Genomic DNA, 51,293 nt, shown 5'->3' on the forward strand with positions numbered 1-51,293 from the left:
CTGGGCAACACCGGCTCCGTCGAGGTCACCGTCCAGCTCCCGGCCGGCTCCCACGTCCAGGCCAAGGCCGACGCCGCCGAACTGCGCGGGGTCGGCCGCCTCGGAGACATCGACTTCGACGGCGGCTACCGCTCGGTCAAGCTCGACGAGACCACCGGGGCCCGCCTCACCGCCCACGACGCCACCATCACCATCGGCCGCCTCACCGGCCCCGCCGACATCACCACCCAGCGCGGCGACATCCACATCACCGAAGCCACCACCGGCACCGTCACCCTCACCACCCAGCACGGCGACATCGAAATCGGCGCCGCCCACGGCGTATCCGCCTCCCTCGACGCCGGCACCGCCTACGGCCGCGTCCACAACTCCCTGAACAACAACGACGGTTCCGCCGCCCCCCTCGCCCTCCACGCCACCACCAGCCACGGCGACATCACCGCCCGCAGCCTCTGAGCCCCGCCCCCACCTCTCATCGGAAAGGACGCCGCCATGCAGTCGCAGCCATCTCCCAAGCCCCAGGCGGCGATTGCGGCCGACTCCCGCCCCCTCGCCTCCTTCCTCCGCTTCGTCGTCCTCGGCGGCGGCATCGGAGTCCTCGCCGGCTTCGCCGTACCGCTGCTGGCCCTCACCATGCCCTGGGCCGCCGCCAACGCGATCATCACCGTCGCCACCACCCTGCTGTGCACCGAACTCCACGCCCGCTACACCTTCGTCCGACAGCGCAGCGCCACCTGGCGAGAACACTGGCAGTCCGCGGGCTCGGCGACCGCCGCCTACCTGAGCACCAGCCTCGCCATAGGGGCCCTGCACCTGATCCAGCCCTCCCCCGGCCTGCTCACCGAACAGACCGTCTATCTCACCGCCTCCGCCCTCGCCGGAACCGCCCGCTTCCTCATCCTCCGCCGCTACGTCTTCACCGGCCGCCGCGCCCGTCCCAGCGGGGTGGTTTCCCGCCCCGTCACAGGACTTGGTCCGGACGTAGAGTTCGAGAAGGCAGTCGGCCTGATCGCCTCGTACGACAGGAGTCGCTCTTGGAACCCGGCACACCCACCGGTCCCCGCCCCGCGATCGACACCGCACTCGCCAGGCGCCTGGTCGACACGCAGTTCCCGCACTGGGCGCCACTGCCTCTCACGCTGCTCGACCCGGCCGGTTCGGATCACGTCATCCACCGGCTCGGGGAGGACCTGGCCGTGCGCCTGCCCCGCCATGCCGGAGCCGGGCGGCAGGCCGTCAAGGAGTCGGAATGGCTGCCCCGGCTCGCCCCGCACCTGCCCCTGCCCGTTCCCACACCGGTGGCCGTCGGTGAACCGGACTTCGGATACCCGTGGCCGTGGGCGGTGTCCCGCTGGCTCGACGGTGACGTGGCCACCGCCGAGGCCCTGGGCGACTCGTCCCGGGCGGCCGTCCAGCTGGCCGAGTTCCTCCTCGCCCTCCAGGCGTGCACGCCCGACGACTTCGCGGCCCACCACACGCGCAAGGACCTCACCGGACAGCCGCTGGCCGACCGGGACCGATCAACACGGGCCGCTGTTGCGCGAGTTGACGGACCGTTCGATGCCGCCGCCATGACCGGACTGTGGGACGCGGCCCTCGACTCCCCCGGCTGGGACCGGCCTCCGGTCTGGTTCCACGGCGACTTCCACACCGGCAACCTGCTGACCGTCGACGGCCGCCTCAGCGCCGTCATCGACTTCGGCGAACTCGGCATCGGCGACCCGGCCCGCGACATGATGATCGCCTTCACCCTCATGTCCGCCAGCAGCCGGGCCACCTTCCGTGCCGCACTCGGCATCGACGACGCCACCTGGACCAGAGGCCGCGGCTGGGCCCTCGCCACCGGCCTGAACGCGTACACCAGTTACGCCGCCACCGACCCCCGCGTCGCCGCACAGACCACCCGCCAGATCACCGCGGCCCTCGCCGGCTGACCACCGCGCTGCGGGGGCTTCGACCGTCGTCGATGTTGACGCTGCTGTGGGGGTCATGGACGATCCCACACCGTGACGACGCGTATCGATCAAGAGCAGACCGACCCCGGCCGTACCCCTCCCCCGGCGCGCCCGATCGCCTTGGTCACCGGAGTGGGCCGCACCGTGGGGATCGGCGCGGGCATCGCTCGCCGGCTGGCCGTCTCGGGCTGGGACATCGCCTTCACCTACTGGACCCCCTACGACGATCGCATGACATGGCGCAGCGAGCCCGGCGCGACCGGCACGATCAGCCAGGCGCTGGCCGAGCACGGGGCGGCCAGCGCGGCCGTCGAGGCGGATCTCGCCGACCCCGGGACACCGGCGCGCGTCTTCGACGAGGCCGAACAACTGCTGGGGCCCGTCACCGCCTTGGTGATGTGCCACTGCGAGTCCGTCGACTCCGGTCTGCTCGACACGACCGTCGAGAGTTTCGACCGGCACTTCGCCGTCAACGCGCGCGCCGGCTGGCTGCTCATCCGCGAGTTCGGACGCCGCTTCGCCGGGGCTGCGGGCACCGGGCGGATCATCAGCCTCACCAGCGATCACACGGTGGGCAATCTGCCGTACGGCGCCAGCAAGGGCGCCCTGGACCGCATCACGCTGGCCGCCGCCCGCGAACTCGCCCACCTCGGGGTGACCGCCAACGTCATCAACCCCGGCCCCGTGGACACCGGATGGATGTCCGAGGAGATCCGCGAGCACTGCGTCCGCAGCACCCCGCTCGGCCGCCTGGGCACCCCGCAGGACACCGCCCACCTCGTGGACTTCCTGTGCTCGCGGGAAGGCGAGTGGATCAACGGCCAGCTGCTGATGAGCAATGGCGGGCTCGCGTAGCGGCCCGCCGGCCGGCGCACGGCACCTGTCCGAATCCACCCGGCCCTGACGGCTTTGTCACGCGCGTCACTAGCCCTGTGACGGCCGCCGGTTCACCGTGGTCCTTCCCATCCGCCCGCTCCATCCGGAAGGACTCACCCGTGAGACGAAGGCACTTCGTGGCCGGGGCGCTCGGCACGCTCGCGGGCGCCACGCTAGGCCCGGACCCCTCCCGTGCCGCCGCGCCGACACCCCGTGCGCAGGGCTGGCGGTCCGTGCCGGCGCCCGGCAGCACTCCTCCCGCGCAACTGCGCCGTGTCTCCGCCGCCGGACCCGGGCTCGCCTGGGCCGTGGGCGAGGAGGAACTCGGCGGGCCCGCCGGGGGACGAGCGCTGGGCATGGTGTGGAACGGCAGTGCCTGGACGAAGACGGATCTGTCCCATCTGAGCCATGTACGGCTGTGGGATGTCGCCGGTACCGGGCCCACCTCCGCGTGGAGCGTGGGCCAAGCCGGCGAAGGCCGCAGCCCGTTGCTGCGCTGGAACGGCACCACCTGGCGCGAGGCTTCCTTCCCCGGCCGGGGCGATCCGGACGTCCGGCTCACCTCCGTGGCGGTCGGCACCGACCGGCGGGTGTGGATCTGCGGCACCCGGGACGGCGCGGTCCGGCTGCTGCATCACGACGGGCGGCGGTGGCGGTGGCTGGACCCGTTGCCCGTGGCGAGCGCGAACCTCTACCGGGTCGTCGTGCGCACGCCGGGTGAGGTGTGGGTGTCCGGGGATCAGTCGACCGGCGGCGGCTGGTCCGGGCTCGTGGCCCGCTGGGACGGCGCCTGGACGGTCCTGCCCCCGATCCCGGGGCTGCGCCTGGGCATCGCCGACATCCACCCGGCCGCCGCGGACGACGTATGGGCGGTGGGTACGGAGGCCGGCGCCGGCGGCCCTCCGGGGCGTCCTGGCAACCCCTCCCTGAGCCACTTCGACGGCACCGCCTGGACGCGCGTCGAGGCGGGCTTCACCGTCGGGTCGCTGAGCGGCATCGCGGGCGACGCGCAGGGCCGCGCCGCCTGGATCTCCGGCTGGGACTACCAGGACCGCAGCCGCAGCACGTATCTGCGCCGGGACGGCGGCGGCTGGACCGTGGTCCGCGGCCCCGACGACACCGCCGCCACGCCGTACCTCAACGACGTGGCACGCGTGCCGGGCACCGAGGACTTCTGGTCGGTCGGCATGACGAGCCATGTGGCGGCTCCTCCCACCGAGGCGTACACCGAACGCCTCGGCCCCTGAGGGGAACCGCCCGCCAGGTGGTTCAGGGCCTGCGGCCGCGGAAGGTGCGGCGCAGGTCGCTCACCCAGGCGTCGGGGTTCTCCCAGGGGATGAAGTGGCCGCCGTGGTCATGGGCGTTGACGTTGACGTGGTGGAACCAGTCCGCCTGCGGGCCTGACGTGAACGCCTGGACCCGCTGGTCCGCGGTGTGGATGCCGGGCGGGTTCTCGTAGGTGACGAAGGTGAGGCCGACCGGGGCCTCGACGGCCGGGGTGCGGTCGTGGGCCGGGGCCCAGGGGTAGCGGTTGGCGTTCGCGTAGTAGCGCATCGACGTGGCGACGGAGTTGTTCACCCAGTAGATCGTGGCGTGGGTGAGCAGGTCGTCCTTGGTGAAGACGGACTCGACGTCCCCGCCGTTGTCGCTCCAGGCGTTCCAGCGTTCCAGCAGCCAGGCGAGGAGTCCGGCGGGTGAGTCGCTGAGCCCGTGGGCCAGGGTGGCGCCGTCGAGCATGTGCACGGTGAGGTGGGGCGCCCAGCGGTGGTCCAGTTCGATGATGCGGGCGCGGATGTCGGCGGGCTGGTCGTCGGTGAGGGGCCGGTTCCGGGCGAAGTCCCAGGCGCGGGGCCGGTGAAGAAGTCGAGCGGCAGCCCGGAGCCGATGTGGATGCCGTACAGCTCGTCGGCGTACTTGTGGCCGAGCTGGCTGGAGACGAGCCCGCCGATGTCGCAGCCCCCGGCGGCGTACCTCTCGTACCCCAGGGTCTCGGTCATGAGGGAGTGCCAGAGGTCGGCGACCTTCCAGAAGTTGACGTCCGGGAAGCCGGTGAGCGGGCCGGGGAAGCCGAAGCCGGGCAGGGACGGCACGATGACGTCGAACGCGTCGGCGGGGTCACCGCCGAAGGCGGCCGGGTCGGCGAGCGGGTCGATCACCTTCGCTCAGTGCCAGAACGTCCACGGCCAGCCGTGGGTGAGGATCAGCGGGATCGGGCGGGGGCCGCGGCCGGGCTTGCGCAGGAAGTGCACCGGGACGCCGGCGACGCTGACTCGGTAGTGCTCGTGGACGTTGATGGCGGCCTCGGCCTTGCGCCAGTCGTAGCCGTCCCGCCAGTAGGCGACCAACTCCCGCACGTAGCCGGCCGGGACGCCGTAGGACCAGTCCGCGTTGCCCTCGTCCAGCGGCGGGCGGGTCAGTGCGAGACGGGCGCGCAGGTCGTCGAGGGCCTCGTCGGGCACATGGATCGGGGTCGGCTCCAGGGGGAAGGTGTGCCGGGCGGTCATGGCGTGGTTCCTTGCGGGGCAGGTGGTCCGGGGGGACGGGTCGGCAGGGTGAATCCCGACGCACGGTCGCGGAAGACGACCGGCCGGGAGACGGGGTGGATGCCGTTCTTCACGGGGTGCCCTTCCCTCCTTGACTCGGCCATGCCAGGCACCCCGCGCAACACCGGACCCCGTCTCCGCATTCCCCCTAGTGCCAGTTGCTGATCTGCACGTCATGCGGCGAGGGTTCGCCCTTGCCGGTCTCGACCAGCTTCTTCAGGCTCATGAGGTAGGTCGCCCACTTGGTGGAGCAGTGGTGCATGAACTCCACCTGCTCCTTCCAGCCTTCGTGCCGGAACAGCACGATCGTGAAGTCGTCCTCCTGCTTCAGCTCGAAGCTGACGCGCGTGCCGATCCACTCCGGCGGACCGTCGACGACCTCCCAGACCACCCGCTCGGCCGGTTCGGCCTCCAGGACCTTCATGTCGAACCCGCCGGGCACGAAACGGAACCGGATCACTCCGCCGACGGCACTGTCGCCGTCGGTCTCCTGGGTCCACCAGCCCGCCAGTCCGTCGATGGTCGTCAGGGCGGTGTAGACCTCATCGGGTGACGAGGTGACTCCGATCCTGTGCAGGATGTCCACCATGTCGCTGCCTCTTTCCTGGGATGAGCGCCCGCGTCGGGGCGCGGTCCCGCACCGCGGGACGGAAGACGTACGAAGTCGGCGGGTCACTTCTCCTGGCCGCGCTCAATGGCCTCGGCGATCCGCTTGATGCGCTGCAGCCGGGCGTCCCACGTGGCCCCGACGGCCGACAACTGGGCGACGGCACGGGCGAGTTGGGCCTCGTCCACCTCGTAGCGGCGCTCGCGTCCGGACGGTGTGACCTGCACCAGTCCGACCCGGTGCAGCACACCGAGGTGTTTGGCGACCGCCTGCCGCGTCACCGGGAGCTGCCCGCTGAGCGTGGTGGCCGTGCCGCCGCCGTCGGCGAGCAGTACATCGAGCATCCGGCGCCGGGTGGGGTCCCCCACGGCCGACCAGAGCTCGTCGTCGACGGAGACGGTCACCGCGTCGACACCACCCGCGCGACATAGCTGACGAGGCGGGGCAGGAAGTGGTCCCAGCCGGTGACGTGCTCGCGGTACGCCTCTTCGAGTACGGCGGCCTCCCAGCCCCTCTCCCGGAAGCCGGTCTCACTGAAGCGCAGCAGCGTGCCCGCGCCGGACGGAACCAGCTCGAAGGTCACCAGCAGCGCGTTGTCCGGCGCCGCCGGCTGCCCTTCGTCGTACACCCACCGGAAGGAGAACCGCCGCGGCGGGTCGGCCTCGACCACCGTGAGGGGGACGACCGTCGCCTCCGGTGTGGTCTTGTCGCCGAAGATGATGGTGCCGGTGGCGCCGGGCACCGGGGCGAGGTCCGCCTCGTCAGGCCACCACTCCCGCATATGCTCGGGCCGGCTGACGACCTCGTAGACCACCTCGGGCGCGGCGGCGATATGGATCTCCCGTTCGATACTGCCGTACTCCATGCCACTCTCCAGCCATTAGCAACCTTTGGTTGCATGTAACGGTAGAGCGGCCCGGCCGAATGCGCAACCGATGGTTGCTCAATGCTCCCGATGGCGGTCGCCCACCGGGCCCTCGGAGTCCGGGTGTGACGTCTCCTCGAAACGGCGCACGTCCTCCTCGTCCCACTTGCTCGTGTCCCGGGGCTGGGTGTACGGCTCGGCCTCGGGCGGATGCCCGCCCGCGATGGCGCGCTGGCGCACGGTCTCGGCGTCGAACTGCAGGCCGAACAGGATCGCGAGATTGCTGATCCAGAGCCAGATGAGGAAGACGATGACGCCGGCCATGGTGCCGTACGTCTTGTTGTACGAGGCGAAGTTGGCCACGTAGAACGCGAATCCGGCCGAGGCCGCCAGCCAGATCACCAGGGCCAGGAAGCTGCCGGGGGTGATCCACTTGAAGCCCTTGACCTTGGCGTTCGGAGTCGCCCAGTACAGGACCGCGATCATGATGGTGACCAGCACCACCAGCACGGGCCACTTCGCGATCGACCACACCGTCAGCGCCGAGTCCCCGATCCCGAGCGCCTGTCCGGCCTGGCTGGCCAGACCGCCGGTGAAGACCACGATCAGCGCGCAGGCCACCGCCATCACCATCAGCAAGACGGTGACGGCCACGCGCACCGGCAGGATCTTCCACACCGGGCGGCCCTCCGGCATGTCGTAGACGGCGTTCGCGGAGCGGATGAAGGCCGCCACGTACCCGGACGCCGACCACACCGCCAGCGCGAGGCCGAGCAGGGCCATCACGGAGCCGGTTCCGGAGTTGTTCTGGAGCTGTTCCACGGCCCGGGTGATGATGTCCCGCGCCGAGCCCGGGGTGAGGTCCTGAAGGTTCGTCAGCACCTTGTCGGTCGCCGACTTGCCCGCGATGCCCAGCAGGGAGACCAGCACCAGCAGCGCCGGGAACAGGGACAGCACCCCGTAGTAGGTCAGCGCCGCGGCCCGGTCGGTCAGCTCGTCGTCCTTGAACTCCTTCACGGTGCCCTTGAGCACCGCCCACCAGGCCCCCTTGGGCAGCTTCGTGGGCGAGTCCGGCGCGGCCTCCTCGACCTGCTCGTCAGGCCCCGCCTCCTCCGGCGACGGCCGCGCCAAGCGCTCGTCGGAGTCGTGGTGTGCCTTGCGCCCAGGAAGATGCAGCTTCGTCATAACCCACCGGGTAACCGCGCAGCGCCCTCTCAAAGCTGAAGTGCCGTCATTCCTGGCCGCTCACAACGTGATCCGCCACCGTCATCCGTGGCCGGGCGCACCGTGATCCGACGCCGCCGTCATCCGTGGCCGGGCGCACCGTGATCCGACGCCACCGTCATCCGTGGCCGGGCGCACCGTGATCCGCCACCGTCACTCGGGGCCGGGCGTACCGCCGTACGGCAGCGGGCCCGCCCGTGCGGTCGCCGTCAGGCGGCCCGGCGCCGGGCGCGCACCGCCCCCTCCGCCCGCGACAGGGTGCGGGCCGCGCTGACCTGGTAGGTGGTCTTCCCCGGATCGGTGACCGGGGCGCCGAGGGTGATGCGGCCCGTCGCGCGCAACTCCTCGCACACGTCCGTCGGCAGCGCGACGTAGCACCCGCCGGTACCGCCGGCGGAACCGACCGGCCGCCAGTAGCCGTAGCGGAGCCGCCCGCCCGCGTGCGCCGTGACGAAGACCGGCGTGCGGGGGTCGGACACGATCCGCAGCACCTCGGCCGCGGGCCCGGCGAGCGGGGCCACGGGCCCTCTCGGGCGGGGCCCCGGAGCGGTGCTGGGACGCGGGGCGGCGGGGCCGGCCGCCCGGTCGAGGAGGCTTCTATGCGTGAGCGGCATCGGCAGGGTCCTTCCAGACACGGGAAACGGACACCGATCGCCCCGTCCGGGCCCGGTGTTGATCTTGCTGCGCCGCATTCTTGCCCACGGCACTGACAACGCGGCTCCACCTCCTCACGGCGCGGTCACGGCGCCCCGCGCGCCGGTCTCCCCGCCGTCGGCCGGGAGCCTGGTGCCGACGGGCTCGGTGAGGTAGGCGGTGATGCCGGTGAGGTCGAGCAGGCGCGTGAGCTGTGCGGGGCGGTTGTCGAGGTGCAGGGTGATCCTCGCCCGGTGCGTGCGCCGACGGAGCATGAGCAGCGCGGACAGGCCCACCGAGTCGGTCATGGTCAGCTCCGCGCAGTCCAGGCGGAGGTCGGACGGACTCGTGCCGTGTTCCTGGACGTACGTGTCCAGGGCGTCCGCCAGGAGGGCGAGAAACGTGCCTCCGGTGCCGTGGTCGAGGTCGCCCCCGACCGCCGCGACGAGCACGCCGGGGGCGACGGTACGGGTGACCACCCGCAGGGCCGGACACGTACTCATGCGGACACCTCCGTTCCGGCCGCGGCCGTGGCGGGCGGCGCGTCCAGGGTCGTGCCCGCGTCCCGCAGGAAGCGCTGGGCACGCGGGAAGTCGTGCAGTTCCCCGGCCAGCACCGTCAGGCCGAGGCCGAGCGAGGCCACGGGGACCCGGCGCACGGTGAGGATGCGGGCGGTCCAGGTGACGAACCGGTCGAAGATGTCGCCGTCGTCGAAGTAGAGGGCGGTCGCCAGGAAGTCGAGGATGTGGCTGATGTCCTCGGCGGTGCGGTCGTACTGGTCCGGGGTGTAGTGCCGCATCGCCGGATACCGCTCCTCCAGGTCGTGCAGCGCCTGCCTCACCAGCGCGGACCGGTTGCGGAGGATGAAGGTGTACTCCTGGTCGGCGAGGTGCGGCAGGTCGTCGACCTGCTGCCGGGCGGCGAGGGCGAACGGCGTCCTCGGGCCGGTTTCCAGGAGGCCGGCGGCCTGCCTGGCGTCCCGCGCCCAGGCGTCCGCGCGCAGGGCGCGGGCCTGGCGGCCGTCGGGGCCGAACGCGGCGCCGCCCACGACGACCGGCACCCCGATCGACTGACACGCCGTCAGGGCCGCGTGCGCCTTGGGCAGATGGGTGGGGATCGACGCGGACAGCAGCACCGCCCCGGGCCGGGTGGCGTGCAGATGGGTGATGAGGTGGGGGGTCGGCACATGGGCGCCGAGAAAGTCCACCCGGTGACCGCGCCACCGCAGGGTCTCCGCCACGAGCCGGGCCGGCAGCGCGTGCCACTCCCCGTCCACGCACGCCACGGTCACCCGGGTCCGGTCACCGGAGGGAGGGGGCACCCGCCGCGCCAGAGCCGCCACCGCACGGTCGTTGACGGCGGTGACGGCGTGCTCGTCGGCCACGGTGATCCGGTCGGCCGCCCATTCCTCGCCCACCTTCCGCTGCACCGCGGCGATGACGTCGAGGAGGAGGGACTCAGGGCACCAGCCGTCCCGCGCGGCCGAGTCCACCACGCCGATCGCCGCCGCCTCGTCGGCGTCCAGTGCCGCCGTCCACAGCCGTTCCCGCAGCGTCAGGATCTCGTGATCCGCCGGTACGGCAGTTCTCATGCGTCGCTCTCCCTGTTCACGCCGTCCACGGCGTCGGTACGGCCGGTACCTCCACCGACGAGCTGGAGCCGCCCTCGGCCGCCCGCCGGGTTGGTGACGGCGAGGGTGGCCATGTCGTCGTGGTTGCGCCCGCTCAGCCACTGGTCCGCCAGCATGTGCACGCGCTCCACCAGCGCCTCGGGGGGCATCCGCGCACAGTCGCGGAGCGCGGCGCGCAGCCGGTGCTCGCCGTACATCTCGTCGCCGAGCGGGCCGCCGCGGGCCTCGGTGATGCCGTCGGTGTACAGCAGGCAGCTCTCGCCGGGCGCCAGGACGACCCGTACGGTGCTCGCCTGTACGTCGGGCAGGGCCCCGACCAGCTGCCCGCGGGTCGGCACCTCCTCCACCTGCCCGTCCCGCCGCACGACGAGCGGCGGGAGGTGGCCCGCGCTGGTCAGCCTGAGGTGTACCAGCCCGGCGCGGAAGCGCGCGGAGGCCAGCGTCAGGGTGGCGAACCGGGCGCTGTGGGAGTTCAGCAGGGCGCCGTTCAGCAGACCGAGGACCTGCTGGTGGTCGTCGGCGAGCGGCAGCAGCGCCTGCAGGATGCTGCGGATCTTGCCGGTGAGCACGGCGGCCTCCAGCCCCTTGCCGGCCACGTCGCCCAGGACCGCGAACGACTCCTGCGAGGGGTCGGCACCGGGGTGTACGTCGTAGAAGTCGCCGCCGACCCGTTCGTGATCGCGGGCGGCACGGTAGCGGCCGGCGTAGCCCACGCCGTGCACCTGGCGCAGGGTGGGCGGCAGCAGTTCCCGCATCAGGGCACCGGTGATGGCGGCCTGCTCGGTGTAGAGGCGGGCCGCGGACAGCGCGGCTCCGGCCCGCGAGGAGAACAGGCGCGCGAAGACCTCCTCGCCCTCGTCGAAGGCGCGGTGGCTGCCGGAGCGGAGCAGGACGAGGGCGCCCGCCGGGATGCCGTGCCCGGGCAGCGGGGTGACGATCACGGCGCCGATGGGGCCGGCGAAGCCCGGCGGGACGGCCCAGTCGGGGATGCTGTCGGGGCTGATCCAGCGGGCGGGCACCGGCGGGAAGCCCTGCAGCGCCTCCGTCAGTCCCGGCACCACCTCCGGGTCGATCTCCCGCGTGGTCCGGGTGAGGGGTCCGCCCTTCTCCGCGTAGGTGAGCGGATGCCGGCGGCCCCGCGCTGGGGCGACCACCACGGCGGCGTCCGCGAGGTGTTCGGCGGCGAGCCGCGCGGTCACCTCCAGACAGCGGTCGAGGTTGAGCGACGCGAGCAGGGCGCTGGAGGCCGCCGACAGGACCGAGGCCCGTTCCCGCGCGCTGTCCAGGGCCCGCTCGGTGAGCCGTAGATCGGTGTCCTCCAGCAGCCACCACACCACCTCGCCGCCGGGGCGGGGCGTGGGGTGGGCGCGGAAGGCGCGGTCGGCGATCGTGCCCGCGGCCGGCGCCGGGTCGCCGGTGCCCGCGTCCCTCGGCGTCAGCCGGCGGTGCGCGTCGAGGAGCCAGAGCGGCGCGGTCCGTCCGGCGCCGCCGGCCGGGGCCGGGTGGGCCAGGAGGGTGCGGGCGGCGTCGTTGAGGTCGACGATGCCGCCGACGCGGTCCATCACCAGGATCGGGCAGGGGGCACCGCGCCACGACGCGCCGACGCCCAGGTCGCCGCGCGCGGGGGCGGAGGATCCGGAAGCGGGAGAAGGCATCACAGGCAGGGGAGCGCCACGTGCGCGCCCAACCCCCTTCCTGCTGCTGGAAAACAAGAGCTTTTCACCGTCTCCCGACCGGCACGCCCCCCGCAGACGCTCTTCGCGCCGCGTGGACCGGCGGACAGGGGTGAGGGCCGCGATGCGCTCACCGAACGCGAGAACATCCCGGCCCTGATACAGCGTCAGAACCCCGGCACGGCAAGCCGGTCAGTGCCGCCGCCCCCGCAACTTGCCGAGCAGGCGCTGCGCCTGCGCCCGGCGGCGCGGGTCGGCGGAGGCACGGCGTACCTGCTCTGCCGTACGACGCCCCTGCGGGCTGCGACTGAACTGCTTGATCTTGTCCAACATTCCTGGCATGTCTGCCTCCTGAGTGCGGTGGACGACAGTGCCGGTGCGGCAAAGCCTTCGTGCGTCACCGGTTACCCCGGTTCGGCCGGGTCATCCCTGCCGACATTTCCCAGGCCCTCGTCCACCGGATTCGGGGCGCCGAGGTGACGGCATCGAAGATCACTCGTTTGCCCTACGAACGGATCTTTCCGCCCCCACTCGAAAGAGCGAGGCGATCATGTCCCTGCGCCGGCCGGCGAACCCCGGCAGCGAACCGCGCGTACTCGACGTGGAGCACGCCGAGGCCGCGCTCATGGAGCACTACGCCCGACTGGTCCGCCTGGTCTATGTGACGCTCCCCCGCGGCCTCAGCCGCCACCGGAGGGTCCTGGCCGCGCACGGTGTCGTGCAGCGGGCGCTCCCCCGGCGCCCGCTGGTCGTGCCGGGCCGGCGCCGGGCGAGGGACGCCCGGCAGCTGGGCTCCGCCGAGTACACGGCCCTGCGGACGCGTGTGCTGCGGGCCTCCCTGGCTCACGAGTCACGGTCCGCACGGCTTTCCCGGGCCCGCTCGATGCTCCCCGCGGTGTGGGGGCTGCGGCTGTTCCCGCAGTCCGGGGGCGCCGAGGAGATGGCGCTGGACCGGGCTCTCGCCCAGGCCGACTGGCCCGTGCGGGCGGCCGTCGCGCTGCTGGTGCTGGACGAGGAGTCCGCCGAGGAGGCGGGCGGTGTCCTGCGGGCCGTGGGCGTGAGCGAGCCCGAGGGTGCCGTCCTCGCGGCGCGGCGGCTCGTCGAGCAGGGGCGCCCCGCCGCCGAAGGGGCGCCGGACGCAGGCACCGGCGTGCCGGCCACCGCCCTGCTCGCCCCGGAGTTCGACCCCTGCCTGCTGCACGCGCGGCCGACCGACCTGCTCCGCCGCCGGCACCGGGTGCGCTCCTCCGCGACGGCCGTCCTGGTGGCCGGGTGCGCCATGGTGTCCGCGCTCGCCCTCCCGGACGGCACCACCGGCCCCGCCGGAAGCGGGCAGCACGGTCCGGCGTCGGCGGTCGACGCCCAGGAGCTGCGCCGTACACCCCCCGACGCCTGGGCCGACACCGCGCGCGTCGACTTCACCGCCTGGCCCGCCCGCGGCGCGCGGACCGGCGACCGGGACCTGCTCGAGCGCGCCCTGCGCGCCTGGTCGGACCCGGACCGGCGGATGCGACGGTCGGTGGAGCCGGGTGCGGCGTCCACCGGGACGGGCCGGCCCCCGCGGCTGCTGTTCGCCGGTGACGTCGACGACCGCGCGGTGGTCGTCCTGCACGACGACCTGACCACCGTGCGCTACAGCGAGCCGCTCTCCGGTGACGGACCGCCGGAGCTGGTCTCCGCCCTCACCGAGGGCGCCGACGTCACCACCGCGGCCGCGGTCGTCGTCTCCCGCTCCACGGATGCGGTACGGCTGCTGCTGGCGCCGTGGATCGCCGAGGCGGGCACCCGCGACCTGCTCGCGCCCGACACCGCGGTGCGCGGCCTGGACAGCTCCGACAGCGGCGTCACCGACCCCCTTCCCGTGCCGCCGGCCGGTCGCGACTGCGGGACCTGGCCGGTGGTGCAGCTGCGCTCCTCACCGCGCATCGTCGAGGACCACGCCTTCCTGCTCACCGACCTCGGCGGCCTGTCGCCCGCGCACCTGACGTACATGCCACCTCCGGAGCCCGGCGTACGGCCGCGTCCGCCGCGGGAGGCCACCGGCCCGCAGGCCCTGGAAGGCTGGGCGCGCGCCGCGTGCCGCCTGGAGGGGCTGCGGGGCGAGGGCGTGCGGGCGGTGAACCACTGGGTGTTCGCCCAGCAGGAGCTGCCCGAGCGGGCCGGGCGGGCCACGTGGGTGTGTGCCCGGGCGGACACCTGGCGGGGGCGGGGACGCGTGGAGTATCTCTTCCTCGGCCCGGGCAGCGGCGGCGCCCGGTCGGCCGGTGTCCGGGAGGACACCGCCGAGTGCAGCCGGTTCGGCCAGGACGTCGTGGCCGGCATCGACTGGCGGGCCCCCTCCGGGGCGTCGTACCTCCTCGCCGCCGGAAGCAGGTCACTCACGCGCGTGGAGGCGTCGGCCCCGGTCCGCGCGGCGGCCGACGGGCGCTTCCTCGCCGTCCGCGCTTCCCGGGGCGCCGATGCGCAGGTCAGCGGGCGGGGCACCGGTGGGGCGGAGGTGCACGGCCCTCGGTGAGAGGCGGGGCCGCCCGGGTGCGTCACGGGCGAGCGGAACTCCAGCCACGCCGGACGCCGCTCCTCGTCCCCGCGCCGCTCACTTCTTGCGCTTCTTGAGGGCGGACGGCTTGTGGACGGCGGAGCGCCCTGACTTGTCGCTGCGCACTTCGTACTGCGGCTCCTCGGACGAGGCGTCGACGGTGCGGCCGGCGGCCTCGGTCCGCTCGGTGATCTTCTTCTCGACCTTGCCGGTCGTCTCGCTGCCGTGGCTGCTCCAGGCGACCTTGTCGCCCTTGCGCGGGTTGTCGTCCCGGCGGTTGTGCTTGGCCATGTCGATGCCCCTCGTGGTCGCGGCCCGTCCCGGCGGCGGTTTCCGGCCGGGTGCCGGGGCGACAGTCGTTCGCCCCTGTCGCGAAACGGGCTCTCGCCCCGGCTCGGGGGGTCTCGGGGCGAGAGCCCTGTCCCTCCCGCGTAAGACACTTCCGCACCGAGGCCGCCCGCGGATGCAGCCCCGGACGAAGACGAGTGCCGGAGGCTCGGCCTAGCGGCGCAGGTCCCGCAGTACCTCGCGGGCGGCCCGTGCCCCCGAGGCCAGTGCGCCCTGGACCGAGCCGGTCGCCCGGTGGTCCCCGCACACGTAGCGGCCGGGCCCCACCCGGCTGGTCCGGCTGAGCGGCTGCGGCGGCGCCATGGCGGGCAGCGCGTCCTCGACCGTGCGGACCGTCAGCAGCTGCCAGCCGTCCGTACCCGTCCCGTACGCCTCGCCGACGGCCTCGCGCACCTGGCTCTCCCGGCCCTCGGCGTCATGGCCGAGGACCGAGGTGGCGATCAGCGCGTGGCCCGCCGGGGCGTACTCGGGCACGACGTCGCTGAGGACGCAGGTGTTGAGGAACCGGCGCCGGGTGTCCACGAGCAGGGTCGGCTCGCCCAGCGGGGAGCGCGGGGCGATGTGCCAGTACGTCGTCACGACCCGGTAGGCGGGGAGGTCGACGTCGGGCAGCAGCGCGGCGACCGTTCCGGGTCCGCTCGCCACCACCACGGCCCGTGCCGGCAGCTCGCGGCCGCCCGCCGTCAGCACCCCTGCGCCGGTCAGCCGCTCCACGGGCGTATCGAGCCGTACGGTGCCGGTGGGCAGGGCGGCGGCCAGGGCGCGCGGGACGGCTCCTACGCCGTGCGCGGGCAGGCACAGCGTGCCGCGCAGCATGCTCCGCCACACCAGGTGGAAGACCCGGCCGGAGGTGACCAGTTCGTCCTCCAGGAACACGCCCGACAGGAACGGCCGGAAGAACCGCTCCACCAGGTCGTCGGAGATACCGGCCTGCGCGAGGGCCGTACGGGTGGTGGTGTCCGCGGTCCGCTTCAGGAGGCGCGGCGGGACCAGCATGTCGCGGGCGCAGAGCACCCCGAGGGCGGCCATGTCGCGGGGGCCGGCCAGCCGCCCCGGCAGCAGATCCGGCAGGGTGCGCGGGCGCCGGGTGGGATCGCTGAAGCGGAGCCTGCCCGCCGGGCCGTGCACGAGCACTCCGGGGGTGAAGGGCCGCAGTCCGAGGTCCTTCAGCACCAGCCGGCGCCGGACCTGGGGGTAGGAGGTGTTGAACACCTGGAAGCCGCGGTCCACGACGAACCCCTCGACGCGGTCGGAGCGCATGCGTCCGCCGACCTCGTCCGAGGCCTCCAGCACCTGGACGCCGACACCCGCCTCCAGCAGGTCGCGGGCGCAGGCGAGGCCGGCGACACCGGCCCCCACCACCAGCACGTCCGCCGCCTTGTCTGCCGCGCCCACATGACCACCTCTCCCGCGTCGACCCCCCTGGCACTTCGCCGTGTTCCCCGCCCCCGGATGCACCAACGCGGCCCGGGGGACCGGTCAGCCGTCGCCCGCCTGCGCCTGCCTGCGGGTGGGGGCCATCGCCCAGCGGATCCCGCCGGTCAGGGCGGTGCCGAGCGGGCGCACGCACAGGCCCTCGGCGACCGGGACGCGGGGCAGCCGGAGCGCACGGGAGGCCCAACCGGGCAGCAGGGTCACGGCGTTGGCGGCCAGCACCGCGTAGGGCAGGCGGGCGGCCCAGGGGATCGGCGGCCGCAGCAGCAGGTAGCGCGCCGTGTCCCGGGCCTCGGGCGTGGCGCGCAGCTCGGCGCGGTAGGCGGCCAGCCGCCGCTCGAGTCCGGCGCGGTCCGTCGGCGGATCGGGGACGCCGAGCGCGGTAGCGATGCGGGCCATGTCCGCGACGTATCCGTCGCAGCCCGCGTCGTCCAGCGGGCGGGCGCCGTACCGCTGGTGGGCGCGCAGGAAGCAGTCGACCTCGGCGATGTGCACCCAGCACAGCAGGTGCGGGTCGGAGGCACGGTAGGACCGGCCGTCGGCGGCCGTGCCGCGCACGGTCTCGTGCACGGCCCGGACCCGGTCGCAGGCCTCCTGTGCGCTGTCGGCGGGGCCGTACGTCGTGACGGCGAGGAAGGTGCTCGTCCGTTGCAGCCGCCCCCAGGGGTCGCCCCGGAAGCCCGAGTGCCCGGCGACCGCGGCCATGGCCAGCGGGTGCAGCGACTGAAGGAGCAGTGCGGCCAGTCCGCCGGTGAACATCGAGGCGTCCCCGTGCACGCGGCGGACGGGCCGGTCGGGGCCGAACCAGCGCGGTCCGGGCGTGCCGTGGATGTGCGCGCGGTTGGCCGGCCCCTCGGGCCCTGCCACCCGGGAGAAGATCGCCTCGCCCGTACGGTCGCGTATGCGGTCGAGTTCGGCCGGCAGCCTCATGGTCTCGGTGCCTCCTTCCCCCCCGGCGCCGCGAAGACGCCCACGGGGTACGGGTATCCCCTTTCCGGGCCGCTCACCCGGCGGGGCGGGCCGGGATCCGGCCGGTCAGCGCCCCGCCAGGCCGGCCAGTCCGCGCAGCAGGGCGCCGCGACCGCGGTCGGGCACCGTCCACAGCGTCTGCCCCCGCACCCCCCACCGTTCCAGCAGTGCGTTGGCGGCCAGGAAACCGGTGGTCGCCGCGCGCTCCATCAACGCCACGGGCAGGTCGGTGCGGACCACGTCCCCGGCCACCACGAGTGCGGGGTCCGGGGTGCGGACGGTGGGGCGGTCGGCGTAGCCGCCCACGGGGAACAGCGGGCAGTCCGCGCGCCACTCGTGGCGGGCGTCGACGACGGTGGCCGTGCGGGATTCCGGGCAGATGTGGTGCAGCTGCTCCACGAGCCGCTTCTGCTCGACCTCGCGCGAGGCGTCCGGCGGCAGGGCGTAGGCGTGGAGCTCCACGACGGAGCCTCCGGTGCGGGAGGACCAGCGCGCCGCCTCGTCCTCCCAGCGGTCCAGCACGCTGATGTTGTCCAGGGTGCCGAATCCGCTGGTGCCCAGGAAACCCGGCCGGTCGTGGGCCAGGGGCCGGTCCAGCCAGAGCCTGCTGACCAGGAAGGGCGGGGCGGTGCGCAGGCGTGCGACGCGCTCGCGCCACGGTGCGTCGCCCAGGTGGGGCGAACGGGCGACCAGGGAGCGCAGGCCGGAGGCGTCCAGGGCGAGCACGACACCGTCGTACCAGCGCTCCTGACCGTCGGCGGCGACCTCGAAGCCGCCTCCCCGGGCGGGCTCGACGTGCTCGACCGGCGTGGCGGCGCGCACCTCGGTGTCGTGCCGCCGCAGGTACCGGGCGAGCGGATCCCACAGGGCCGTGGGGAAGGGATCGCGGGGAACGTCGAACAGCAGGCCCTCGGCGGAGCCGAGGAAGTAGATGTGGAACATCAGCGCCATCTCGGCGGCCGACAGCTGCCGGGGGTCGGCGAAGAAGCTCCGGGAGAACACCTCGAACGCCAGATGGCGGGCGTCCCGCGGGAAGCGGACGGCCTCCAGGAAGTCGTGTGCGCTGATGCCGTCGAGGCGGTCGTAGATGTCGGGCACGCGCACGTCGAGCAGCGGCAGCGCGGCGACGGGGTCCATGGCGCGCAGGTCCCGCAGCCGGAAGGAGCGGCTGCGGGCGGCGAAGCCGAGCGCGCTCCACGGCGGGGTGCGCGGCACGTGCCGGAAGCTGTCGCGCAGCCCGTTGGCGTGCAGCAGCGGATAGTCGGGCAGGCCGGTCAGCCGGGACAGGGCGGGGTCGGTACGGCGCAGCAGTCCGCGCAGGTTGTAGTACTGGCGGAAGAACGCGTGGAAGCCGCGGCTCATCGTCACCGTGCTGCCGTCCCGCAGCCGGGTGAACCAGCCGCCGACCCGGCCGCCGAGGTAGGGCTCGCGCTCGTAGAGGGTGACGGCCACGCCTCGTTCGGCCAGCGCGGTCGCGGCCGCCAGGCCCGCGATCCCGCCGCCGATCACGGCGACCGTGGGCCGCCCGTCGGCCTGCCGGGCTCCCGGGGGCGCGATCAGGACCCGGGCGCGGCGGTCCCTGCCGCGGCGGGCGGCGGGCGGGGCGCCGCTCATCGGTCCGTCTCCCCTCGCCCGGCCACGAAGGTGTGGGTGATGCCCGTCTGCCAGCCCGGCAGGGGCAGGGCGCGGACCCGTTCGAAGCCGGCCGCGCGGATCCGCTCGGCGAACCGGCCTGCGGTGTCGAACTCGACGACGCTGCGCCACAGGTGCCGGTACAGCGGCCCGTCGCCCAGCGCGGTCGCCGCGGGCTGGACGATGCCGCGGCACACCAGGGTCCACACCGCCCGGTCGGCGCGGCGCCCGCTGAGGGAGTACTCGTGCACGCCGAGGCGCCCGCCCGGCCGCAGCAGATCGCGGACGGTGGCGAGTACGGCGTCCGGGTCGGCGACGTTGCGGAAGAGGTAGGCGGCGAACACCGCGTCGAACGGTCCCTTCACCCCCGCCTCGGCCAGGCCCTCGGCCGGTGCGTGCACCAGGGTCACGCCGTCCGCCCAGGGCTTCGCGGCGGCGCGGGCCAGCATGCCGGAGGAGGCGTCCACGGCCGTGATGTTCGCGGCGGGCAGCACGGACCGCAGGGCGGCCGTGGAGGCGCCGGTCCCGCAGCCCAGGTCCAGCAGGCGCAGTCCTTCCCCGCGTCCGGGCAGCCCGAGCCGGCGCACGGAGCGCCGAAGGTGGGCGTGATAGCCGGGGTTGGCGGCGACCAGGGCGTCGTAACTGCGGGACGCGTGGTCGAAGGCGACGGCGAGGTCTTCGTCGCGCAGCAGGGTCATACGGTCTCCAGGGGCCGGGAGCAGGGTCCGGTCGGTCAGTGGGGGCGGGCCGGCCGGCGCGGCCGGGGTGCGCGTGCGCACCTGCCCCTGCTTCCGGTGCCGGGGCATCGGCGGATGCGGTCGGCTGTCACCGATTCGCCCACGGGTCCGGCCGTGCGGTCTCGCGGGCCGCAGTCCTGGTCGCTACCTCGGGCAGCGCCGGTGCCCGGCCGCCCGTGCCCGGCAGTGCCGCTGTCCCCGGCTCGTCCGCGTGGGCCGCCTGCCGGGCGTGCCTGCGCTGCCGGTAGGGGTTGTCGGGCGGGAGTTTGCTGGAGACCCGGCCGTACATGCCGAAGGTGGCGATGACCAGGCCCATGACGAAGCTGAAGATCACGTTGGTCATCCCGAAGTCGAGGACGTTGGCGGGGCGGTCCAGGACGAATATGTGGGCGAAGCCGCTCAGGACGAACAGGGTGCCCACCGTCATGTTGAGGGTGGAGGCGAAGTTGCCGCCGATCACGGCCCCGGCGAGCAGGGCCAGTCCGACGAAGGTGGAGAGGACGCTGAGCGCGAGGTTGGTGGTCATCCCGGCGATCTCGTCGCCCGCCGTGTCGAAGGGGCTCAGGGCGTCGGCGAAACCGAGGGCCGCGAAGGTGAGCAGGACGAGGCCGCACAGGCCGGCGCCGTAGCGGTAGACCGTCGCCAGGTGGTGGTCGACCGGGAGTTCATCTCGTAGCTTCATGCCCGCATTTCACCGGTTACGGGCGGAATGGATGCGGTTTCGCACCCGCGCCGGTCACCCCTCCCCGGTCGCCCCTCCCCGGTCACCCCTGGCCGGTGTCCCGGCGCAGCAGGACGAGTTCGCGGTTCAGCTCGGCCAGGAAGCGGACGACCACGGCCAGTTCGTCGGGGGTGAAGCGGCCGCGTGCCGTGTCGGTGCTCCGGGCCAGCGGCCGGAAGTAGTCCCGGGCCAGGGCCTTGCCCCCGGCCGCGTAGTGCAGGTGCACCACGCGGCGGTCGTCGACGGCGCGGACGCGCCGGACGTGGCCGGCCCGCTCCAGCCGGTCGACGCATGCGGTCATCGCGCCGGAGGTGAGGTTCAGCTGCCTGCGCAGGCGGCCCGGAGTCATCGGGCCGTCCTCGGGGTCGGCGTCCAGGATCGCGATCAGCGCCTGGACGTCGGTGAGATGCAGCCCGTGGGCCTGGGCGAACTCCTGGGCGATGCGGTTGAACTCGCCGTTCATCCGGCGCAACAAAACGGCGAAGGACTGCAACCCCGTGGGGTCGTCCGCGGGAAGAGACGGCGGGGGCATGCCGGGGGCGCTCATACCCCCAGCATAAAGTAACTTGATCGTTGAGATACTTTGTCATCGACACATTCCGCTACTGCTTTGGGACGCTCATGAACATCGCACCGCGCCGGGCCCGGTGGCTGGTACCCGTGGTCCTGTTGCTCGTCTGGCTGGGCGTCGGCGGCACGCTCGGCCCCTACGCGGGCAAGCTGGGCGAGGTGGCCACGAACGACCAGGCCGCGTTCCTGCCGCGGAGCGCCGAATCCACCCGGGTGCTCGAAGCCCGGGAGGCGTTCGACCAGTCCGAGACCCTGCCCGCCATCGTGGTCTGGACGGCGGGCGGGGAACGGGTCGGCGAGGAGCAGCAGAAGGCCGCCACCCGGGCCGTCGGCGCGCTCGCCGGGCAGCCCGGCCTCGTGGGCAGGCCCTCGCCCGCGATCCCCTCCGAGGACGGCCAGGCGTTGCAGGCCGTCGTCCAGCTGGAACCCGACCTGGGCGAGGAACTGCCGACCGCGCTGGACCGGATCCGCCGGGCGGCGGAGGGCGTGCCGGGGACCTCGGCGCAGATCGCCGGACCGGCGGCGAGCCAGGCCGATCTGTCGGACGCCTTCGCGGGCATCGACGGCCTGCTGCTGGGCGTGGCGCTCGGTGCCGTGCTGCTGATCCTGCTGCTCGTCTACCGCAGCGTCCTGCTGCCCTTCCTGATCATCCTCGGCTCCGTGTTCGCCCTGGGGCTCGCCTGTGCCGTCGTCTACGCGCTGGCGCAGCGGGACGTGGTCCGGGTCGACGGCCAGGTGCAGGGCATCCTGTCGATCCTGGTGATCGGCGCCGCCACCGACTACGCCCTGCTGCTGGCCGCGCGCTTCCGTGAGGAACTCGCCACGCGCGGGGACCGGGTCTCGGCCGCGGTCGCCGCCGTGCACCGCTCCTTCGGCGCGATCACCGCCAGCGCTGCCACGGTGGCCCTCGGGCTGCTCGCCCTGCTCGCCAGCGACCTCACCAACAACCGCGCGCTCGGACCGGTCGGCGCCATCGGCATCCTGTGCGCCGTCCTGTCCACGCTCACCTTCCTGCCCGCCGTGCTGGCCCTGCTGGGCCGGGTCGCGTACTGGCCGTCCCGGCCCCAGCCGTCGGCGCAGGGCAGCGGGGTGTGGCGGCGGATCGCCGCGACGGTGGACCGCCGGCCCCGGCGGACCTGGATGGTGACCGCCGTCGTGCTGGCCGGTTTCGCCTGCTTCTCCCCCGCCCTGTCCTCCAAGGGCGTCCCCCTGGACGAGATCTTCGTGAACGACGCGCCGTCGGTCGCCGCCCAGGCCACGCTCGGCGAGCACTTCCCCGGCGGGTCGGGCAACCCGGCCGTCATCATCGCCGACGCCGACCGCGGTGACGCGGTGACCGCCGCCGCGAGCGGGACCGAGGGCGTGGCGTCGGCCGGTGCCGTGTCCGCCTCCGGGCGGCCCGGCGCGGGAGAGCCGCTCGTCGTCGACGGCCGGGTCCGCATCGACGCCACCCTCGAGGCCGCCGCGGACAGCGACGCCGCGAAGGAGACGATCCAGCGGCTGCGCGACAGCGTGCACGCGGTCTCCGGCGCCGACGCGCTGGTCGGCGGGTACACGGCACAGCAGTACGACACCCAGCAGACCGCCGCCCGGGACCGCACGGTCATCGTGCCCGTGGTGCTGGCCATCATCCTGCTGATCCTCATGCTGCTGCTGCGCTCCCTGCTCGTACCGGTCCTGCTGGTCGCGACAGTCGCCCTCAACTTCCTGGCCACGCTGGGGGTTTCGGCGCTCGTCTTCGAGCACCTCCTCGGGTTCAGCGGCACGGACGCCTCGGTGCCGCTGTACGGCTTCGTGTTCCTGGTGGCGCTCGGCGTGGACTACAACATCTTCCTCATGTCCCGGGTCCGGGAGGAGGCGCTCACCCACGGCAGCAGGCAGGGCGTGCTGCGCGGGCTGACCACGACCGGCGGAGTGATCACCTCGGCCGGTGTGGTGCTCGCGGCGACCTTCGCGGCCCTGATGGTCATCCCGTTGGCGTTCCTGGTGCAGATCGCGTTCATCGTCGCCTTCGGCGTGCTGCTGGACACCCTCGTGGTCCGGTCGCTGCTGGTGCCCGCGCTGGTGATCGACATCGGGCCCAAGGCATGGTGGCCGAGCGCGCCGGCCCGCCGAAGCGCCGGGACCGGATCGGCGGTGACACCACCGGCGTAGCGGCCCGGCCGCCGACATGCCGAGGGCCCGGTCCGCGTCTAGCGTGGGCCGGGCCCTGTGCCGCGGCGGGAAGGAACTCCGATGCCGGTTGCCCGCAGTCCCCTGTACGCACGTACCGCCGTCGTGACCGGAGCGGCGCGCGGCCTCGGGGAGGGGCTGGCCCGGGAGCTGTCCCGCCGGGGCGCCCGGGTGGCTCTGCTGGGCCGGGAGGAACGGACGCTGGCGGAGGTCCGTGACACCCTCCCGGGCGAGTCCGCGTGCTGGGAGGTCGACGTCACCGACGCGGACGGCATGTTCCGCGTCGCCGCCGAGATCCGCGCCCGGTTCGGACCCCCGTCGGTGGTGGTCGCCAACGCCGGAGTGGCCGAGGGCGGCCCGTTCGCCGAGGCCGACCTCGCGGTCTGGCGCCGGGTGATCGAGGTCAACCTCGTCGGCAGCGCCGTCACCGCGCGCGCCTTCCTGGCGGACCTGCTCGCCGTCCGCGGCTACTTCCTCCAGGTCGCCTCCCTGGCGTCCCTCGGCACCGCGCCGATGATGAGCGCCTACTGCGCCTCCAAGGCCGGGGTCGAGTCGTTCGCCCACGCGCTGCGCGCGGAAGTCGCCCACCGCCATGTGGGCGTGGGGATCGCCTACATCAACTGGACCGACACCGACATGGTCCGCGACGCCGACGAGTACGCCGTACTGCGGGAGCTGCGCGGCCACATGCCGGCACCGGCACGCAAGGTCTATCCCGTGGCGTATGTGGCGGACCGGCTCGCCACGGCCGTGGAACGCCGGCGGCCGTCCGTCTACGTGCCCGGCTGGCTGCGCGCGATGCAGCTGGTGCGCGGGGCGGTGCCGCCGGTCGTCACGATGCTGTCGCGCCGCGAACTGCCCCGCCTGGCCGCCGCCGAGCCGTTCACCGCCACGGGACTGCTCGGCGCCGGCGGCCGCGCTGACCAGTCGGGCGGACCGGCCGCCCCCGTCCCGTGACCGGGCGGTACGGCCCGAGGCGCGCATCCGTCGGCGGCACTGCGTGCGAAGTGTTCGTGGGCGGACGGACCCGCGGGTACCGGGCGGACCGCCCGCCGCGCCACACCCTGGAGGAACGGCCATGAGCACGGACGGACAGCGCGCCGCACAGCGGCCGCACTGCCTGGTGACCGGGGCGACCGGCTACATCGGCGGCCGGCTGGTGCCGGAACTGCTGGACGCCGGTCACCGGGTGCGGTGCCTGGCCCGCTCCCCCGGCAAACTCCGCGACCACCCCTGGGCGGGGGACGCCGAGACGGTCCAGGGCGATGTCACCGACCCGGAGTCGGTCGCCGCCGCGATGCGCGGGATCGACGTCGCGTACTACCTGGTGCACGCCCTGGGCAGCGGTACGGGCTTCGAGGAGACCGACCGCCGGGCGGCCCGCGTCTTCGCCGAGCAGGCCCACGCCGCCGGGGTACGGCGGATCGTCTACCTCGGCGGGCTCACGCCCGAAGGCGTCCCCGAAGAATCGCTCTCGCCGCATCTGCGGTCCCGGGCCGAGGTGGGCCGCATCTTCCTCAAGGCGCCGGTTCCGGCCGCCGTGCTGCGTGCCGCGGTCGTCATCGGGTCGGGGTCGGCCTCCTTCGAGATGCTGCGCTACCTCACCGAACGCCTGCCCGTCATGGTCACCCCCAGCTGGGTCCACACCCGCACCCAGCCCATCGGCGTCCGCGACGTCCTGCGCTACCTCGTCGGCTGCGCCACGCTGCCCGACGACGTGGACCGGGCGTTCGACATCGGCGGACCCGACGTGCTCACCTACCGGGAGATGATGCGCCGTTACGCCGTCGTCGCCGGACTGCGGCCGCGCCTCATCGTGCCCGTCCCGGTGCTGACCCCCCGGCTGTCCAGCCACTGGGTCGGCCTGGTCACCCCGGTGCCCGCCGCCATCGCCCGGCCGCTGACCGAGTCGCTGCGGCACGAAGTGGTCTGCCGCGAACACGACATCGCCCGGTACGTGCCCGACCTGCCGGGCCGGCCGCTGCCCTTCGACGAGGCCCTGTCCCTGGCGCTGCGCCGGGTCCGGGAGGCGCAGGTCGTCACCCGCTGGTCCTCCGCCGCCGTCCCGGGAGCCCCGAGCGACCCGCTGCCCACCGACCCGGACTGGGCCGGCGGCAGCCTCTACCAGGACGAACGGCAGCTCGACGTCGAGGCGCCCAGGGAGGCGCTGTGGAAGGTGATCGAGGGCATCGGCGGGGACAACGGCTGGTACTCCTTCCCGCTCGCCTGGGCGGTCCGCGGCTGGCTGGACCGGTTCGTCGGCGGGGTCGGCCTGCGCCGCGGCCGACGCGACGCCGAACGCCTGCGGGTGGGCGACTCGCTGGACTTCTGGCGGGTCGAGGAGATCGAGCCCGGCCGGCTGCTGCGGCTGCGCGCGGAGATGCGGCTGCCGGGCCTGGCGTGGCTGGAGATGTACGCGGAGACGGACGCCGACGGCGGCACCCGCTACCGGCAGCGCGCGCTCTTCCACCCCCGCGGTCTGCTGGGCCACGCCTACTGGTGGGCCGTCTCGCCCTTCCACGCGGTCGTCTTCGGCGGCATGGCCCGCAACATCACCCAGGCCGCCGCCAAGGGCATGAGCGCGCGCGGGCCCTCGCACTCCGCCCGCATCCGGTTGCCGCGCCGCGACCGAAGAGTGCGGCAGTAGGGCTATCAGCACACCATCGGGAGTGTCACATGACCGTCGCGGTCGTCCTGTTCACCTCGGATCTGCGTCTGCACGACCATCCGCCGCTGCGGGCCGCCCTGAGGGCCGCGGACGAGGTGGTGCCGTTGTTCGTCCGCGACAGCGCGATCCACGCGACCGGTTTCGACGCTCCCAACCGGGCGGCCTTCCTCGCGGACTGCCTGGCCGACCTGGACGGCTCGCTGCGCCGGTGCGGCGGACGGCTCGTCGTGCGCTCGGGCCCGGTCGTGCGTGAGGTCGTGGCGGTCGCCGCCGAGTGCCAGGCGACCGAGGTGCACCTGGCCGCCGGGGTCACGGGTTACGCCCATCGGCGCGAGGAGCGGCTGCGGGAGGCCCTGCACGGTCGAGGGGTGCGGCTGCGCGTGCACGACGCCGTCGTCACGGCCGTCGCCCCCGGCGCGCTGACCCCGGTCGGCTCCGACCACTACGCCGTCTTCACCCCGTACTTCCGGCGGTGGTCGCAGGAGCCGCTGCGGGAGGTCCTCGCCGCGCCGCGCACCCTTCGCGTCCCCGACGCGGCGCGCGGCGAGCCGCTGCCCGGCCGGGACGGGCTGTCCGGCCTCTCCCCCGGCCTCGCCGTCGGGGGCGAGCTGCGCGGCCGGGACAGCTTCTCCCGGTGGGCCGGGCGGGACATGGCCGAGTACGAGCACCAGCACGACGACCTGGCGGGCGACGCGACCTCACGGCTGTCGCCCTACCTGCACTTCGGTGCCCTCTCGCCGGTGGAACTCGTCCAGCGGGCCCGCGCGCGCGGCGGGCCGGGCGCGGCGGCCTTCGTACGGCAGCTGTGCTGGCGCGACTTCCACTACCAGGTCCTCGCGGCCCGGCCCGACGCGTCCGTCCAGGACTACCGCACCCGGCACGACCGGTGGCGGTCCGAGGACGAGGCGGCCGGGGACATCGCCGCGTGGCGGGAGGGCCGTACCGGCTATCCGGTCGTCGACGCGGCCATGCGCCAGCTGCGCCACGAGGGCTGGATGCACAACCGGGCCCGCCTGCTGTCGGCGAGCTTCCTCACCAAGACGCTGTACGTCGACTGGCGGATCGGCGCCCGGCACTTCCTGGATCTGCTGGTGGACGGCGACCTGGTCAACAACCAGCTCAACTGGCAGTGGGTCGCCGGGACCGGCACCGACACCCGCCCCCACCGCGTCCTCAACCCGGTCGTCCAGGGCAAGCGCTTCGACCCGCACGGGGAGTACGTGCGGCGCTGGGTGCCGCAACTGGAGCACGTCAAAGGCGGCCAGGTCCATGAACCGTGGCGGCTGCCCGAGGAGGAGCGGGTCGGCTACCCCGAGCCGCTGATCGGCCTCGGGGACGGGCTCGCGCGCTTCAAGAGGGCACGTGGCCGCGACTGACGGAGGGACCCCCGTGCGCCCGTCGGCACAGCCCTGGCCGCCGACGGCTGTGGATCACTGCATCCGTCCCGGAGCCCTCGGCGGAAGCACTGGTGTCCGAACGACCATGAGCGAGAAGGGGTTGCGCATGCTGGGACTGCGGCCCGCGGCGACCGAAGCGGACGGACTCGGGGTCGCCCGGCTCACCGCTCTGGACGCCACCGAGGCTGTCGGGACCGTGCTGGAGCACTGGCTCGACACGGCGCTGGACCGCACCCGCACGACGGACTCGCTGTTCGCCGAGGACGTGGCCGACCGGGTGAGCGCCTTCGTGCTGCGCGGCGGCAAGCGGCTGCGCACGGCGTTCACCTGGTGCGGATGGCGGGCGGCCGGCGGCTCGGGCGACCCCGGCGCGGTGCTCCGCACGGGCGCCGCCCTCGAACTGCTCCAGGCGTGCGCCCTGGTCCACGACGACCTGATGGACGGATCGGTGCTGCGCCGGGGTGCTCCGGCGCTCCACGTCGGCCTCGCCCGCAGGCACTGGGCCGCGGGGATGAGCGGCTCGGCGGAGTCGTTCGGGGTCTCCGCCGCGGTACTGGCCGGTGACCTCGCGCTCGCCTGGGCCGACGATCTGCTGACGGAGACGGCCCTCGGTTCGCCGCACGGAGCGGGGCTCCACCGGGAGTGGCAGGCGATGCGGGGCGAGATGGTCGCCGGGCAGTACCGCGACCTGCACTCCCAGGCCACCGACTCGTCCGGTGTCGACGAGGCGCTGACCGTCGCCACGCTCAAGAGCGCCCTGTACACCGTGGCCCGGCCCCTGGCCCTGGGTGCGTCCCTGACCGGCGCGGACGAGCACACGCTGGACGCGCTGCGGGCCGCCGGCCGGTGTGCGGGACTGGCCTTCCAGCTCCGGGACGATCTGCTCGGCGCCTTCGGGGATCCGGCGCGGACCGGGAAACCGGCCGACGACGATCTGCGGTCGCGCAAGCTGACGTATCTCCTCGCCGTCGCGGTCCGGCTCGCCGAGGTCCGCGGGGACGGCGAAGCCGCCGCCGTGCTCGCGCCGGGCACCGAACAGCGGTCGCCGCGCACGGTAGGCCGGATGCGGGCGGCCCTGGAGCGCGTCGGGGCCCGGGACATGGTGGAGGCGAAGATCGCCGACCTGGCGGCCGAGAGCCTGCGGCACTTCGCGGCGACCGGCGCCGACCCGGCCGTACGCCGGGAGTTCGCCGAGCTGGTCGCCCGGGCCTCGGGCAGCGGCCCGCGCCGCGGCGGGGAGGACGCATGAGAAGCGTGGCGGGACCGACCGACCATGTCGTGGTGGTGGGCGCAGGGCTGTCCGGACTCGCCTGCGCCCTGCATCTGCTGGGCGCAGGCCGCCGGGTCACCGTGGTGGAACGGGACGCGGGACCGGGCGGCCGGGCCGGGCGGGTGCGGCTCGGCGGCTACGAGGTGGACACCGGCCCCACCGTGCTGACCATGCCGCACCTGGCCGACGAGGCGTTCGCGGCGGTCGGGGACAGCCTCGCCCGCCGGGTCGAGCTGGTGGCCCTGCACCCGGCCTACCGGGCCCGGTTCGCGGACGGCACCTCCCTCGACGTGCACACCGGAGCGGAGGCGATGGAGGAGGAGGTCCGGCGCTTCGCCGGGCCCGCGGAGGCGGCCGGCTACCGCAGGCTGCGGCACTGGCTGACCGAGCTGTACGGGGCGCAGATGCGGCGGTTCATCGACGCCAACTTCGACTCGCCCTTCCAGCTCCTCCACCCCGACCTGGCCCGGCTGGCCGCCCTCGGCGGTTTCGGACGGCTGGACCGGCAGATCGGCCGTTTCCTCTCCGACGCCCGCCTGCGCCGCGTCTTCTCCTTCCAGGCCCTGTACGCGGGGGTCGCCCCGGCCCGGGCCCTGGCGGCCTACGCGGTGATCGCCTACATGGACACGGTGGCCGGGGTCTGGTACCCGAAGGGCGGCATGCACGCCGTCCCCCGCGCCATGGCCGACGCGGCGGCGGACGCCGGTGCCGAGTTCAGGTGGTCGGCGCAGGTGACCTCACTGGAACGCTCCGCGGGCCGGGTGCGTGCCGTGCGCCTGGCCTCGGGCGAGCGGATCGCCTGCGACGCGGTGGTGCTGAGCTGCGAACTGTCCACCGCGCACCAGCTCCTGGGGCGTGCTCCCCGACGGCCCGTCCGGCTGAGTCACTCACCGTCCGCGGTGATCCTGCACGCCGGCGGCGACCGCACCTGGCCCCAGCTCGCCCACCACACCCTGTCCTTCGGTACGGCGTGGAAGCGCACGTTCGAGGAACTGACCCGCTCGGGAACCCTGATGAGCGATCCGTCCCTGCTGATCACCCGCCCGACGACCCACGATCCCGCCCTGGCACCGCCCGGCCGCCATCTGCACTACGTCCTGGCGCCCTGCCCGAACACCACGGTCGGCCCCTCCGCCGAGAGCTGGCGAAGCCTCGGCCCGCGCTACCGCGACAGCCTGGTCGCCGAACTCGAGCGCCGGGGCCTCGACGGGTTCGCCGCCGGCGTGGAGGAGGAACTGCTGGTGACTCCGCTGGACTGGGCCGCACAGGGCCATGCGGCGGGCAGCCCGTTCTCGGTCTCCCATCGGTTCGCCCAGACCGGTCCGTTCCGGCCGCGCAATCTGGTCAGCGGCTGGGACAACGTGGTCCTGGCGGGCTGCGGCACCACCCCGGGCGTGGGCGTGCCGACGGTCCTGATCAGCGGCAAGCTCGCCGCCGCCCGCATCACCGGCGGCCACGGCACGGGCACCGCGCCGGCCTCGGTGCGGTCCTCCTCCCCCTCGACCCGGGCAGGTTCGGCATGACCCGTCGTGAACTGGACGCCGCCGCCATCACCGACCCGGCCCTGCGCGCCGCCTACACCGAGTGCCGCCGCCTCAACGCCCGCCACGGCAGGACCTACTTCCTCGCCACCCGGCTGCTCCCGCTGGAACGCCGCTCGGCCGTGCACGCCCTGTACGGCTTCGCCCGCTGGGCCGACGACATCGTCGACGACCTCGACCGGCGCCTGACCCCCGACGAACGCGACCGGCTCCTCAAGCGGCTGGAGGGCGACCTCGCACACGAGCTGCGCACCGGCGGCGGACACGAACCGGTGGTGCGCGCCGTGGCCGACACCGCCCACCGGTACGACATCGACCACACCCTGTTCGCCGACTTCCTCGCCTCGATGCGCGCCGACCTGACCGTCACGGACTATCCGACCTACGCCGACCTGCGGGAGTACATGCACGGCTCGGCGGCGGTCATCGGGCTGCAGATGCTGCCCGTGCTCGGCACGGTCGTCCCCCGCGACGAAGCGGCCCCGCACGCCGCCGCCCTCGGCGAGGCGTTCCAGCTCACCAACTTCCTGCGGGACGTGGGCGAGGACCTGGACCGGGGCCGCGTCTACCTGCCGGGCGACCTGCTCGCCGCGCACGGCGTGGACCGGCCGCTGCTGGAGTGGAGCCGCCGCACCGGCCACAAGGACCCGCGCATCCGCGCCGCGCTCGTCGCCGCCGAGGCCATGATCCGGGCGGTGTACCGGACGGCGGAGCCGGGCATCGCGATGCTCGACCCGCGGGTGCGCCCCTGCATCCGCACCGCGTTCACCCTCTACGGCGGCATCCTCGACGCCGTCGCGGCCCAGGACTACGCCGTGCTGCACCGCCGTGCGGCGGTGTCCCGGCTGCGGCGGGCGGGCACCGCGACGGCCGGTGCGGTCCATGTCCTCCGGGCCCGCCGGCGCGCCCGCGGCCCCCGTGAGGCGGCCACCGCGGACAAGGCGTCACTCGGATGAAGGGACCGGCCAGTTGAGGAAGCGAGCGGACGGCCGCCGCTGGACACCGCCGCTGCGGCGGCGGCCCGGCGGCCCGGACTGGGCCGGGCAGGGCCCGACCTGGCGGCAGGCGCGGCCCGCCCTGATCGCCGACGCCCTCAAGCGGGCGAGCACGCGCCCGTCCGGGAACTGGTTCGTCGTCGGCGCCTCCCGGGACGTCCCCGCGGGCGGGCGCCCGTACGGCAGGACGGTGGGCGGCGTGGAGGTCGTGCTGTGGCGTTCGGTGACGGGTGGACTGCGCGGCGGCCCGGGCGCCTGCCCGCACCTGGGCGCTCCCCTGCGGGACAGCCGGGTGGTGTGCGGCACTCTGGTGTGCCACTGGCACGGACTGGCCCTGGACGGTACGCCGTTCGCCGGCTGGAGCCCGTACCCCGTGCACGACGACGGGGTGCTGGTGTGGGTGCGGCTGGACTCGGTCGGCGGCGAGGAACCCTCGGAGCGCCCCCTGGTGCCGGCCCGGCCGGCGGCGGGCGGTGCGGTGGACGCCGTGTTCACGGCGGTGGGCCGGTGCGAGCCGCAGGACGTGGTCGCCAACCGGCTCGACCCGTGGCACGGTTCCTGGTTCCATCCGTACTCCTTCGTCGACCTGACGGTGGTGCGGGAGCCGCGGGGCGAGGAGGACGACGTCTTCGTCGTCGATGTCTCCTTCCGGGTGGCGGGCCGTCTGGTGGTGCCGGTGCGGGCCGAGTTCACCGCGCCGGGGCCGCGTACGGTCGTCATGCGCATCACCGAGGGCGAGGGCGCCACGTCGGTGGTGGAGACGCATGCCACGCCGCTGACCGGTGAGGGGGACGCGCACCCGCGGACGGCCGTGGTGGAGGCGGTCGTCGCCGCCTCGGACCGACGTGGCTTCGCCCTGGCCCGGGCCGCCGCGCCGGTGCTCCGCCCGCTGATGCGCCGTACCGCCGGACGGCTGTGGCGCGACGACCTGGCCTACGCGGAGCGGCGCTGGGCGCTGCGCAGCACCGGCCGTTTCCCCGGGTGAGTCACCGGCGGCGCAGGAACGGCAGTTCCAGGGCCGTGCGCAGCATGGGGCCGACGGGGGTGTGCAGTCCGACGGTCCAGTCCTCCCAGGGCGTGGTGGCGCCGTCGAGGAAGCGCAGCAGGCGATCGCCGGGGAGGTGGCGGAACAGGCCGGTGAAGAAGGCGGGGCCGTCGATCCGCCCGGTGTCCAGGGCGCGGAGGAACACCGCGTCCATGGCGAGCGACCGCCACCGGTGGGGCGCGGGCACGACGGCCCGCCCCTCGCTCAGCGCGGTGGCGATGTCCCGGCTCTGCCGCTGCACGGCGGCGAAGGTGTAGCCGGTGGAGGGGCGGGTGGCGCCGCCCGCGGTGCCGATCCGGAAGACCGCCTCGCCGACCCGGCGGGGGAAGCGGCCGTCGGTCATGGGGATGGCGCCCTGTTCCGCGCCCTCCACGGTGAACCCGCCGAGGCGCAGGATCTCCCGGCTGTAGTGGCCGAGCGCCGCCTCGTACGCCGCGGTGGTCAGCGGGGTGCGGGAGAACTCGGTGTACTCGACCAGTGCCCGGTCCGGCGCCAGGGGCAGGACGTAGCCGAAGGCCAGCCCGTGGGGCGGCTGCGGTACCCGGAAGTCCATCAGGTCGGCGACCGCCGGATCGAAGCGGTCCTCGCGGGTACGGACGAACCAGCCGCGGAAGTGCTGCAGCAGCGCGGTGCGGGCGGGCGGCAGAGCACGCAGGGGGCGTGAGTCGAACACGTGGCGCCCGCGCAAGGTCAGCTGCCCGCCGTCGGGGGTCGAGCAGCGGACTTCCGCGCCGTCCCGCACGTTGCGTACGGCGTGCGCGGTGGCGCGCAGTACGCGCGTTGCGGGGGCCTCGGCCAGCCGGGTGTGCACCAGCTGCTCGAACCGGGTGGAGCGCAGCATGTGGTAGCGCAGGGGTGCCGGGTTCAGGGTGATCGCGTCGCCGTCGGTGCCGTGGACCCGCAGCCGGGACCAGGACGCGGTGACCGCTTCCTCGAAGTCGCCGGTCCCCCGGTCCCAGTAGCACCAGGTGCGTTCGGGCGGTCGCGGCGGTCCGTCCGGCGGCTCCACCACGGTCACACTGCGGGTACCGGCCGCCGTGAGCCGGTACGCGAGGCTGAGTCCGGCCGCGCCGCCGCCGACGATGACCACGTCGGACGCGGCGCCGGTGCCCGGCAGGGGTCGGGTCACCTGGCCCGCCGCCCGACGAGGGGCTCGCCGTCCGCGGCCGTACGTACGAGTTCGGCGTCGGTCGCCAGCGCGCTCACCATGGCGCCGACGAGCCGGTCCGCGAATCCCGTGTTCAGGTGACCCGGCCGGATGTCCAGCACGCGGATCCCGGCGCCGTGGGCCTCGCGCCGTACGGCGTCCAGCCAGGCGCCCAGCGCGGCCTTGGACGCGCTGTAGTCGGCCATCCTGGGCTGCGGACACTCGGCGACCACCCCGGTGAGCGCCGCGATCACCGAGCCGGGAGTCAGGACGTCGAGCGCGGCACGGAAGAACGCGGCGGGGGCGAGGAAGTTGACGGCCACCAGATGCTCCGCCACCTCGTCCCCGACCTCGTCGGCCGTGCCGAACGCGACCGCCCCGAACGCGGTCACCACGGCGTCCAGGCCGCCGAGTTCGGCGGCGGCGACGCGGACCGCACGCGCGCAGGACGCGGGATCGTACGCGTCGAAGAGCACCGACGGCACCCCGGGATGCGCCCCGCTGATCCGGGCCAGGCGGCTCCGGTCGCGGCCGGCGATCGCGGCGCGCGCTCCCTGCCGTACCAGCTCGGTGGTGAGGGCGGCACCGAGAGCGCCGGTGGCTCCGGCCACCAGTACACGTGCGCCTTTGATGTCCAAAACTCGCTCCGGTTCTGGGGATGTATCGGGACGGGAGGGGCCGGTGCGTTCCCGCGTGGTGGCTTCTGCCGACCGGGCTCGCACGGATGCACGCGCGCCCCTGGTCACGTCGGTGACGGCCCCCCGTGCACCAGCGACTCCACGGCCGCGACGGCCTCCGCCAGTCCGGAGGGACGGGGCAGCCCCGGCACCGTCTGGCCCGCCCAGCCGGGTCCGAGCGTCAGGACGAGCGGCTTCCTGCGGGAGCCGCGCACACCCCACTGCATCGAGGCGACGTGCTGGGCCAGGGGCCGGCTCGCCGTGGTGCGGGACTGCGCCCACAGGCCCACCGCGACGGGACCGGTCCGGCGTACCGCCGCGACGAGCGACTCCACGGGCAGGGCGCCGCCGAACATCCGTACCGGTATCCCGCGTTGGCTCAGCGCCACGGTCAGCACCTCCAGCGGCAGGGTGTGGTTCTCCCCCGGCACACAGGCGAGCAGCGTGGTGGCCCCGGGGCGGGGCGCCGCCGCGGCGGGCGCACCGCGGCGCAGCGCGCTGGAGACGTGCCAGGACAGGAAGTGCTCCACCTCGACGTACCGCTCGCCCGACCGTTCCCACTTGCGGCCGACCGCCTGGAGCGTGGGCACGATGATCTCGGTCCAGGCGGCGATCAGGCCGTGTTCCTCTATCGCGGCGGTGAGCAGCCCGTCCAGGGCGGCGGCGTCGAGGCGCAGGGCCGCTCGCGCGACGCCCTTGCACTCCTGGCGCGCGTCACCGAGGCGCAGGCCGCTGCCGGCCCGGTCGGGTTCGCGGGTCGCCGGCCGTTTCGGCGCGGCAGGGGGACGCCGGGCCGTGACGGGTTCCACCGGCGCTCCGCTGAGCGCGATGCGCGCGGCCTCGGCGGGGGGCAGCCCGCTCGCGGTCAGGGCGCACATCCGCTCCAGCCTCGCGACGTCGGCGGCGGTCCAGCGGCGGTGCCTGCCGCCGGTGCGGGCGTCGGGGCCGAGGCCGTAGCGGCGGTCCCACGAACGGACGGTGGTGGGGGCGACCCCGAGCCGCCTGGCGACCTCGCCGGTCGTCAGACCGCCTGCGCCGGCCGTGTCGTCATCAGCTTTGTCGGGGTCCACGGGGTTAGTGTACGTCGCGATAGCGACGCACAAACGACGCATGTTGTGCGCATCGTTTCCGATTCCAAGACTGGGTGGCACGCGGCGCCGCTCCCGTGCTCCCACGGCGACCGGTGACCGCCGGACGGCCTTCCGTCCCCGCCCATGCCGCACGGCAGGAGGAACCGGGCCATGACCGCGACCGCACGATCCACCACGTCGGTTCTACCACCGGTGGGCGCCCCGCCGCCGGAGGATACGCATGCCGAGGACGAACTGGCCCGTGGTCTGCGCGCCGCCGACGAGGACGTGTTCGCGGCGATCTACCAGCGCTGGGGCGCCCTGGTGCACACCATGGCCACCCGGTCCCTGGGCGACACCCACGAGGCCGAGGACGTGACCCAGCAGGTGTTCATCGGCGCCTGGCGCGGGCGGGCCGGTTTCCGCCCCGAGCGCGGGCCGCTGGGCGCATGGCTCGTCGGCATCACCCGACGCAAGATCGCCGACGCGCTCACCGCCAGAACCCGGCGCCTGAACCTGATCGACTCGGCCGCCCACGGCACCGACACCCCCCGGCCCGAGGGCGCGGCGATGGACGACAGCCTCGACCGGATCGTCCTGCTGCACGAGCTGTCCCGGCTGCCGCAACCCCAGCGCCAGGTCCTGGGCCTGGCGTTCTACGAGGACCTGACCCAGGCCCAGATCGCCGAACGCACCGGCATGCCGCTCGGCACCGTGAAGAGCCACGCCCGCCGCGGCCTGCACCGGCTGCGACTGGTGCTCGAACAGGCACCCGTCGAAGGCGCGGACGTCCGGCCCTGCTCACCGGACGACGCAGGCCGCATCCGCCACAGCCCCCGGACCAGAAGTCCCAGCACCTCCCCCGATCGGGAGGCGCACTCCTCGAAGGGATGATCACCATGATCCCCCGGACCTCCGTCACCCTCGGCGCTCTGGCCGGCGCCTGCACCCTGCCCCTCGGCGTGACCACGCCCGCCCTGGCGGCCCCCGCCGCGGAGGACGACACGGCCGTGGTGTCCTTCTTCCACGGCGTGCCCGGTCTGACCGTGGACGTCTACGCCAACGGCGACGCACTCCTCAGCGACTTCGAGCCCGGCACGATCACCGACCCGCGGTCCCTCGACGCCGGCACCTACGACATCCAGGTCTTCGAAGCGGGCAAGGGCCCCGACGGCGCACCGGCCGTCGAGAGGAAGATCGAGGTGCCCGAGGGGGCGGACGCCACCGTCGCCGCCCACCTCTCCGCCGACGGCGAACCCCGGCTGACGGCCTTCGTCAACGACGTCTCCAAGGTCGACGCGGGCAAGTCGCGCCTGACCGTGCGCCATGTGGCCGCCGCGCCGGCGGTGGACGTCCGGGCCGGCGGACAGCCGGTGTTCAAGGGGCTGGAGAACCCCAAGGAGGACACCACCCTGGTCGACGCCGGTGCCGTCTCCGCCGATGTCGTGCTCGCCGGGACGGACACCGTCGCCGTCGGCCCGGCGGACCTGAACCTCCAGGAGGGCACCAGCAACGTCGTCTACGCCTGGGGCAGCGCCGCGGACGAGAACCTGGCACTCAAGACCCAGACGTTCAGCGGCATGGAAACCGCACCGAAGGCGGTGCACGCGGGCGGCAACGGCGCCGCCGTCGCCGGTGACTCCGCCGGCGAGTGGCCGGCCTGGGCCGCCGCGGCAGGCGTGGTCACCCTGAGCGTCCTGGTGGTTCGCCGCGTCTCCGGCCGCCGTGCGTAAAACCGCTCGACCCCTCAGCGGCCGGATCACGGCCTTGGCCGCACTGGCGGTCCTGACGACAGCACCCGCGCCGTCAGGGCCGCCTTCGCATCCCGCCGACTTCGGCCGGCCGGCAGCCGCCGCGGTCCAGGACACCTCGGCGCCCCGGGCCGGCACCGAGCGCCGCACTCCGCGGCCCTCGCGCGTTCTCGTGCCCGGGACCGGACTCGACGCCCGGGTCCGCCCGGTGGGCCTGACCCGGGAGGGCGCCATGGCCGTACCCGCCGACCCGTCGGTGGCGGGGTGGTACCGCTTCGGTCCCGTGCCGGGAAGCGGGCGGGGCTCGGCCGTGCTGGTCGGGCACGTGGACAGCGACACCGGGGCCCTGGGCGAGTTCGCCGCGCTGTACGACGTACGCCCCGGCGACCGCGTCGAGGTACGCCGCGACGGCGCCCGCCCGGTGGTCCACCGCGTGACGTCGCGCACGACGGTGCCCAAGGACGATCTGCCCTCCTCCGTGTTCCGCCGCACCGGCGCCCCGGTCCTCACCCTCATCACCTGCGCACCTCCCTTCGTCCCCGAGCAGGGCGGATACCTGTCCAACCTCGTCGTCACGGCGCAGCCGTCCCCGGCCTGAGCGGCCCGCGACCAGCACAAGAACACGGGAGACGGGAGGGCAGCGGTGACACACGTCGATCACGCGCACCTGCTGGAGCTGGCGCTGGGCAACGCCGGGCGGTCCGAGGACGCCGTCGCCCTGCGGCACCTGGCCGTCTGCGTGCTCTGCCGGCAGGAACTGGCCCGCGTGACCAGGGTGGTCACCGCCGCATCCGAGGTCGACCTGTCGGACCTGGCGACTCCGCCTCCGGAACGGCTGTGGGAACGCATCAAGCGAGAGCTGGCCGAACCCACGGACCGCGCGAAGCCCCCACGCTCGCAGTCCGAGCAATGAATAATCGCAGTCGCTCGGTATCGGGACGACCTCGTCGGTCGACGGACAGTGAGGGGACAGAGATGACACCGCGGTGGGGGCTCGGCGTGGCGATGGCCGCCGGGGCGTCGGCGTTGCTGCTGCTGACGGGATGCAGCCAGCCAACGGACTACAGCGAGATCGTCACGTTCACCGATGAACACGGCCGGGCCTGCACCGCGGCGGTGGTCGTCGATCAGGAACAGAGCGAGGGCGACGACTACGAGATCTCCAGCCTCGACTGCGACTACCCGCCGGAGGGCCGTACGCCGGGGGCCGGCGGCTACTCTCCCCTGCCGGAGCGGGACGAGGACTGATCGCAGGCGGCGTCAAGTGGCGCTGCTGAGCAGGCCGTAGGGCCGTTCGATCCGGTGTTCGCCGAGGAGCGCGCGTACGGCTGTGACGTCAGCGGGGGTTGCCCGCCCGGGGTGCCGCAGCCGTACGCGGACGGTGTCGGCGACCTCGGAGGTGCGGCCGTCGGGGGTCCGGTCCGCCCTCCTCGGCGGCGGCGAAGCCGTGGCGGCTGCGCCGGCGGTCCACGACGTGGCCGGGTGTGCGGTAGCAGGTGCCGGAGTGGACGACCGTGGTGCCGCCGACCGGGCGGCCCACCGGCAGGACCAGCGGCGGACTGCCGAGCGCGAGGGTGGCTCCGGCGTCCCGGTAGAGGTCGGTGAAGCGGTCCAGCGGGGCCCTGCGCCCGAACGACGCGGCTGTGTGGTCGTCGGCCCGCCTGGCTTCCCGTCAGCCGCGCCCGTGTCGTGCGGTGGGGCAGCAGGACCGTCTCGGCGCGGGCCACGCGGTCCACCCGGACCGGGCGGTCGCGCTGTTCGTCGCTCAGGCGGACCCGGCCCGGCATCCTCTCCTTGAACGTCGTTCCCCGGGTGGTCACCAGGCACCGTCCCGGCGTTGGCGGGCGCGCGCGAGGTCGTCGAGCATGATGCGTTCCGTGGCCGACGGGTAGGCGTCCGCGGCGGCGCGGGCCGCCGCCCGGTCACCGGCGGCCACGGCGTCGAAGACCGGTGCCGGCCGGTCGTGGGCGGCCTCCGCTCCGGCGAACGGTCCGACCGGCGCCGCGCGCACCGGCAGGTAGGCGTTGAACAGGGTGTTGGTCAACAGCACCTACACCCGTTGCCGGTCGCCCGGGCGAGGGCGCGGTGCACCTCGGCATCCGCGAGCTGCGCGGCCTCGCCGCCTGAGCTGCGCGGACCGCCGCCATCAGGGCGCGCAGTTCGGTGACTTGAGCCGGTGCGGCGCGGGCGGCGGCGCGCTCCGCGATCAACGCGCCGATGGAGCGCCGGACTTCGAAGATCTCACCGATCCGGTCCGGCCTGTGCCCCACGGGCATCGGCAGCAGGTCCGCCCCGCCCAGGCGCAGGAAGTCCCGCACTCGGGTAGCTCCCCGCGGGGTGACGGCCGCCGAGGATGTCCTCCCGCAGCCGCTTCTCCAGCACATCGACCGTACTCCCCCGCGGCAGCGCACCCATCCCGGCTCCCCTGCAGTGGCTCAGTGGATGAGCCTCTGAACCACTGAGGGAAGACGGGCGTCAACGCCTGTGCACCCAACTCCCCTTCTACCGGGCCCCGTTCAGGCGCGGCAGCGGAGCATCTCCAGGGGCGGGTGGGCGAGGACGTCCGCCCAGAAGTCCTCGCCGAACTCCCGGAGGCCGGCCTCGGACACCTGCAGCGGAACCCACTCCAGCGCACCGAACCCGCTCGCCCGCAGACACGACTCGTAGACCTCGCGGCGCGGGGCCGTGCTGACGATGGTGATCGGCTGCGGGTCGAGCAGGGCCGTGACCCGCACCCGCGGGCCCGTCTCGATCTCCTCGCCGGTGGGCTCGCAGCGGAACCCGTACTTGTCCAGGGACGGACAGTCGAAGCGGTAGTCGGGCTTCTGGGCGAGCACGAAGAACTCCCCGCCCGGCACCAGGCTGCGGTGGATGTTCCGGCACATCCGCTCCATCGCGGCGATGTCCTCGGCGTAGTTGAGGCACTGCACCCCCAGCGCGATGTCGAAACGCCGGTCCAGGGGCCGCAGTTCACCCACGTCTCCGACCTCGTAGCGGACCCCGAGCGGATCGCGCTGCTCCATCTCCCGTGCGGCGGCGATCATCTCGGCGGAGATGTCGACCCCGAAGACGTCCGTCGCGCCCCGCCGCTTGAACTCACGGCTGTAGAAGCCGGTGCCGCACGCCAGGTCGAGCACCGACTTGCCGGTCACGTCCCCGACCATGCCCAGGAAGCTCGGCACCTCCCCGTACCGCATCAGCGGCAAGGACTTGAACCCCTCGAATGCCTCGCCGATCCGGTCGTACTGCTGCACGCCCACGTGCTGCCCCCTTCTGCGCTTCCTCCGGTACACGGCCCTGCCGGACCCCGCTTTCCGGGGCCCTCGGCCGTGGCAGCGAGTCTTCACCGGCGCGCTCGGCAGGCCGTACTGGCAGATGACACGAAGAAGTCGAGGGGGTGAGCCTCGGATCAACCAACAGACGTACGCCGGACGCCCGGACGGAACATGCGCCGACAACGCATGTGGCCCGCCCCGATGTTCGGGACGGGCCACATATCCGAGCGCCGGGCAGGCCTTGCACCTGCATCTCCCCGCAGGAAGCGGGGCGTCTTTCCTTGGACCACCAACGCAGAACCGGAGCGCCGGGCTTCCGGCGGACCGCTCAAGATCGACTATACAGCATTCCGGGGTGCCGCGCCCGTCGCCGAGTCACCTCCCAGCGCGTCGCGCGGCTCTCCGGCCCCGCACCGCGCGGACACCTCGATCCCGATCTTCATCCGAGGGGCGGCCAGGCCGCACGTCAGCATCGTGGCGGCCGGGCGGACGCCGTATGCGGCTGAAGAGCGACGAGAACCCTCTGCTCACCCACCTGCTGGGGATGGGGACGGTCAGCCGACCGGTCCGCGAGAGCCCGCACCGCCGGACGCCAGCCTCTTCCAGGTGAATTGCCCGGTCTCGTTGACTTCGAGGCGGGGATGCGCGGTAACTCCCGATCGGGTTCTTACACGGTGTGGGCCCCGATGCCGAAGGAGAGCAGCCATGCGCGTACGCGTCACTCTCGTCCCCGCCGCCCTGACCGCCACGGTTCTCGCCGCCGCCGGTGACTCCGCCGCCCACGACGGCCCCGGAGTGCATGTCTCCAACAACGCGCCCGTGGTCACCGTGGTCAACACCGTCGAGATCAACGACCCGCTGGAGGACGTGCTGGAGCACACCCTCAACTTCGGAGACGGCTACAGCTGGGACTGACCCCCTGCCCGGCCCGAGACCCGGGCGCCGCCGGTGCGCGCCCCGGCGCGTGTGCGGGCGTGCGCCGTCCTTGCGCCCCTGGGGAGCGCTTGTCAGCCGACCTGATCAGGCACTACTGTCACCACGCCTTGGTGAACGGGAAATCCGGTGTGATGCCGGTGCGGCCCTCGCCACTGTGATCGGGAAGTCCGGCTCCGGCCCTCGCGGGCAGCCACTGGGTCCTCGGACCCGGGAAGGCGGAGTACGGGCGGTGTCACCCGTCAGCCAGGAGACCGGCCAAGGCGCGTCAACCATCCACGAGGTGCTGGAGAGGGTCTGCTGAGCCATGCACATAGCCGAGGGATTTCTGCCTCCGGCGCACGCCGTCGCCTGGGGCGTCGCGTCCGCGCCGTTCGTCGTCCACGGAGTCCGGTCGCTCACCCGTGAGGTCAGGGAACACCCGGAGAGCACCCTGCTCCTCGGCGCCTCCGGGGCCTTCACCTTCGTCCTGTCCGCTCTCAAGCTGCCCTCCGTGACCGGGAGCTGCTCCCACCCCACCGGCACCGGCCTGGGCGCCATCCTCTTCCGGCCGCCGATCATGGCGGTCCTGGGCACCATCACCCTGCTCTTCCAGGCGCTGCTGCTCGCGCACGGCGGCCTGACCACCCTCGGCGCCAACGTCTTCTCCATGGCGATCGTCGGGCCCTGGGCCGGATACGCCGTCTACAAGCTGCTACGGCGCTACGACGTGCCGCTGATGGGCGCCGTGTTCTGCGGCGCGTTCGTCGCCGACCTGTCCACCTACTGCGTCACCAGCGTCCAGCTGGCGCTCGCGTTCCCCGACCCGAGCAGCGGATTCCTGGGCGCGCTCGGCAAGTTCGGCTCCATCTTCGCCGTCACCCAGATCCCGCTCGCGGTGAGCGAGGGACTTCTCACCGTGCTCGTGATGCGGCTGCTGGTGCAGTCCAGCAAGGGAGAACTGACCCGGCTCGGCGTGCTCCTGACCGACGGCAAGCGGGCCCGGACCGAGTCGAGCGAGGCGGTGGCCCGATGAGCCGCAACACGAAGATCAACCTGCTGCTCCTGCTGGCCGTGGCACTGCTCGCGGTGATGCCGCTCGTGCTCGGTCTCGGCGACCACAAGGAGGAGCCGTTCGCGGGCGCCGACGCCGAGGCGGAGACGGCGATCACCGAGATCGACCCGGACTACGAACCCTGGTTCTCGCCCCTGTACGAACCTCCGTCCGGGGAGATCGAGTCGGCGCTGTTCGCCCTCCAGGCAGCGCTCGGCGCGGGCGTCCTGTGCTACTACTTCGGCCTGCGGCGCGGCCGCAAGCAGGGTGAACAGCGGGCGCTGGAACGGGATGCCGTGGGCGCGCGGGGTGCCGGGGAGTCCGACCGCGAAGGGGTCTGATCCCCGGTGCTGCCGATCGACGCGGCGGCGCACAGCAGTCGCTGGCGCCGGCGCCATCCCGTGGACAAGGCCGTGCTCGGGCTCGGCCTGACCGTGCTCGCGATCTCCCTGCCGCCGTGGCCGGGGGCCGCCCTGGTCGTGGTGACGTCCCTGGTCGTTCTGCTCGGTCCGGCGGGTGTGCCGGGCCGGAAGCTGTGGCGCGCCTACCGGGTCCCGCTGGGTTTCTGTGTGACCGGTGCGGCCACGCTGCTCGTCCAGGTGGGCGGGCCGCAGGGGTTCGTCTCCCTCGCCGACGACGGTCCGCTGCGCGCCGGGGAGTTGCTGCTGCGCACCTCGGCGGCCTCCCTGGGCGTGCTGCTGTTCGCGTTCACCACGCCGATGTCGGATCTGCTGCCCCGGCTGGTGAAGGCCGGAGTGCCGGCGGCCGTGGTCGACGTGGCGCTGGTGACGTACCGGATGAGCTTCCTGCTGCTGGACTCGATGCGCCGGGTCCGGGAGGCGCAGGCCGCGCGGCTCGGGCACACCACGCGGGCCGCGACCTGGCGGTCCCTGGGCGGGCTCGGGGCCACCGCCTTCGTGCGGGCCTTCGAGCGGGCCGTGCGGCTGCAGTCCGGGCTCGCCGGACGCGGCTACGACGGCACGCTGCGCGTGCTGGTGCCCGAGGCCCGCGTCTCCGCCCGTTTCACGGCCGCGAGCTGCGGGCTCCTCGTCGCGCTGGCCGCCCTCACCCTCGTACTGGAAGGCCCCCTGTCATGAGCGAGTTGATCGCCCTCCAAGGCGCGTCCTACGCCTACGAGGAAGGACCGGTCGTGCTCGACGGGCTGGACTTCGAGGTGTGCGAGGGGCGGGCGCTGGCCCTGCTCGGACGCAACGGCAGCGGCAAGACCACGCTGATGCGGCTGCTGAGCGGCGGACTGCGGCCGCGCACGGGCCGGTTGACCGTCGAGGGGAAGCCGGTCTCGTACGACCGCAAGGGGCTGACCCGGCTGCGGACCACCGTGCAGCTGGTGGTGCAGGATCCGGACGATCAGCTGTTCGCGGCGTCCGTCGGGCAGGACGTGTCCTTCGGGCCGCTCAATCTCGGGCTCACCGACACCGAGGTGCGCGGGCGGGTCGAGGAGGCGCTGGCGGCGCTGGACATCACGGCGTTGGCCGACCGGCCGACCCATCTGCTCTCCTACGGTCAGCGCAAGCGGACGGCCATCGCGGGCGCGGTGGCGATGCGGCCACGGGTGCTGATCCTCGACGAGCCGACCGCCGGGCTCGATCCGGACGGGCAGGAACGGCTGCTCGCCACGCTGGAGCGGCTGCGGGCGAGCGGTACGACGGTGGTCATGGCCACCCATGACGTCGATCTCGCGCTGCGCTGGGCCGATGACGCGGCGATGCTCACTCCGGGGGGCGTCCGCACAGGGCCCGCGCCGGAGATGCTGGCCCGTACGGATCTCCTGCGGGCAGCGGGGCTGCGGTTGCCGTGGGGGGTGGCCGCGGCACAACTGCTCCGCGAGCAAGGGCTGTTGGGTGACGGTGTTCCAGGTCCCCGTACCCCTGACGAACTCGCCGCGCTGATCGCGTCGATACCGGCCGACGGCTGACGCACCCGGCGAGGAAAAGGAATTGCCGTGCGCGTCCGGCTCACGTTGGCTGGGCGGCATGGCTGAACTGCGTACCGATCACCTCGTCCTGCGCCACTGGCGGGACTCCGACCTGGAACCCTGGGCGGCGATGAACGCCGATCCCGCCGTGCGGGAGCATCTGGGCGCGGCGCTGACCCGCGAGCAGAGCGACGCCTCCGTGGCGCGCTTCCTGGCCGAGTTCGACCGGCGAGGCCATGGCTGGTGGGCGGTGGAGGTGCGCGCCACGGGTGAGTTCATCGGCTTCGCGGGCCTGGACGAGGTGGAGGACGACACCCCCTTCGACGGGGTGGAGATCGGCTGGCGGCTCGCCCGTCCCGCCTGGGGGCAGGGGTACGCGACCGAGTCCGCCAGGGCGGTCCTGGCGTACGGCTTCGACACCCTCGCGCTGCCGGAGATCTTCGCCGTGACCACGGCCACCAACTTCCGTTCGCAGGCGGTGATGCGCCGCATCGGCATGACCCGCGTCCCCGAGTACGACTTCGACGACCTCACGGCACCGGCAGGGCCCCTGCGTCCGAACGTGGTGTACCGCAAGAGGCCGCCCGTCCGGACCTAGGACTCCGGCCCTCGTTCCACGGGACCTCAAGATCACCCGTACGCCCGATGCCGCTCTCTGCGGGCGGGAGCGATCCTGCGGGTGGAGACCTGCCAGAAGGAGTTCATCATGTCGTACCCGGAAGACCTCCCGTACCCGCCGACCCGCTACCACGGCGACGAGGGCGAGGTGAACGCCGTCTTCCGCCCGGCCGACACCCCGCCGGACATCTCCTCGCCCGGCGGCTCGACGCACTACCTCGCCACCAGCCTGTCGACCGGCGGCGAATTCGGCCTGTACAAGGCGGAGTTGGCGCCACGGTCCGCCGGGGCGAAGACCCACTTCCACAAGACCATCTCGGAGTCCTTCTACGTCCTCTCGGGCGAACTGGAGCTCTACAACGGCGAGAAGTGGGTCACCGGCCGCGCGGGCGACTTCCTGTACGTGCCGGTCGGCGGCCTGCACGCCTTCAAGAACGCGACCGACGAGCCGACGTCCATGCTCATGCTCTTCTCCCCCGGCGCCCCGCGCGAGGAGTACTTCGAACAGGTCGCGGAGATGGCACAGCGCGGCGGCGAGGAACTCAAGCGGTTCCGCGTCCGCCACGACAGCTACTTCGTCGAGGACTTCCAGTAGTCACGCGATCGTCAGTGGCAGAGTCGTGAAGGTGTGTCCTTCCCACAGGCGGCGGGACGCTTCCTCCGGGTAAGCGGTGACCGTGGGTTCGGTGTCGAGGAGCTGCACGAGACGCCGTTCGGTGTCGTAGGCGGGCCAGCCGGGGTCTCCCTCGGTCGCGAAGGCGGTCCAGGCGGAGCGGATGCGGGCGGACAGCGCCTCGGTCCCGGGGGAGGGCTCGGGGCCGATCAGCAGGGCGCCGAGGCCGTCGTAGACGCCGAAGGTGAGGGGGATGTCCAGGCCGTGGCAGGCGCCCAGGGCACCGCCGCCCGCGGGAACCGGCCAGGTCAGCTCGTAGACGTGGGCGCGACCGCCGCCGGCCGCCTGCGCCTCGGCCAGGTGCAGCGTGGGCATGCGGAACAGCCAGTCGGAGAGGACGAGTTCGAAGAGGCGCTCCGCCGAGGCGTCCGGGAAGACGGCGCGGTAGGCCCGCCCGGCGTCCGGGGTCGGCCCGAACAGGCGCAGGGCGGTGGCCGCGAGGGTGTCGTCCACCTGGCCGAGCAGACCGCGGAGCAGGAGGAACAGCCGGTACTCGTCCCGGGTGTGCCCGGCGATCAGGTCCACGTCCCGGGCGGCACCGCCCGCCAGCGCCTCCCACGGGGTGCGGGTCAGGATCTCGCCGTCGACGACCGGTGAGTACGGCGTCGAGGTGTGGGCGACCGCCCCCCAGCGGTCCGCGTACTCACGCATCCGGCCGCCCAGCGCCACCCCCGCCTCGGGCAGCTTGCGCGGATCCACGCCCGACAGGTCGGCCACCGTGGGCCGCAGCCCCACCTGCCCGGCGAGCGCCCCGGCGATGTCCACGGCCAGCTCGTCCGAGAAGAACGTGCCGGGCACGCTCTGGACGATGGCCCGCCGGAACAGGCCCCGCGTCCGGTCCATGGCCATCAGCGCGGCGATCGACCCGGCACCGGCCGACTCCCCGAAGACGGTGACCCGGTCGGGGTCTCCGCCGAATGCGCCGATGTTCTCGCGCACCCACTCCAGCGCCGCGACCTGGTCGAGCAGGCCACGGTTGGCGGGGGCGCCCTCGATCCGGGCGAACCCCTCGATGCCGACCCGGTAGTTGCAGGTGACGACGACCAGGTCACCGTCGCGTGAGAGGCGTCCGCCGTCGTAGGCGGCGTCGTCGGCGGAGCCGAACTTGTAGGCGCCGCCGTAGATCCAGACCATCACCGGTCGGCGGGCCGCCATGTCCGCGTCCGGCGTCCAGACGTTGACGGTGAGCCAGTCGTCTCCGGTGGCGGCGCCGCCCACAGTCTTGTCCTCGGGGCCGAAGGGCTCCTGCGGGGGCGGAGGGCCGTAGGCGAACGCCTCCCGCACTCCGTCCCAGCGGCGCGCCGGGCGGAGTGCCGCGAAGCGCGCGTCCCCCACCGGCGGCTGGGCGTACGGGATGCCGCGGAAGACCACCGAGCCTGCCTCGCGGCGCCCGCGCACGGCTCCTGACGCCGTCCTGACCTCTGCGTGTGCGGAACTGTTCATGAATGCTCCTCCAGCGACGGTCCGCCTCGGCCCGGTCATCTTGTCAGAACCGGTAGCCGGTGCAGTCGGTGACGTGGACGTATCCGAGGCGCTGGTAAAGGGCGTTGCTGGTGGGGTTGGCCGGGTCGGCGAACAGGACGACGTCGGTGGCGCCCGCGGTCAGCGCGGCACGGCTCACTTCGGCCGTCACGGCGCCCGCGTAGCCGCGGCCCCGGAGGGGGGCCGGGGTGTAGACGGGGTCCACCCGGACCATGCCGCCGGTCATCGAGGTCACGGCCGCCATGGACGCGGGGGTGCCGTCGGGGGTCTCCCAGAAGGTGAAGTGCCGGTCGCCGAAGCGCGATTCCTCCCAGGAGCCGGCGTCGATCAGGTCGAGGGATGCCTGCTCCCCGACCTCGACGCAGAACTCACGGCACCAGCGGATGATTTGGTGCCGGTCCTTCTCGTCCGTGGCGCGGCCCCGGCCCTCGGGGAGCGGCTGCGGTGGGGTGAGCGTGCCGAGCCGGTAGAGATGGGTCCGCCAGAAGGGGACCGGTTCGGTGCCCGTGTGCCGCTGCCATGACCCGGCGAACGCGGTGGCGGTGTCGTGGTCCGCGATGACGTCGGAGAGGGAGACGTTGAGGCCGGACAGATGGGCGGCGAGGGTTCCGGCCTGCCCGGCGGTGAGGTGGGTGAGGGTGAGCCGGCCGCGGGGGGTGCGGTAGAAGACGGCGCGGATGTCGCCTTCCGATTCCAGTCGGCCGAAGAGTGTGGTTCCGGCGCCGGGTGCGTCCGCCCCTCGTCTCCGCAGCTTCGCCATGTCCGTCAGCGGTGTGTTGTGCAGGGCGGGACGCGAGCGGAGGAAGTCCCCGGCCCGGGCGAGGAAGTCGTCGAGGTCCTCGGTGAGGTGCCAGTCGTTTGGGCGCATGCTGCATGATCTCCGAAGTGCCGGGCTCCGGTGCGTACTTGTCCGGCGATCAGCAACCGCTGTGGCCGGATTCGCTGCCTGGCGGGGGTGATCGGCCGCCGGGCGGCACTGGTGGCCCACTTGGATTCCGTCCCGGCCCAGGCGTACGGGCACGGGCCCCCGGTAGGCGCCCGGAGACGGGCTCACGCGTCCGCCGGGGCCGCGAGTTCGTCCGTGCCGCGTGCTTCCCGTACCCGGGAGAAGGCCAGGAACACCGCCTGAAGGACCGCCCCGGACAGTCCCACCCACAACGCGAACCGATAGCCGACCTGATCGGCCAGCACTCCCCCGAGCGGTGCCCCCACGGCCATCATGCCCCAGTTGAACGACCGCATCGTGGCGTTCATCCGCCCGCGCAGCCCCGCGGGAGTCACCGCCTGCCGGTAACTCAGTTCCACGGGGCTCTCGACCGCGATGGCCAGGGAGACCAGGAAGAAGGCCGCCGACACCGCCGGCAGCGCCCAACTCCCCTCCTGCGCGAGGACGATCGGCAACCAGCCGACCGCGGCCGCCACCCGGAAGACGATCAGCGTGACACCGACGTCGAACCGCCTCAGCACCCGCCCGGACAGCGCCCCGCCGAGCACGGCCCCCACCCCCGCGCACGCGTACGTGACCCCGAGGCCGAGGTCGCCGACCCGCAGCTCGCGCAGCGCGTAGACCACGAAGACCGTGCTGACCATGGTGTTGAAGAACAGCATCGCGTGCGAGGTCAGCGCGATGGGCGCCAGCGTGCGGTGCCGGTAGACCCAGGCCATCCCTTCCCGCACCTCACTGCCCAGCCCGCGGCGCGCCCCGCGATCGGGGACCGGGTCGGGGGCCTTGACGGCCATCAGCAGCAGGCCGGACACGAGGTAGGTGAGGGCGTCCAGCAACACCGCGAGCGGCGCGCCCAGGTACTTGATCAGGACCCCGGCGATCAACGGCCCGGTCGAACCGGCCACGGCACTGGCCTGCTCCGTGCGGGCGTAACCGGCGCTCAGCAGCTGCCGCGGGACGAGCTGAGGGAGGTACGACTGGTTGGCCGCCTCGAACAGCAGGCTCAGCAGTCCGACGGTGAAGACGAGCAGGCACAGTGTCCCGATGCCGAGCAGGTCCAGCACGTGGAGCAGCGGGATCGCGGCGAGTACGACGCCCCGCGCAAGATCCGTGCCGACCAGCATGGGCTTGCGCCGGCAGCGGTCGACCAGGACGCCCGCCAGAAGCCCGAAGAGCAGGTACGGCAGCCAGCGGGCGGCGTTGACCAGGCCGACCTCCGTCGCCGAGGCGCTCAGGGTGACGGCGGTGAGGATCTGCAGGGCGAGCCCTGTGATCTGGGAACCGAACGCCGACACCGCGGAGGCGGTCCAGAAGAGGGGGTATCCGGGGACGTCCACCAGTCGCGGCATGATCGGACCGTAGCGATGTCCTTGCCGTGGCGGCAGAGGGCGGTCGCGTCGCGCCTCACTGTCGATGCGCGCCCTAGCGGCGGCCGCTGTGTTCGAGGCGGTTGGTCAGGCGGTGGGCCTGGTTGAGGAGGGTGCCGTACGTCGCCAGGCCGTCGGGGTCGTCCGGCGCCGCGTCGGGGAGGCGTCGGCGCAGGTCGTCGAGGGTGCGGCGCAGGACCTCGGTGGCCTCCCGGAGCGGGGGGTCCGGGTCTTCGTCGGGGGTGAAGCGGGCGCTCGTGCACCAGTGCAGGGCGTGGGCCGTCCGGTGCAGGAAGTCGGCGTAGGGGCCGGTGATCTCGCGTCCCGGCCACCGCGGGTCGTCCTCCTGGGCGGACACCTCCAGGATGGTGCGGGTGACACCCGCCGCGTGGACGGCGACGTCGTCGAGGACGGTGAGGACATCGTCGTAGTGCTGCTCGGGGAGGGCCGCGCCGGACCTGCGGCGGCGCGGGTTGGCGCGCAGGCTCTCCCGGCTCCAGCCGACCGCGGAGCGCGCCTCGCCGACCAGGCGTTCCAGGCGCAGGGCCCGATCGTGCCAGCCGGTGGCCTCGTCCGGGTCCGGTCGGCCCCGCGCGAGGCCGTCGGCGACAGCGCCCAGGAGGTCCTGCGCCTCGCGGGCCGCGTTGTCCAGGGCCGCGCGGGTGTCGCGCAGGTAGAGCGGGGGCCGGATCAGCGCGTTCACCGCGATGCCGACCACCGCGCCGAAGACCGCCTCGGCGATCCGGGCGCCCGCCGCGCCGACCCCGATCGGGCCGCTGGTCAGTACGAACAGGGCGGCTGTGGCGGCGTAGATGCCCTGGTTGCCCAGCCGCCGCCAGTTGCCCAGCAGCACCGCGGCCGGGAGGACCAGGGCCATCGCGACGAGGGTGGAGTCCAGCACCATGGCGCAGGCGGTGGCCACGATCGTGCCCGTGGCGATCGCGGCGAGCTGCTGCAAGCCGTGTGCGATCGACCGGTACACGGTCGACTCCACCAGCACGATCGCCACCCAGGGCGCCATGAACCCCATCGGCGCCTGGAGCCACCAGCCGACCACGGCCCACGCGACGCCCGCGGCCAGCGCCGCCTTCGCCGCCTGGAACGCCACATCACGCTCCCGGCCGGGCTCCTTCCACGCCCGTCGCACGCTTCGTCCGGCGCCCCGCGCATGGCGCCGCGCCGCTGACACCGTTTTCTGAAACCACCGCATCACGGGCCAGGTGCCACGCAGGGCGCATTCGATGCCTGCGGATGTGCGACCGCTTGCCCGCCGCGGCTCCGCTTCGACGCGATCCCCGAGCGTCCTGGCCTCCGACGCACCGCTCCCATTCACCGTTCCGATACCGCGCGCTCCCTCCACACCGCCACCGTTCACCATCCCGCCACAGCCGCGCCGTTGACGCGCGTAGCGCTTGGCCTCAGGCTGGTCAGCGGTCGCCGCCGCGAGGGCGGTGGTCACCGCAACCGGAAGTCGACGACCCGGAGGTCTGGATGTTCAGACGGATGGCACGTTTCCTCACCGCGTTTGTCATGATCACGTCGGGTGCAGTGGTCGGCGTCGGCGCCACCGCGGGCACCGCGCACGCCGACGAGTGCTACACCTGGAGCCGCACCCTCTCCCAGGGCGCCTCCGGCGGCGATGTCACTCAGCTCCAGATCCGGGTCGCCGGCTGGGTCACCTCCGGCGAGCGCCTCTCCTACGACGGCCAGTACGGCGCCCGCACGGCCGCCGCCGTGAAGAAGTTCCAGTCCGCCTACGGCCTCGCCGCCGACGGAGTCGCGGGACCGGCAACCTTCAGCAAGCTCTACGCGCTCCAGGACGCGGACTGCACCCCGATCCACTTCAGCTACGCCGAGCTCAACCGCTGCAACTCCGACTGGTCCGGCGGCGCGGTCTCCGCGGCCACCGCCAAGGCGAACGCGCTGAAGACCATGTGGAAACTGGAGGCCATGCGGCGCGCGCTCGGCGACGTCCCGCTCACCGTCTCCAGCGGCTTCCGCTCCTACGCCTGCAACAACGCCGTCGGCGGCTCGTCCACCAGCCGCCACCTCTACGGCGACGCCGCCGACCTCACCGGCTCCCCCACCCTGTGCCGCCTCGCCCAGCAGTCCCGCACCCACGGCTTCTCGGAGATCCTCGGCCCGGGCTACCCCGGCCACAACGACCACACCCACGTGGCGTTCGACCCCTCCCCCTACTGGTCAGCCCCCACCTGCGGGATCTGAGCCGTCGTGGTCAGAGCCGGCGGCTAGTACTGCAACGGTGCTTGCCGTGACTGCTGGCCAGCTCGGTCGTTGATGTGGTCATGGGTGGGGACCTTGCTGATGTCAGGTTGTGGGCTGG

52 protein-coding genes, 1 tRNA gene, 1 pseudogene and 1 riboswitch are annotated in these 51,293 nt (G+C 73.6%); of the genes and pseudogenes, 26 read left to right on the forward strand and 28 right to left on the reverse strand.

The window, feature by feature from the left end:
* The 4 genes from ACWD1Z_RS32535 to ACWD1Z_RS32550 form a co-directional block, all read left to right on the forward strand.
* Positions 1–456, forward strand: a 456-nt coding sequence (locus ACWD1Z_RS32535; RefSeq protein WP_451123686.1) for a DUF4097 family beta strand repeat-containing protein, incomplete at its 5' end; no start/stop codon positions are given.
* A 578-nt stretch (positions 457–1,034) separates the two neighbouring features.
* Positions 1,035–1,934, forward strand: coding sequence for an aminoglycoside phosphotransferase family protein (locus ACWD1Z_RS32540; RefSeq protein WP_451123688.1), 900 nt, complete (start codon positions 1,035–1,037; stop codon positions 1,932–1,934).
* A gap of 72 nt (positions 1,935–2,006) precedes the next feature.
* Positions 2,007–2,810, forward strand: a complete 804-nt coding sequence (locus tag ACWD1Z_RS32545) for an SDR family oxidoreductase (RefSeq protein WP_451123690.1) — start codon at positions 2,007–2,009, stop codon at positions 2,808–2,810.
* Between the two features lie 140 nt (positions 2,811–2,950).
* Positions 2,951–4,078: a hypothetical protein gene (locus ACWD1Z_RS32550; protein WP_451123692.1), complete on the forward strand. Its 1,128-nt coding sequence runs from the start codon at positions 2,951–2,953 to the stop codon at positions 4,076–4,078.
* A 22-nt stretch (positions 4,079–4,100) separates the two neighbouring features.
* Here ACWD1Z_RS32550 and ACWD1Z_RS32555 read toward each other — a convergent pair.
* The 10 genes and pseudogenes from ACWD1Z_RS32555 to ACWD1Z_RS32600 form a co-directional block, all read right to left on the reverse strand.
* Positions 4,101–5,335 (reverse strand): annotated as a pseudogene (locus ACWD1Z_RS32555) (epoxide hydrolase family protein).
* Positions 5,336–5,522: 187 nt separating this feature from the next.
* Entirely contained in the window at positions 5,523–5,963 is a 441-nt protein-coding gene (locus ACWD1Z_RS32560; protein ID WP_451123694.1) for an SRPBCC family protein, read from the reverse strand.
* An 83-nt stretch (positions 5,964–6,046) separates the two neighbouring features.
* Complete coding sequence (locus ACWD1Z_RS32565; RefSeq protein WP_389419574.1) at positions 6,047–6,385, reverse strand: ArsR/SmtB family transcription factor; 339 nt, start codon at positions 6,383–6,385, stop codon at positions 6,047–6,049.
* Positions 6,382–6,846, reverse strand: a complete 465-nt coding sequence (locus ACWD1Z_RS32570; protein ID WP_451123697.1) for an SRPBCC family protein — start codon at positions 6,844–6,846, stop codon at positions 6,382–6,384. Before ACWD1Z_RS32570 ends, ACWD1Z_RS32565 begins: the two co-directional genes overlap by 4 nt.
* Before the next feature lie 78 nt (positions 6,847–6,924).
* Entirely contained in the window at positions 6,925–8,031 is a 1,107-nt protein-coding gene (locus ACWD1Z_RS32575) for a YihY/virulence factor BrkB family protein (protein ID WP_451123699.1), read from the reverse strand.
* A gap of 248 nt (positions 8,032–8,279) precedes the next feature.
* Positions 8,280–8,684, reverse strand: a complete 405-nt coding sequence (locus ACWD1Z_RS32580; protein WP_451123701.1) for a hypothetical protein — start codon at positions 8,682–8,684, stop codon at positions 8,280–8,282.
* 114 nt (positions 8,685–8,798) lie between these two features.
* Positions 8,799–9,206: an STAS domain-containing protein gene (locus tag ACWD1Z_RS32585; RefSeq protein ID WP_451123703.1), complete on the reverse strand. Its 408-nt coding sequence runs from the start codon at positions 9,204–9,206 to the stop codon at positions 8,799–8,801.
* Complete coding sequence (locus ACWD1Z_RS32590) at positions 9,203–10,294, reverse strand: cobalamin B12-binding domain-containing protein (RefSeq protein WP_451123705.1); 1,092 nt, start codon at positions 10,292–10,294, stop codon at positions 9,203–9,205. The genes ACWD1Z_RS32585 and ACWD1Z_RS32590 overlap by 4 nt, the downstream gene beginning before the upstream one ends.
* On the reverse strand, positions 10,291–11,988 hold the full coding sequence (locus tag ACWD1Z_RS32595) for a PP2C family protein-serine/threonine phosphatase (protein WP_451123707.1): 1,698 nt from the start codon (positions 11,986–11,988) through the stop codon (positions 10,291–10,293). The genes ACWD1Z_RS32590 and ACWD1Z_RS32595 overlap by 4 nt, the downstream gene beginning before the upstream one ends.
* Positions 11,989–12,198: 210 nt before the next feature.
* Positions 12,199–12,348, reverse strand: a complete 150-nt coding sequence (locus ACWD1Z_RS32600) for a hypothetical protein (protein WP_250076857.1) — start codon at positions 12,346–12,348, stop codon at positions 12,199–12,201.
* Positions 12,349–12,556: 208 nt separating this feature from the next.
* Here ACWD1Z_RS32600 and ACWD1Z_RS32605 point away from each other — a divergent pair, with 208 nt between their 5' ends.
* Positions 12,557–14,521 (forward strand): hypothetical protein, encoded by a 1,965-nt coding sequence (locus ACWD1Z_RS32605; protein ID WP_451123710.1) that lies wholly within the window; start codon positions 12,557–12,559, stop codon positions 14,519–14,521.
* A gap of 78 nt (positions 14,522–14,599) precedes the next feature.
* Here the strand turns inward: ACWD1Z_RS32605 and ACWD1Z_RS32610 are convergent, their stop codons facing one another.
* The 7 genes from ACWD1Z_RS32610 to ACWD1Z_RS32640 form a co-directional block, all read right to left on the reverse strand.
* Positions 14,600–14,833 carry a DUF2945 domain-containing protein gene (locus ACWD1Z_RS32610; protein ID WP_451123712.1) on the reverse strand — a complete coding sequence of 78 codons (234 nt, stop codon included), beginning with the start codon at positions 14,831–14,833 and terminating at the stop codon, positions 14,600–14,602.
* A 210-nt stretch (positions 14,834–15,043) separates the two neighbouring features.
* On the reverse strand, positions 15,044–16,285 hold the full coding sequence (locus ACWD1Z_RS32615) for an NAD(P)/FAD-dependent oxidoreductase (RefSeq protein ID WP_451123714.1): 1,242 nt from the start codon (positions 16,283–16,285) through the stop codon (positions 15,044–15,046).
* An 84-nt stretch (positions 16,286–16,369) separates the two neighbouring features.
* On the reverse strand, positions 16,370–17,254 hold the full coding sequence (locus tag ACWD1Z_RS32620; RefSeq protein WP_451123716.1) for an oxygenase MpaB family protein: 885 nt from the start codon (positions 17,252–17,254) through the stop codon (positions 16,370–16,372).
* Between the two features lie 105 nt (positions 17,255–17,359).
* Positions 17,360–18,907, reverse strand: coding sequence for an FAD-dependent oxidoreductase (locus ACWD1Z_RS32625; protein ID WP_451123718.1), 1,548 nt, complete (start codon positions 18,905–18,907; stop codon positions 17,360–17,362).
* Positions 18,904–19,623, reverse strand: a complete 720-nt coding sequence (locus ACWD1Z_RS32630) for a class I SAM-dependent methyltransferase (protein ID WP_451123720.1) — start codon at positions 19,621–19,623, stop codon at positions 18,904–18,906. The genes ACWD1Z_RS32625 and ACWD1Z_RS32630 overlap by 4 nt, the downstream gene beginning before the upstream one ends.
* 127 nt (positions 19,624–19,750) lie before the next feature.
* Positions 19,751–20,344, reverse strand: a complete 594-nt coding sequence (locus tag ACWD1Z_RS32635) for a DUF4383 domain-containing protein (protein ID WP_451123722.1) — start codon at positions 20,342–20,344, stop codon at positions 19,751–19,753.
* Between the two features lie 82 nt (positions 20,345–20,426).
* Positions 20,427–20,930: a MarR family winged helix-turn-helix transcriptional regulator gene (locus ACWD1Z_RS32640; protein WP_451123724.1), complete on the reverse strand. Its 504-nt coding sequence runs from the start codon at positions 20,928–20,930 to the stop codon at positions 20,427–20,429.
* A gap of 74 nt (positions 20,931–21,004) precedes the next feature.
* Between ACWD1Z_RS32640 and ACWD1Z_RS32645 the strand changes: the two genes are divergently transcribed.
* The 8 genes from ACWD1Z_RS32645 (at position 21,005) to ACWD1Z_RS32680 (ending at position 31,981) form a co-directional block, all read left to right on the forward strand.
* Complete coding sequence (locus ACWD1Z_RS32645; RefSeq protein WP_451123726.1) at positions 21,005–23,107, forward strand: MMPL family transporter; 2,103 nt, start codon at positions 21,005–21,007, stop codon at positions 23,105–23,107.
* An 81-nt stretch (positions 23,108–23,188) separates the two neighbouring features.
* On the forward strand, positions 23,189–24,082 hold the full coding sequence (locus tag ACWD1Z_RS32650) for an SDR family oxidoreductase (RefSeq protein WP_451123728.1): 894 nt from the start codon (positions 23,189–23,191) through the stop codon (positions 24,080–24,082).
* Between the two features lie 121 nt (positions 24,083–24,203).
* On the forward strand, positions 24,204–25,772 hold the full coding sequence (locus ACWD1Z_RS32655) for an SDR family oxidoreductase (RefSeq protein ID WP_451123730.1): 1,569 nt from the start codon (positions 24,204–24,206) through the stop codon (positions 25,770–25,772).
* A gap of 29 nt (positions 25,773–25,801) precedes the next feature.
* On the forward strand, positions 25,802–27,169 hold the full coding sequence (locus ACWD1Z_RS32660; protein WP_451123732.1) for a cryptochrome/photolyase family protein: 1,368 nt from the start codon (positions 25,802–25,804) through the stop codon (positions 27,167–27,169).
* 127 nt (positions 27,170–27,296) lie between these two features.
* A complete protein-coding gene (locus ACWD1Z_RS32665) occupies positions 27,297–28,439 on the forward strand; it encodes a polyprenyl synthetase family protein (RefSeq protein WP_451123782.1) in 1,143 nt (380 codons plus the stop codon).
* Positions 28,436–29,983, forward strand: coding sequence for a phytoene desaturase family protein (gene crtI, locus ACWD1Z_RS32670; RefSeq protein ID WP_451123734.1), 1,548 nt, complete (start codon positions 28,436–28,438; stop codon positions 29,981–29,983). Before ACWD1Z_RS32665 ends, crtI begins: the two co-directional genes overlap by 4 nt.
* On the forward strand, positions 29,980–30,957 hold the full coding sequence (locus ACWD1Z_RS32675; protein WP_451123736.1) for a phytoene/squalene synthase family protein: 978 nt from the start codon (positions 29,980–29,982) through the stop codon (positions 30,955–30,957). Before crtI ends, ACWD1Z_RS32675 begins: the two co-directional genes overlap by 4 nt.
* Before the next feature lie 13 nt (positions 30,958–30,970).
* Complete coding sequence (locus ACWD1Z_RS32680; protein ID WP_451123738.1) at positions 30,971–31,981, forward strand: DUF5914 domain-containing protein; 1,011 nt, start codon at positions 30,971–30,973, stop codon at positions 31,979–31,981.
* 1 nt (position 31,982) lies between these two features.
* Here the strand turns inward: ACWD1Z_RS32680 and ACWD1Z_RS32685 are convergent, their stop codons facing one another.
* From ACWD1Z_RS32685 to ACWD1Z_RS32695, 3 genes are all read right to left on the reverse strand, one after another.
* Complete coding sequence (locus tag ACWD1Z_RS32685) at positions 31,983–33,170, reverse strand: FAD-dependent oxidoreductase (RefSeq protein WP_451123740.1); 1,188 nt, start codon at positions 33,168–33,170, stop codon at positions 31,983–31,985.
* Positions 33,167–33,799, reverse strand: coding sequence for an SDR family NAD(P)-dependent oxidoreductase (locus ACWD1Z_RS32690; RefSeq protein ID WP_451123742.1), 633 nt, complete (start codon positions 33,797–33,799; stop codon positions 33,167–33,169). Before ACWD1Z_RS32690 ends, ACWD1Z_RS32685 begins: the two co-directional genes overlap by 4 nt.
* A gap of 131 nt (positions 33,800–33,930) precedes the next feature.
* Positions 33,931–34,935 (reverse strand): MerR family transcriptional regulator, encoded by a 1,005-nt coding sequence (locus ACWD1Z_RS32695; protein ID WP_451123744.1) that lies wholly within the window; start codon positions 34,933–34,935, stop codon positions 33,931–33,933.
* A gap of 171 nt (positions 34,936–35,106) precedes the next feature.
* Here ACWD1Z_RS32695 and ACWD1Z_RS32700 point away from each other — a divergent pair, with 171 nt between their 5' ends.
* From ACWD1Z_RS32700 to ACWD1Z_RS32720, 5 genes are all read left to right on the forward strand, one after another.
* Positions 35,107–35,829, forward strand: coding sequence for an RNA polymerase sigma factor (locus tag ACWD1Z_RS32700; protein ID WP_451123746.1), 723 nt, complete (start codon positions 35,107–35,109; stop codon positions 35,827–35,829).
* Between the two features lie 5 nt (positions 35,830–35,834).
* Positions 35,835–36,668: a DUF4397 domain-containing protein gene (locus ACWD1Z_RS32705; protein ID WP_451123748.1), complete on the forward strand. Its 834-nt coding sequence runs from the start codon at positions 35,835–35,837 to the stop codon at positions 36,666–36,668.
* 34 nt (positions 36,669–36,702) lie between these two features.
* Complete coding sequence (locus tag ACWD1Z_RS32710; protein ID WP_451123750.1) at positions 36,703–37,284, forward strand: class F sortase; 582 nt, start codon at positions 36,703–36,705, stop codon at positions 37,282–37,284.
* 45 nt (positions 37,285–37,329) lie between these two features.
* On the forward strand, positions 37,330–37,599 hold the full coding sequence (locus ACWD1Z_RS32715; protein WP_451123752.1) for a hypothetical protein: 270 nt from the start codon (positions 37,330–37,332) through the stop codon (positions 37,597–37,599).
* Positions 37,600–37,661: 62 nt separating this feature from the next.
* Positions 37,662–37,934, forward strand: coding sequence for a hypothetical protein (locus ACWD1Z_RS32720; protein ID WP_451123754.1), 273 nt, complete (start codon positions 37,662–37,664; stop codon positions 37,932–37,934).
* Positions 37,935–38,022: 88 nt separating this feature from the next.
* On the opposite strand, the gene ACWD1Z_RS32725 is transcribed toward ACWD1Z_RS32720, so the two are convergent.
* The 4 genes from ACWD1Z_RS32725 to ACWD1Z_RS32740 all read right to left on the reverse strand — a co-directional run bounded on the left by ACWD1Z_RS32725 (position 38,023) and on the right by ACWD1Z_RS32740 (position 40,257).
* Positions 38,023–38,301 (reverse strand): GMC family oxidoreductase N-terminal domain-containing protein, encoded by a 279-nt coding sequence (locus ACWD1Z_RS32725; RefSeq protein ID WP_451123784.1) that lies wholly within the window; start codon positions 38,299–38,301, stop codon positions 38,023–38,025.
* Positions 38,302–38,502: 201 nt separating this feature from the next.
* Positions 38,503–38,730, reverse strand: coding sequence for a hypothetical protein (locus ACWD1Z_RS32730; protein ID WP_451123756.1), 228 nt, complete (start codon positions 38,728–38,730; stop codon positions 38,503–38,505).
* A gap of 472 nt (positions 38,731–39,202) precedes the next feature.
* A complete protein-coding gene (locus tag ACWD1Z_RS32735) occupies positions 39,203–39,946 on the reverse strand; it encodes a class I SAM-dependent methyltransferase (RefSeq protein WP_451123758.1) in 744 nt (247 codons plus the stop codon).
* Between the two features lie 241 nt (positions 39,947–40,187).
* Positions 40,188–40,257, reverse strand: a tRNA-Gly gene (locus ACWD1Z_RS32740).
* A gap of 409 nt (positions 40,258–40,666) precedes the next feature.
* Here ACWD1Z_RS32740 and ACWD1Z_RS32745 point away from each other — a divergent pair.
* From ACWD1Z_RS32745 to ACWD1Z_RS32775, 7 genes are all read left to right on the forward strand, one after another.
* Complete coding sequence (locus ACWD1Z_RS32745) at positions 40,667–40,876, forward strand: hypothetical protein (RefSeq protein ID WP_451123760.1); 210 nt, start codon at positions 40,667–40,669, stop codon at positions 40,874–40,876.
* Between the two features lie 112 nt (positions 40,877–40,988).
* A riboswitch (cobalamin riboswitch) is annotated at positions 40,989–41,171 on the forward strand.
* A gap of 30 nt (positions 41,172–41,201) precedes the next feature.
* Positions 41,202–41,909, forward strand: coding sequence for an energy-coupling factor ABC transporter permease (locus tag ACWD1Z_RS32750; protein ID WP_389419543.1), 708 nt, complete (start codon positions 41,202–41,204; stop codon positions 41,907–41,909).
* The gene (locus tag ACWD1Z_RS32755; RefSeq protein WP_451123762.1) at positions 41,906–42,268 is read left to right on the forward strand and encodes an energy-coupling factor ABC transporter substrate-binding protein; all 363 of its coding nucleotides are present in this window, start codon (positions 41,906–41,908) and stop codon (positions 42,266–42,268) included. The genes ACWD1Z_RS32750 and ACWD1Z_RS32755 overlap by 4 nt, the downstream gene beginning before the upstream one ends.
* A 6-nt stretch (positions 42,269–42,274) precedes the next feature.
* Complete coding sequence (cbiQ, locus tag ACWD1Z_RS32760) at positions 42,275–43,024, forward strand: cobalt ECF transporter T component CbiQ (RefSeq protein WP_451123764.1); 750 nt, start codon at positions 42,275–42,277, stop codon at positions 43,022–43,024.
* Positions 43,021–43,863 carry an energy-coupling factor ABC transporter ATP-binding protein gene (locus ACWD1Z_RS32765; protein ID WP_451123766.1) on the forward strand — a complete coding sequence of 281 codons (843 nt, stop codon included), beginning with the start codon at positions 43,021–43,023 and terminating at the stop codon, positions 43,861–43,863. The genes cbiQ and ACWD1Z_RS32765 overlap by 4 nt, the downstream gene beginning before the upstream one ends.
* Before the next feature lie 58 nt (positions 43,864–43,921).
* Positions 43,922–44,461, forward strand: a complete 540-nt coding sequence (locus ACWD1Z_RS32770) for a GNAT family N-acetyltransferase (protein WP_451123768.1) — start codon at positions 43,922–43,924, stop codon at positions 44,459–44,461.
* Positions 44,462–44,569: 108 nt separating this feature from the next.
* Positions 44,570–45,076 carry a cupin domain-containing protein gene (locus tag ACWD1Z_RS32775; protein ID WP_451123770.1) on the forward strand — a complete coding sequence of 169 codons (507 nt, stop codon included), beginning with the start codon at positions 44,570–44,572 and terminating at the stop codon, positions 45,074–45,076.
* Here the strand turns inward: ACWD1Z_RS32775 and ACWD1Z_RS32780 are convergent, their stop codons facing one another.
* The 4 genes from ACWD1Z_RS32780 to ACWD1Z_RS32795 form a co-directional block, all read right to left on the reverse strand.
* Positions 45,077–46,597 (reverse strand): carboxylesterase/lipase family protein, encoded by a 1,521-nt coding sequence (locus tag ACWD1Z_RS32780; RefSeq protein WP_451123772.1) that lies wholly within the window; start codon positions 46,595–46,597, stop codon positions 45,077–45,079. It abuts the gene before it with no gap.
* A 43-nt stretch (positions 46,598–46,640) separates the two neighbouring features.
* On the reverse strand, positions 46,641–47,504 hold the full coding sequence (locus ACWD1Z_RS32785; protein ID WP_451123774.1) for a GNAT family N-acetyltransferase: 864 nt from the start codon (positions 47,502–47,504) through the stop codon (positions 46,641–46,643).
* A gap of 182 nt (positions 47,505–47,686) precedes the next feature.
* Entirely contained in the window at positions 47,687–48,931 is a 1,245-nt protein-coding gene (locus tag ACWD1Z_RS32790; RefSeq protein ID WP_451123776.1) for an MFS transporter, read from the reverse strand.
* Between the two features lie 73 nt (positions 48,932–49,004).
* Complete coding sequence (locus ACWD1Z_RS32795; RefSeq protein WP_451123778.1) at positions 49,005–50,159, reverse strand: FUSC family protein; 1,155 nt, start codon at positions 50,157–50,159, stop codon at positions 49,005–49,007.
* Positions 50,160–50,440: 281 nt separating this feature from the next.
* Here ACWD1Z_RS32795 and ACWD1Z_RS32800 point away from each other — a divergent pair, with 281 nt between their 5' ends.
* Complete coding sequence (locus tag ACWD1Z_RS32800) at positions 50,441–51,175, forward strand: D-Ala-D-Ala carboxypeptidase family metallohydrolase (protein ID WP_451123780.1); 735 nt, start codon at positions 50,441–50,443, stop codon at positions 51,173–51,175.
* Positions 51,176–51,293 lie beyond the last annotated feature (118 nt).

This window comes from Streptomyces sp. NPDC002784, assembly GCF_053592135.1.

Excerpts from the sequence above, each read along its gene's own strand:
- ACWD1Z_RS32785 (WP_451123774.1), bottom strand. The coding sequence starts at position 47,504 with ATGCGCCCAAACGACTGGCACCTCACCGAGGACCTCGACGACTTCCTC.
- ACWD1Z_RS32590 (WP_451123705.1), bottom strand. The coding sequence starts at position 10,294 with ATGAGAACTGCCGTACCGGCGGATCACGAGATCCTGACGCTGCGGGAA.
- ACWD1Z_RS32625 (WP_451123718.1), bottom strand. The coding sequence starts at position 18,907 with ATGAGCGGCGCCCCGCCCGCCGCCCGCCGCGGCAGGGACCGCCGCGCC.
- ACWD1Z_RS32585 (WP_451123703.1), bottom strand. The coding sequence starts at position 9,206 with ATGAGTACGTGTCCGGCCCTGCGGGTGGTCACCCGTACCGTCGCCCCC.
- ACWD1Z_RS32635 (WP_451123722.1), bottom strand. The coding sequence starts at position 20,344 with ATGAAGCTACGAGATGAACTCCCGGTCGACCACCACCTGGCGACGGTC.
- ACWD1Z_RS32650 (WP_451123728.1), top strand. The coding sequence starts at position 23,189 with ATGCCGGTTGCCCGCAGTCCCCTGTACGCACGTACCGCCGTCGTGACC.
- ACWD1Z_RS32705 (WP_451123748.1), top strand. The coding sequence starts at position 35,835 with ATGATCCCCCGGACCTCCGTCACCCTCGGCGCTCTGGCCGGCGCCTGC.
- ACWD1Z_RS32775 (WP_451123770.1), top strand. The coding sequence starts at position 44,570 with ATGTCGTACCCGGAAGACCTCCCGTACCCGCCGACCCGCTACCACGGC.
- ACWD1Z_RS32755 (WP_451123762.1), top strand. The coding sequence starts at position 41,906 with ATGAGCCGCAACACGAAGATCAACCTGCTGCTCCTGCTGGCCGTGGCA.
- ACWD1Z_RS32605 (WP_451123710.1), top strand. The coding sequence starts at position 12,557 with ATGTCCCTGCGCCGGCCGGCGAACCCCGGCAGCGAACCGCGCGTACTC.
- ACWD1Z_RS32780 (WP_451123772.1), bottom strand. The coding sequence starts at position 46,597 with ATGAACAGTTCCGCACACGCAGAGGTCAGGACGGCGTCAGGAGCCGTG.
- ACWD1Z_RS32665 (WP_451123782.1), top strand. The coding sequence starts at position 27,297 with ATGCTGGGACTGCGGCCCGCGGCGACCGAAGCGGACGGACTCGGGGTC.
- ACWD1Z_RS32720 (WP_451123754.1), top strand. The coding sequence starts at position 37,662 with ATGACACCGCGGTGGGGGCTCGGCGTGGCGATGGCCGCCGGGGCGTCG.
- ACWD1Z_RS32770 (WP_451123768.1), top strand. The coding sequence starts at position 43,922 with ATGGCTGAACTGCGTACCGATCACCTCGTCCTGCGCCACTGGCGGGAC.
- ACWD1Z_RS32675 (WP_451123736.1), top strand. The coding sequence starts at position 29,980 with ATGACCCGTCGTGAACTGGACGCCGCCGCCATCACCGACCCGGCCCTG.
- ACWD1Z_RS32610 (WP_451123712.1), bottom strand. The coding sequence starts at position 14,833 with ATGGCCAAGCACAACCGCCGGGACGACAACCCGCGCAAGGGCGACAAG.
- ACWD1Z_RS32560 (WP_451123694.1), bottom strand. The coding sequence starts at position 5,963 with ATGGTGGACATCCTGCACAGGATCGGAGTCACCTCGTCACCCGATGAG.
- ACWD1Z_RS32620 (WP_451123716.1), bottom strand. The coding sequence starts at position 17,254 with ATGAGGCTGCCGGCCGAACTCGACCGCATACGCGACCGTACGGGCGAG.
- ACWD1Z_RS32765 (WP_451123766.1), top strand. The coding sequence starts at position 43,021 with ATGAGCGAGTTGATCGCCCTCCAAGGCGCGTCCTACGCCTACGAGGAA.
- ACWD1Z_RS32800 (WP_451123780.1), top strand. The coding sequence starts at position 50,441 with ATGTTCAGACGGATGGCACGTTTCCTCACCGCGTTTGTCATGATCACG.
- ACWD1Z_RS32750 (WP_389419543.1), top strand. The coding sequence starts at position 41,202 with ATGCACATAGCCGAGGGATTTCTGCCTCCGGCGCACGCCGTCGCCTGG.
- ACWD1Z_RS32660 (WP_451123732.1), top strand. The coding sequence starts at position 25,802 with ATGACCGTCGCGGTCGTCCTGTTCACCTCGGATCTGCGTCTGCACGAC.
- ACWD1Z_RS32645 (WP_451123726.1), top strand. The coding sequence starts at position 21,005 with ATGAACATCGCACCGCGCCGGGCCCGGTGGCTGGTACCCGTGGTCCTG.
- ACWD1Z_RS32580 (WP_451123701.1), bottom strand. The coding sequence starts at position 8,684 with ATGCCGCTCACGCATAGAAGCCTCCTCGACCGGGCGGCCGGCCCCGCC.
- ACWD1Z_RS32640 (WP_451123724.1), bottom strand. The coding sequence starts at position 20,930 with ATGAGCGCCCCCGGCATGCCCCCGCCGTCTCTTCCCGCGGACGACCCC.
- ACWD1Z_RS32655 (WP_451123730.1), top strand. The coding sequence starts at position 24,204 with ATGAGCACGGACGGACAGCGCGCCGCACAGCGGCCGCACTGCCTGGTG.
- ACWD1Z_RS32595 (WP_451123707.1), bottom strand. The coding sequence starts at position 11,988 with ATGCCTTCTCCCGCTTCCGGATCCTCCGCCCCCGCGCGCGGCGACCTG.
- ACWD1Z_RS32570 (WP_451123697.1), bottom strand. The coding sequence starts at position 6,846 with ATGGAGTACGGCAGTATCGAACGGGAGATCCATATCGCCGCCGCGCCC.
- ACWD1Z_RS32700 (WP_451123746.1), top strand. The coding sequence starts at position 35,107 with ATGACCGCGACCGCACGATCCACCACGTCGGTTCTACCACCGGTGGGC.
- ACWD1Z_RS32600 (WP_250076857.1), bottom strand. The coding sequence starts at position 12,348 with ATGCCAGGAATGTTGGACAAGATCAAGCAGTTCAGTCGCAGCCCGCAG.
- ACWD1Z_RS32745 (WP_451123760.1), top strand. The coding sequence starts at position 40,667 with ATGCGCGTACGCGTCACTCTCGTCCCCGCCGCCCTGACCGCCACGGTT.
- ACWD1Z_RS32790 (WP_451123776.1), bottom strand. The coding sequence starts at position 48,931 with ATGCCGCGACTGGTGGACGTCCCCGGATACCCCCTCTTCTGGACCGCC.
- ACWD1Z_RS32630 (WP_451123720.1), bottom strand. The coding sequence starts at position 19,623 with ATGACCCTGCTGCGCGACGAAGACCTCGCCGTCGCCTTCGACCACGCG.
- crtI (WP_451123734.1), top strand. The coding sequence starts at position 28,436 with ATGAGAAGCGTGGCGGGACCGACCGACCATGTCGTGGTGGTGGGCGCA.
- ACWD1Z_RS32575 (WP_451123699.1), bottom strand. The coding sequence starts at position 8,031 with ATGACGAAGCTGCATCTTCCTGGGCGCAAGGCACACCACGACTCCGAC.
- ACWD1Z_RS32795 (WP_451123778.1), bottom strand. The coding sequence starts at position 50,159 with ATGCGGTGGTTTCAGAAAACGGTGTCAGCGGCGCGGCGCCATGCGCGG.